The organism is Anisomitus miae (SeqCode) (assembly GCF_054906395.1).
This window is the reverse complement of sequence record NZ_JBRACL010000003.1, coordinates 26,797-84,467: the sequence shown is the minus strand read 5'-3', so window position 1 is coordinate 84,467 and position 57,671 is coordinate 26,797. Positions and strand designations below refer to the sequence as shown.

Genomic DNA, 57,671 nt, shown 5'->3' with positions numbered 1-57,671 from the left:
TCCATTGACTTTCAAATTAAAATTCCCATCTAAAACTAACTTATCTCCTGGTATACCAACAATACGTTTTATCAATACCTCACCAAGCTCCATCGAATTGAAAACTATTATATCGTGTCTTTTAATCGAATTATTTGTTGCAATCTTTAGTACCATAATTTTATCCCCTTCTACAATAGTAGGTGACATTGAATTAGAATTTACAGATACATAAAAAATAGAGTTAGTAACATTAACAGCTATGATAATAGGAATAACCACAAAGACTATTACCCATGTAACTAAAGTAATTATTTTGGTTTTTGATAGTTTACTTGAACAAATTTTTTTAAGTCTTTTTATGATTACTCCTAAATAAGTCACTTAATTCAAATCCTCTCATTACTTTGCTAACTCAATTATACAATGTTTAGCACTAAAATTCAAAAAAGGATCAGGGTAACTCATTTAGCTACCCTAACCCTCTAATCACTTCTCTTAGATATAATTTCCTTGACTTTCATAAGTCTAGTTAATGCTCCCCTTTCATTTTCATCTAACTTCATTCGTATATATTTGATAGTCTCTTCTAAATCTGGAATTGTCCTATATTCGAGTGCATTGACTCTTCTTCTAGTTTTCTCAATTTCATCTGCCATAAGTTGAGTAGATTTCTCAACTTCTGCTAATTCTAAAAGTTCAGAAAAAACCATTTTAAGATTCATAATAGATAAGTCTAGTTCTGAACTTGTATTAAAAAATCCATACGATAAATTTACGTCATTCTCTTTAATTCTATTAAAATTAAATACAGGAACTTTAACACTCATAACATTCTTAACACCAACATCAAACGTCAATTTACTTGTAGTGTAAAATATGGCTTCCTCCAAAAACTCACTTCCAAGTACAGCCTTTGCCATCACAAAATCTTTAAATACATTCTGTAGCTTACGTTCTACATTTTTTCTTAAATCATTATTGTATTTAATGAGTGCAATAAACTGCCTCATAAGCTCATCCTGTTTATCTTTGAGAAGTTTATGCCCTCTAATAGCAACAACTAACCTCTTCTTAAGCCTACCAAATTCCATTCGTGTTGGATTTACACTTAATCTTGCCATATCAATTCATCCCCAAGCCTAATTTGCTTTAAAATATTTTTCTAAATACTCATCCCTTATTCTCTTAAGCTCAGTCCTAGGGAGTATTCTTAGAAGATCCCATCCAAGTTCTAAGGTTTCCTCAATACTTCTATTAGTATCAAATCCTTGGTTCAAATACCTCTCTTCAAAAGATTCGGCGAACTTAGAGTACTTTATATCAACCCCAGATAAAGCACTCTCCCCAAGTATCGAAGACAATTCTTTGGCCTGTTTTCCTTGAGAATATGCAGAAAACAGCTGGTTCATAGTATCTGCATGATCTTCCCTAGTTTTATTTTTACCTATCCCTTTATCTTTAAGTCTTGACAATGAAGATAAAACATCTATAGGTGGAAACACCCCTTTTTTAAACAACTCCCTAGATAATATTATCTGACCTTCAGTTATATATCCTGTAAGATCGGGTATAGGATGTGTCTTATCATCTTCTGGCATAGTAAGAATAGGAATCTGCGTTATAGAACCCTTCTTTCCCTTCAATCTACCAGCTCTTTCATATAAATTAGATAGATCTGTATATAAATATCCAGGATAACCTCGTCTACCTGGAACCTCTTTTCTAGCAGCAGATACCTCTCTTAAAGCCTCAGCATAATTTGTCATATCTGTCATTATAACAAGCACATGCATACCTTTATCATAAGCTAAATATTCAGCACAAGTCAAAACCATTCTTGGAGTTGCAATTCTTTCAATAGCAGGATCATTAGCGAGATTCATAAATAAAATGGATTTATCTATTGCACCAGTTTTAGTAAAATCATCTATAAAGAATTGAGCCTCTTCAAAAGTTATACCCATAGCACCAAATACAACAGCAAATTTAGAATCAGAATTCAAAACTCTAGCCTGGCGAGCTATTTGAGCAGCAAGTTCAGCATGAGGTAAACCTGATGCTGAAAATACAGGCAACTTCTGTCCACGAACCAATGTATTTAAATGATCAATAGCTGATATTCCTGTTTGTATAAACTCAGATGGATAGTCTCTAGCTACAGGATTTATAGCTATACCATTTATATCTCTTCTAAACTCTGGTATCACATCAGGACCACTGTCCTTAACTCTTCCCATCCCATCAAATACTCTTCCTACCATATCGATAGAAACACCTAATTGAAGAGGTTTAGATAAAAATCTACACTTAGTAGTCATAGGAGAAATTCCGCTTGATCCTTCGAATATTTGAACCATAGCTTTTGACCCACTTACTTCTAAAACCTTACCTCTTCGTTTTTCCCCATTTTCTAGCTCAATGTCTACTAACTCATCATATTTAACTCCAGATACTCCATCTACCATCATCAGAGGACCAACAACTTCTCTAACCGTTTGATATTCTTTAATCAATTGATACTCCTTCCTCTCTTATTAGATTTTGTATAGTATTTTCAAGCTCAAATGATATATCATCGATTTTTTTCAAATCATCCTCATGAATATACTTACACCTTGCTATCTTATCCCTAATCTCCAAATTTAAAATCTTATCTAAATATACACCAGAATCTAGAGCTTTTTCTGCCTCAGACATAAATTTCAATATTAAAGATATCATTTTATATTGCTTTAACATTGAAGAAAAAGTATCAATTTCATGAAATCCATTTTGCTGTAAGTAATCTTCTCTAATTGATTTAGAAACCTCTAGTTTTAGCCTATCCTTATCAGATAAAGCATCAATACCTACTAATCTGACGATTTCTTCGAGCCCTGACTCCTCTTGCAAAAGTCCAATAGCACGCAACCTCATAGAATTCCAATTTCCATAATCGGCATTTTTTTCAAGAGATTTACCGATAACATCAGCATACAAAGAATACGATTTTAACCAATTTATAGATGGAAAATGTCTCTTATAAGCTAACTGAGCATCCAATCCCCAAAATACTTTAACAATTCTAAGCGTTGCTTGAGTAACCGGCTCGGATAAATCTCCACCCGGTGGTGAAACCGCTCCTATAGCTGTAATAGTTCCGATTCTTTCTTCCTTCCCACAACACACAACCTTACCAGCTCTTTCATAGAACTCAGCAAGCCTTGATCCTAAATAAGCAGGATAACCTTCATCACCAGGCATTTCCTCCAAACGTCCAGACATTTCTCTTAATGCTTCTGCCCATCTAGAAGTAGAGTCAGCCATTATCGAAACCGAATAACCCATATCTCTAAAATATTCTGCTATAGTTACTCCCGTGTATATACATGATTCCCTAGCAGCAACAGGCATGTTTGAAGTGTTTGCTATTAGAACTGTTTTTTTCATAAGACTTTGACCGGTTTTAGGATCCACAAGCTCAGGAAATTCCATTAACACATCAGTCATTTCATTTCCTCTCTCCCCACAACCAACATACACCACAACCTCTGAATCTCCCCATTTTGCAATTTGATGCTGCACTACTGTCTTTCCAGCACCAAATGGTCCAGGTACAGATGCCGTACCCCCTTTACTAACTGGAAAAAATGTATCTATAACTCTTTGTCCAGTTATCATAGGCTCTTCAGGTCGCATCTTCCTTAAATACGGTCTTCCCTTTCTTACAGGCCATCTCTGCATCATTGAAATTGATACATCACCATTCTTAGTTTCAACCACACAAATTACTTGGACTATGTTAAAATTACCAGTCTTTATTTCCTTAACAATACCATCTATACCGTAAGGAACCATTATTTTATGTAAGATAACAGGTGTTTCTTGCACAGTTCCTATAACATCTCCAAATGAAACCTTGTCACCCACATTGACTACTTGCTTAAACTCCCAAATTTTCTCTCTATCTAAAGAATATACTTCAATTCCTCTTTCTAAAAAATCAGAACCAGATGCATACATATACTTCTCGAGTGGTCTCTGTATACCATCAAACATAGATTCAATCAAACCAGGACCAAGTTCAACACTTAAAGGTTCCCCTGTTGAAAAAACGTCATCTCCTGGTCCAATCCCTGAAGTTTCTTCATAAACCTGAATCGAAGCATATGCACCTCTTATCTCAATTATTTCACCGATTAATTTTTTATCTCCAACTTTGACTACATCATACACCTTAACATTACCGAGGCCTTCTGCAATAACAAGAGGACCTGAAACTTTAACTATTTTACCAGCCTTCAAAATGATTTAACTCCCTTCCTATAAGATATTCACACCAATAGCTCTCTCTACATTGTCATTAATTTTCTCAAGACCTATTCCCAGACTCCCACTACTACCTGGTATCAAAACTATTGATGGAATATACTTCTTTCTGTACCTATCAATAGTACCCATAATATCTTTAGCGACATTTTCAGTCACGAATATAACCGCATAACTATCCATTGCTAGCCTATCAATAATTAATCTCGCTTCACCTTCATCTTGACATGGAAAAATATCCACACCTAACGACTTAAAAATAAATATAGAATCGCTGTCCCCCACAACACCAATCTTATACATAACTCTCTCTCAGCCTCCTTTTTATGGAGTCTGAATCTACACCATTGATCTTACCAACAAATATAATTCTTATATTTTTAATTTCAGTTTCTTTAGCATTTACATAACCTACTATAGGTGCCAAACCAGTAGTTATTATCTTAGCATTTTTTAAATACTTCATTATATAATCATCTAATTCTTTATCTAAATAACTTAATTCATCATTATTTACGTAATGTTCAATACCTTCCTTTATGTATTTATAAATACTTGTCATGGAAAACCTATTTAGTACATTCTCCTTTGGTTCGGAAAAACAAACTCTAAAAACACTTATTGGTATATTTCCTCCGAACACTACAGCCTCATCAAATAATGTTTTACTTAAATTTAATTTTTTAATCCTAAATAAAGTTTTAACATTAAATGTATCGATCAAAATCTGTACATATCTGTATAAAAAATCATTTCTAATTTTTCGAGCATCCTCTAACAATTCTCTAAACATTTCTTTATCAATTATAATATCTATCATTTGAATATTTTCATTTTCTTCAAAATTCTTGAATACCTTTTTGATCATTCTGGAAATACTTTCATCAATTAAAGAAACATTTTCTGTCTTAATACAATTATAAACAAATTCATTATCTATTCCTTCTATGTTGAATAAACTCTCTTCTACATCAGTTCCAAAAAACTTAGACTTAATCATTAATTTTATATTGTTATACTTATACTTCTTTAGAAAAATATCAATTAAATACTTATCATTCAAAATATCATTTATACTCTTAAACATCTTTTCAAACTCGGCAGATAAAATACGCTCATAATTAAAAACATTTATATCTTTGAGTATATTTTCACCATAAGTTGTTTCAGATAAAATATTAAATGCGTAATCCAAGCTATCAGCATCTACCATTCTGCTACACTTTACATTATCTATGAGTTTTTTCTCATAAACTCGTATCCTAGGTATAATGTCTAAATACAACTTATCATCATCCATAAATCCCTCCAAAATTTAATTAAAAAGAAGATTTGATAACTCAAACTCAATTTCATCTTTAATGGAATCAATCAAAACCTCAAAAGAATAGTTTATAAAAATCCCTTTATTTTCTAAAATAAAACCACCCTTCAAAATATCAGATGGCTTTATCTCCAAAACTTTAAATTCTCTTTTATTTTCACTATCTATACGAGATCTCAATATATGCTCAATATCTATATAAACTGTCGGTATTATCAAATTATACTCACCGATCAAACCCGAATTACGAACATGATATGATACGTACAGCTCAAATCTCTCATTATCTAAATTCATAAGTTCATCTAGAGCTTTATCAAAAACCTCATCAATCACTTTCCTCTTGGCAATAAGTTTACTATTCCTAATCTCAAGCTCACATTTTGAAATTATCTTTTCCTTTACTTCCTTCCCCTCCAAATGCGCTTTTTTTAAGATATCTTCCCTATATCTATTCGCTTCTTCAACCTTCCTCAATACTATCTTTTCCGACTCTTCTCTTGCTTTAATTAAAATATCTTGTTTCTTTAATTCAGCATCCTTTATAATTTTGTCTATTAAAACACTAAAACTTGACACCTTTTAATCACTCCAAACTAACTAAAGAATAAAACCATAAACAATGAAGCAACAAATCCCAATACAGCATATGTTTCAACAAGAGTAGCATATATTACACCTTTAGTAGTATGTTTCGGATTTTTTGCTAAAATTTGTATAGCTGATGCACAAACTTTCCCCTGTGCTATTCCCGAAAACAATCCTGTCAAAGCTATAGGTAACCCTGCCATAAAAAATCTAAGCCCTTGAAATACTTGCGGAAACTGACCATTAAAAACACCTGCATTCAAGAATATTAGTAATCCTATAACGAATCCAAATAGCCCCTGCGTACCTGGTAAAGCTGTTAATAAAATAGTCTGACCAAATTTTTCAGGCTCCTCTGACAAAAGACCTGCAGACGCCTGACCCGCAATAGAAACCCCCCTAGCTGAGCCTATACCTGATAACCCAACAGCCAAAGCTGCCCCTAACAAAGCCCATGCTAAACCACCATATTGTACTAAAAAATCCGAAAAAGTCATTTAAAAATTCCTCCTAAACATAATAATTTTTTATTTTTTTATTCGCACATATTGATCTGTATACCTAAAAGGAGAGAACTTACGTCCACCTCCGGTATAAAATTTACCAAAAAATTCTAAATACTGCAATCTAGCGGAATGAACATAAGTTCCCAACGCATTTATACCTAAATTAAACAAATGTAAAGGTATAAGTATAATCGGAGTAATTACTAGATTCAATGGAAACGGTATTAATCCACCCATTATATTAAAAGCGTTAGCTATAAATCCTGATGCAAGTCCAAGCGCTAACAAACGAGAATACGAAATTATATCCCCTAGATATCCCGTAATACCATATACACCATATACACCCCCTCCTATTTTACCAGCTATGCCCTTAGACTCCCTTCCTTGAGTAAACAATAATATCAATATTCCTAATACAATTAAAACTGCAACAATAAAATTGCTCGCACCATTTATTAAAGTTTGGAGTGCAAATATTAAAACACCGCTAAGTATAAGAAGCCAAGGAACAACATCATACAAAACGTCAACTAGCTTTCCATTTTTTAAATACACAATTACTTTCATAATTAACCCTAAAACTAAATGTACAAAACCAAACCCAACTGAAATAGCAAATATAGTCATAATATTCGTATTGACATCCAATACAACTGGAACATTTAAGCCGAAATACCTTTGCAATAAATCACCAAAATATGCCCCATACAATATGCCCCATACAATAGTTGAAACACCCGTAATTATAAATAATCTATATGTCGTTTTTCTAAGTTCTGTTTTCGATTTTACATATAAAAATACAGAAGCCAGCGTAATTAAGATACCATATCCAGCATCAGCAAGCATCATACCAAAAAACACTATAAAAAATACAGATATAGCAGGTGTAGGATCAATCTCACTATATGTAGGATAACTATACATTTCAACTACTCCTTCAAGGGATGATGAAATCAACCCATTGGAAAGTTTTATAGGCACATCTGCAGAATCTTTTAAATCAATTTCATTAATTTCCAAGTAAAAATTCGAATCTATAATATTAAATAAACGTTGCTTAAGTTCATTAACTTTATTTTCTTCAACATACCCCCTACATACCAAAACAGAATCACTCTCTAAAAACTTTTTATAAACTTCATTTTTATATACATTTGAATTAAAGTACTCGTATGACAATTGCAAATCAACATATCTAGAACAGTAACTCTTTATCTGATTAATTAATTTTTCCTTTTTATCTATGATATACTTTATCTTATCCCTTAAAGTATCTATGTAGCATGAAACACTCTGATCATAAGAAAATTCCTGGAAATTAAATCCCTTAATCTTCAAAAAATCTACTACGTCTTGTTTTATATCATTGTGGACAATTATGCTAAAAAAAGAATCTTGTTGATTGGAGTGTACCACATGCACACTAGATAATTTAAAATCAACTTCAAATTTATCCAATACATCGATCTCAAATTGCCTAGATATACTCCCAAATATGGATGTTACATACCTTAAATCCTTATATTCACCAATACTTCCTCCTATATTTTCCCAGTTCCTACTCGTATCCATGTCGGAAATACACTTCGCATAATCAGATTCAAGAGAAGTAATTTCAGAATGCAGTTCCCCCAATTTTGCATATATGGTATCAACTTCATCCAAATTAATACTATCTCTAAGTTTACTATACCTTATCTCCAATTTATCATCAGTTAATGAGCTAATCAACGATTGCTTAGCAACATAAGGTCGAAGAACATCTAAGCAATACTTCATTTTATTTAACCCCTGCTCATATAAAACATCAGTTTCATCCAATTTTGTATATTTAAACTTTTCGAAATATTTATAAAAATCTGGATCCACGTTTTCCTGAGCAATATACTCATCGAAATCTCTAAACTCCAAACTTCCAAAAGATTGAAATTCATCTAAAACCTTAAGTCTATCTTTTTTCAAAAAATACAAACAGAATCGGTTCATTTTAACTATTGCCATATATTAATAACCCTCTCGACAACATTTTTTACACCTTGTCTCTTCCTTTCATCAGATATTTTCAAAATTTCATCGATAATAGTTTTCGACTTGTCTTCCAAGGATTTAGCAACAGCATTACCCTCATCCTCATAACTAGATACTACCCGTCTATATTGCTCATCAGCGGCCACAACTATCCGATCGTATTCCGAGTTTGCCTTATCTAAAGCACTATTAAATATACTTTTACTTTCCTCTTTGGAATTTTCTAAAATTAAATCTGCCTTTTCTTCAGCTTTTTTTATTTCTTTTACAACATTGATATCCATAAAATCATCACCTCAATTTTATAAATTAAGATTAAAATCTAAAATAAAAATAATTAATCTTCTTTCGTATTTTTACTTAATTTTTTTAAAACTCACTAAATCAACCCCACACATTTAAGTAATTATACAATACAAGAATCAAAAATACAAACATAACTCCATATTATTATAACCTATAAAACAAAAGCTATCCTAAATTTAATTTCAATTTAGGATATCTTCATTAATATAATTCTTCACTATTTTTAAGGACCTTTTCATAAAAATGAATCAAAAACCCTGCACTTGTTTCATGAGCTTGACGTATTATCTTAGATGCTATACTCATGTATCTTTCTTCTTTGTCAGATATACTTTTATACTGATCACTTACCTCTTTAGAAAATACAATATTTTTTATTATATAATCTTCTACTTTGTCAAATTTTTTAACTCCAGTCTCTATCTTAAAACTACCCTCTTCATATATTTTAGATATAATCCAAAGCTCAAATCCTCTGTGTTCATTAAACAAATCAACACTACCATGTTGTGGAACTGTAGAATCCTGTATTAAATGTAAACATACTCCTACGTAAAACATACACCTTTCAATATAATTTTTATCTAGGTAATACATAGCCGTCCTATAATATTTTTTAAATTCATTTAAAAGATTTGAGAATCCGTACAATCCTCGTAACGTTTCCACATTATAAAAATGATTGGCACTTTTACAATCTAAATCCGCCCAAACAACACCATCATTTATAAAATTTAAATATTTCTTCATAAATATGCTTACATCGTACAAACTCTCATTATTTAAAATTTTAATCACGTTAATGTTTATAAATTTATGAGTCATACAATGTGTTTTCATCAACAATTTCTTTATAGGATTTATTATAACCATTACCTTCTTTACGGCCTTACCGTAAGTCAATTCGACTCTTCCCATTTAAATCTCCTTATTATAAAAATTATAACATAATATATTTTTAAAATATGCAAACATACATTGTAAAAATATACAAATATTTTCACCAAAAATATTCACAACAATTAGTTGAATTATAACAAATAATATATAAAATCTCAATTTTATAACTATAAAAACCTACTTTTAGTAAATTTGAAAATATTTCCAAACAAACATAAAAATAAAACTTACCACTAATCATATATACTTTTCTAGAAATATATCTTAATTACTTAGTATAACTTCTTCACTATTTATTACGAATTATATTTAAAAACATTAATAGAATTAACAAGAATAAAATTTTTTACTAAAGAATACCTTTAAATATACCATTTCTATAGGAGGAAAAGTTTTGCAAAAAGAAAATTTTTATAAAAAATCTTTTATCTTAAGTTCATCGAATATATTAACTGGGATACTAGGCTTTATTTTTTCAATAATTCTATCAAAAGAATTAGGTGCTGAAGCTCTTGGTTTATATGGTCTACTCATGCCTATATATAACTTTTTTATTTGTCTTATGTGTGGTGGAATATTAACATCTATATCTAGAATTATAGCAATTTACTTCGATAATAAACACTTTAATAAGGCACACTTAACCATAAGAATATCCATAATATTTAACTTAATTTGGTCTATTATAATAGCTACACTAGTATATACTTTATCACCATCAATAGCTTCTTTGGTAATAAAAGATACACGTGTAATAACTGCAATAAAAATAATTTGCCCTGCCATGCTATTCATTTCTATTTCAAATATTTTAAAAGGGTATTTTTATGGAACATCTCAAATTAATGTGCCATCTATAATAGATATTTTAGAAAAATTTATAAGGATTTTAGTATTAATAATGATCATAAAAATTTTTAAACTTAATACTGTAGAATCAACAGTTACTGCTGCGTACATATCGATCTGTGTAGGTGAATTTCTAAGTTATGTATTTCTGCATTCCTATTATAAAAAAGTTAAATATAAAACTGCTAAATTATCACAGCTTAAACAAAATACAGCTAGCAATAAAAGTTTATTATTTGATATGTTGAAAATTGCATTTCCTCTTTGTATAAATGGACTCATAACAACATTAATATCCTCTATTACAACACTACTAGTACCAAGACGACTTATAAAAGCAGGTTTCAATTACTCACAAGCATTATCTACAATAGGAAAATTTAATGGAATGGCTCTTAATATAGTACTCTTTCCGGTGATAGTAATAAGTTCAATCTCCACATTATTAATCCCTGATCTATCTAAGTCCATTAGTAAAAATAAAATCCTCTTAGCAGAAAAAAGAATACGGGAAGTTATAAAAATATCTTTTATCCTTGGTCTTGCTACGGTAGTTATATGTTTTGTAATACCCGATGAACTATCCTATATGTTCTTTAAAAGAACTGATCTAGGATCATATATATGGTTTGCAAGTCTTATAACACCATTATTTTTTATGTCACTTACAACCTACAGCATATTAAATGGATTGGGAAAACAAAAAAAAATCCTTACCCACTCTCTCATATGTTCTGTAGTGGAAATAATAGTTATATATATATTTACTGGAATTTCACAAATTAATATCTTAAGCTATGCAATAGCCATAATGATAGATTCTTTCCTCTCTGTTGTATTAAATTTAAAAGAAATAAAGAAAACTGTTAAAATTCAATCGGAAATTCCAAAATACATAATTTATATACTTTTAGGAATACTACTGATTTTAGTATTATATTTAATCAAATCATATATACCTCCTAAGTTTGAGCTCTTACAGAATTTATTAATAATATTCTCTGGATTTAGTATTTTTGGAGTAACAATTATAAGAGATATAAGAAAACGTCCATTTTCATTCAGATAAAGATAATGAGTAAGTTTAATTAAAAAACTTACTCATTATTCTTTTTGGTATTCTATTTACAAAACTGGAAGGCATAAATTCTAAATCAACTTTTCGTATATATCTTAAAAAAATTATCAAAACAAAATATATAGTGCATCCTAGCAATAATGATGAAATAAAAGAGACATAAACTCCAAAACTAAACCCTCCTAAAATATGACAAAAAACCTTATATGATAAATTTACAATAAGTCCCATGATCAAAGCTGCTAAAATAGGCTTAAACACATTTATAAACACTTTATTCTCTATGTTTATATACTTATTTATCATGATATTATTAATACTCATAGACACTAAAAAACATAAAATACTACCTATAACAGCTCCATTTATATTTATGAATGGAATACCTACTAAAAAATAATTGCTTAATAATTTTACAAAAACACCAAGTAACAAACTAAAAAATACATGATAAAACTTATTTATCCCTTGTAGTATTGTAGTTTGAATCTGAACAACGGCCATAAATATGACGAGGGTAGATCCATAAGACATCAATGTATATCCATCGATGTAATTCACTGAAAATAAAATAGAATATATAGGTTCGCTTAAAACAGATAAACCAACGCACGCAGGTATCGATATAAGAAAAGCAACCTTAAGTGCAAACTCTATTTTATTGTGTAAATCCCTCTTATCATCTAAAACTACCGATCTAACAATCTCGGGTATAATAGATGCGGACAAAGCTGCAATAAATGCGAGTGGAACATATATTAAGGTTTTATACTTACCCAAAAGTCCATATAAAATATCACTTGTTGCATAATCAAACCCTGCATAAAGAAGCCTGTTTTTTACAAGTGCCAAATCAATTACAGCTCCAACATACTGTATACCTGAAGTCAAAATAACTGGTATTCCATATCTTAAAAACGTTCTTATTATGTTATACGTAGATACCATATTTCTTCGCTCTAATTCGCAACTTAGATATGGTACATCACCACTAATATTATAAATTACTTTTTCCCTCTTTGAAACATAAAACAAGAAAACTATTGCAATAACAGCACCTATAGTAGTACCTACTGTACCACCAGCGGCTCCTAGTTCTAAATTATACTCAACCAACACTACTGCACAAGATATACTCACAAATATATTGAATACTTGTTCTACTACCTGAGATACAGCTACTGGAACCATATTAGATATACCTTGAAAAAAACCTCTATATGCAGCCAATATGGAAGTAAAAAATATCGTTGGAGACAAAAATAATATTGCCAAATAAGATCTACTGCTACCTACCAAATCAGCCACTACTTCAGACATAAAAAACAGAATAAACGTACTTACCAATCCAATAAAAAACAAAATTTTCTTGCCTACGTAAAATACTTTAAGTACATTTTGGTACTGGTTTAGTGCCATAAACTCTGCTATTTGCTTAGCAATAGCTATCTGCATCCCAGAATTCGTTATAACATAAATCAAACTGAATATATCATAGGAAGCTAAGTATATACCATATCCTTCATCACCTAATATTCTTATGATAATCGGCACATAAAGAAGAGACATAAGTTTTACGATAATGCCTGCTATAGACAGTGCTATGAAACTCTTACCTGTTGACTGTTCTTTCATTTACCTTCCTCTAACCATAATTCTAAATTCCTGTTTTACCATTTTCTTGAATTGCGGTGTAAATGGCATTATTACAACTTTATTATTTAAATAATTCATATCCATATTTCTATCTATTCCATTAAAGATAAGTTTATATGCAAATAATACCTGATTTTCCACTTTATATTTATTAAAAAAATAATTAGATAAATCTCTATTCCCATATTTAGGATCACCCACCAAAGGATTCCCTAAAAATTCAAAATGACTCCTTATCTGATGACTCCTACCCGTTATTAATTTAATATCAACCAAACTAACAACACCATTAGTGTCTATAGTGCTTACTTCCATTTCTATGTACTTTGAATCCTTTACCTCATATCTTGTAACGGTGGATTTATTAGTTTTGATATCCTTTCTTATATATGCTTTATACAATCCATCATTAATCCTACCTTCTATCAAAGCTCGATAATATTTTGAAATTCTTCTATTTCTCATCAAATAATTTAATTCTTTTAAAGCAATTCCATTTTTACCAAAAATAACAAGTCCACATGTATTTCTATCCAACCTATTTACAGGGGATGGAGAAAATACGAGATCCCTTCCCGGAATATATTCACCTTTCTTAAACAAATATGTTTTCACATTTTTTGTTAAATCATTCAAACCATAATCACCATTTGAATGCACGATACTGTCAACATCTTTAATGACAACTAAAATATTAGAGTCTTCAAAACATATTCGAGGCTTTAAGTAGTCCTCAACACTAAAATCAAAACTTTTTTTACCAATTGATTCATAATGATATCCAAAAATTTTTACAATATCATTTTCAACTAACTTATAATGTATTTCTTGCTTTTTACCATTAACTTTAATATTACCTTTTCTGATATCTTTAAAAATGACACTAAGTTGGACATCTTTAAATAATTTTCTTAAAAATTTATCAAGTCTTTGTCCCTTTTCATTAACTCCAATTAAAATTTCTTGCTTCATAATCCCACCTGAGTTAATTATTGTTTAAATAGTTGAATGCCACAGCACTTTGAAGTGCTGCTCCAAATATTAATCCATCTTCATCAAGATCAAATAAGCTTCCATGTGCAGGATGAACGATACCTTTTGATACATTTCTTGTACCAAGAAAATAAAAAACAGCCGGAACTTTTTGAGAAAAATAAGCAAAACTCTCTACTCCCATTGAAGGATTTATATCCATAATAACGTTATCTTTTCCTAAAATACCCCTAAATACATTCTCACTAAAGGAAACCATGTCATCATCATTACAAAGACAAGGATAACCATTAAAAATTTCAATTTCAGTCCTAACTCTCATTGCTTCTCCAATACTGTTACAAATTTTCGTCAATCTTTCAATCATATACTCCCTATCTTCCGCAGTCATAGATCTAATTACTCCCTCAAGTAATACTTCCTCCGGAATTATGTTTGGAGCAGTTCCTCCTATAAACTTCCCAATTGTTATAACAGACGGATTATGTGGAGTTATTTCACGACTTACAATTGTTTGTAACGCATTCACTATGTTACAGGCTGCAACTATAGGATCAACTGAGTTTTCTGGATGTGCACCGTGACCACCTTTACCTTTTACAACTATTTTAAAAGGATTAGATGCTGCGTTAACAACACCATATTTTAGACCAACATATCCTGAATTTATCAACTCTGAAACATGTAACCCCACTATTGCATCAACCTTTGGATTTTGCAAAACACCCTCATCGATCATAAATCTTGCTCCTCCAATAGTTTCTTCAGCAGGTTCAAAAATGAGTTTCACGATCCCTTTAAAATTATTTTTATATTTATTAAGAATTTTAGCCGCTCCCATTAGCACAGCCATATGTCCATCATGACCACACGCATGCATCTTTCCTTCTATTTTAGAACAATATTCCACATTTTTTCTATCATCAAGAGGTAATGCATCTATATCTGACCTAAGGGCTATAACTGGTCCGCTTCCATTTCCCTTTATAATACCTACAACCCCTGTTTTACAAATAACTTTATTCTCAATTTCTAAAGAATCCAAATATTCTTTTATTTTCCTCGACGTATTAAATTCCTCAAAACCTACTTCAGGATTCTGATGAAAATGCCTTCTATTTAAAATTATCTCTTCCTTTATTAGATTTGCTTCCTTTAAAAAATCTATATTAACCAAACTACCAACCCCTAAAAACCATCTATTTACTTAGATAATATTACATTATTTGTATAATTTTATCTATAAAAAATCTAAGTATTTAAAATCTGAAATACTTAGACTATTATAAGTATGTATATTAATTATTTACAGCCTCTCTTTTCACATCAGAATAACTTTTACCCTTGAATATCTGTGCAAAAGGACAATCTCCTACGGGATCCTCTTTATCCTTATTGTAATAAGCACATTCTTTAAAACATTCAATTATTTCTGATGAAGTCGATAAGAAATAACATTCCATAAGAACCCTCCAAAATAAAAATTTATCATAACTTAACTTTTTTACATAAATTTTTAACTTAATAGCTATATTTTATGCTATACTCTTAAATAAAAAATACTTAAGAGGTATTATAAATAATGTTTGGATATATGCAGCCCTTTAAACCTGACCTTAAGATAAAGCATTACACTACTTTTAAAAGTTACTACTGTAGTTTATGTCATGAAATAAAGAAAAACTATGGAAACATACCAAGAATCGCATTAAATCTTGATACAACTTTCATGTCAATAATACTCGATGGACTTTCCATAACCAATTACGATATTCAGAAAAAAATTTGCATTCTACACCCAACTGAAAAAAAACTTATAATGAAATCTAATCCTAGTATAACTTATGCTAGCCATATAACAATGATTTTAACACATAATAAGATAATTGACGATATTAATGATGAAAATAATTTATTTTTAAAGGCTATTCTACCAATTTTTAATAAGTACATGAAAAAGTTGCCTCATAATCTAAATCCTCTAATTAAAATTATAAAAAATGGGCTTGAAGATTTAAAAAAATTAGAAGCTTCAAGAAAAAATTTTTCAATAGATGAGTTTGCTCATCCATTTGCAAATATAGTTAAAAATATATTCGGTTTTTATCTAGAAATAAATAATTCTGATAAAAATCATCTAATCTACATAGAAAATATAGGATACAATTTAGGAAAATGGATTTATATAATTGACGCATTTGATGACATAGAGAAGGATTTTAAAAATAAATCTTTTAACCCCATATTGAATTTAGATAACTTACAATTTGACTATAGAAGTGACATTTTAGAATTCAAAAATCGCATACGCAACAAATTTTCATCATTGCTCACACATATAAATTATGTTTGCCTAAATAACCTAAATAAAATAAAGATAAGTAAAAATTATAGTTTAATTGAAAATATATTGCAATTAGGAATGCCATTTAAACTCGATAAAGTACTGAATAATCCTCAGTGTTCAAATAGAAAGGAAGTATTGTTAAATGAGTAAAAAATACTTTGATATCCTTGGCCTCAATGAAAATGCAACTTTTGATGAAGTTGTATTAGCTCATAAAAATTTGGTAAATAATCTTAATAATCAGCTAGACAATTCAAACTTAAATCATGAAGAAATAAATAAGAGAATTTCTGAAATAAATAGTGCTTACGATTATTTAGCAAACAATATATTTCAATTACATAATAATGAGCAATTTATGCTACAAAATATAAGGAATCTTATAAATGCAAACCTGTTAGAGGAAGCTAGAGAGAAAATATGGAAAATAAAGAATAGAAATGCGGAATGGAATTACTTAGTTGGACAAATTTACTATAAGGAAGGCTGGTATGATAAGAGTCATAGTCATTTTGAAATTGCATACAACTTAGAACCAACCAATATTGAGTATAGTCAAGCATATGAGTCATTTAGAAATTCTAATAATCAATTCAGAAAAACTTACTCAAAAAGGACTATGTCTGAATCCAATTCTGGTTGTTGCAATATGTGCTGTACGCTTCTTTGCATGGATGCGTGCTGTGAAAGCGTTGGTTGTGATTTTATTTCATGTTGTTAACTAATAGAACAAAAGATTTAAATAAACTAACAAAAGGTGCTGTGTTATGCTCCACGACTGTAATTTTATTCGTGCTATGCAAAATATTAACCTTTATAGATGTTACCTTATTATCAATATCATCGTGTATTATGTGTCTGTCCATAATAAAAATAGGTGCAAGAAGCTCTGTCTTAGTCTTAATATCATCAACAATCGTTTCTGCAATACTCGGTCTTATAGAATACTCGCTAATATATTTTCTGTTTTTTGGAATATATCCTTTACTTAAATATTTTATAGAATTCTTTAAAAATGTAGTAATAGAATTCTTTTTAAAAATACTTTACTTCAATTCTTTAATTTTTTTATCATTTTTTATATACTCAAGAGCAATTTTGCCAATTTTCATATATGTTCCCATGTCTTTTTTGATTATATTTTATGACTTGATTTTGACTAAATTTATTCAAGATATTTACGATAATGCCCTTATTGATAAACTATAGTGTATATTTTTGACATTTAATAACACTTATTATATAATTACGATAGTTATTATTTACAAGAGGGTAGTTTTATGGTTGATAATAAAAGAATAGATACAATTATAGAAGTATTCAGAAAGAATAACTTAAAGTTAACTCTGCAGAGAATGAATATATATTCTTACTTAATGTCAACGTCCGAACATCCCACTGTAGAAAGGATTTACACAAATATAAAGAAAACTATTCCAACTATAAGCCTTGCAACTGTATATAAAAATCTAAATACTCTTGTGACATCAGGTCTTGTAAGATCTATAAATGTTTGTGAAGAAAATTTCAGATACGATGCAAATATGGATTTGCATGCTCATCTTAAGTGTGTGAACTGTAATAATATAGAAGATTTATATCTCGATACTGCTACAACAGATTCACTCCTTAGCAAACCCTATTGTGTAAATAGTTTTGACGTATTTTTATATGGTGTTTGTGCTCGTTGCAAAAGTACCAGTTTAAGCATTTAAAAATATCTAAAAAGAGGCAGCTTATTTTTACAAATAAGCTGCCTAACTTAAGGGGGATTCGTGGAGAAAAAATTTTTTTATCTCCATTTATTTTACAGTATTCCAAATATCGTATTAAATATACATATTTTAAAAATAATTCTAAATTTTGATTCAAAATTACTACATTACTTTTCTTTATTAATATCATCTATATAAAACTGTATAAACCTATCTACTACACTTCCAAATTCATTTCCCAAAATTGGTTTCAAAGAGTTCAAAAAATTGAGTATTATTTCACTATCGTAAACATTTATATTTTCTATGCTTTTATTAGTATTTGGGATATCAATATCACCAAAACTATTAATGTCAATTCCATTATACATAAAAGATATTATATTATTTAACTTTCCTAAATCTATATAATTTAATAAACCTAATATGTTATTTAAATTTGCATTATTTTTAAACATACTTTGATAATTATTATGGTATTCTCTACATAAATCCTCGTCTTTTTTTTGTTGATTTTCAAAATAAATACCATCATTTATTTTATAAGTTTTTTTACGTTTTGACATTTAAAAACTCCTAATATATTTTAGGAGGGTAACTCAATTTGAATACCCTCCTAATAAAATCTTAACTCATTATCTAAAGTTAAATATTATAAAATCATTTATTCTGGTGAAATATTTCCACAACCTCTAGGCTGAGAACAACACATATTGCAATCATTTGGCCTTCCACCTAATAGAGCAAGCAATATCAGTATAGTCCACAAATCTATTCCATTTCTATTCCCCATTCCTCCAGCAGGTATTATATTCATAGTTGTAGGATATTGCATTCCCAAAAATGGTTGAGCAACTTGGTAAGTTGATACAGGCACTTCCATATACGCTTGCTTAACTTTTCGGGTCCTATACTTTAAATTTGAGTCAGAAAAATGTGAAGATGTCTGAGTTACAAATTGACCACAGTTATTATTAGGATAACAAGTTAAATTCCCTCCAGAAAAATTATTTTGATTACCTGTTCCTAATCCTGCTAGAAGTAATAATGGCCATATACTATGCCCACACCCCCTATTATTCCCATTAAATCCATTATTAGGATTATTAAAGTTACATCCACAATTTGTACCACACGTTCCATTAATTTGGTTCATAAAATTCATAAAATCCATACTATTTAGTCCCCTTAAAATTTTTATTATGTAATAATTTTATGTTGTACTATATAAGGTGACACAAAAAAAGGACACATTACAATAAAATAATATGTCTTTATCAAATACCAGAAAAAACAAAATCTACTAATTCATCTCTATTTTTATTTTTTAAGGAAGAATAAAATAATACATCAGGCACTTCAAATACTTTCTTAAAAATCTCTCCATTTCTTTTAATCTCTGAAGATTTAAGCTTATCGGACTTAGTAGCAATAATAGATACATCATATCCATTGCTCCTTATCCATTCACACATCACAATATCACTCTTAATAGGATAGTGTCTCGAATCTATCAACAATATTATCTTTTTTACAACATGCCTTCCACAAAAATATCCTTCAATCATAGATTTCCATAACTTTTTTTCCTCTTTAGAAATCTTAGCATAACCATAACCTGGTAAATCAACCAAATAAATATTACGGTTTATAAGAAAAAAATTAATAGTTCTTGTTTTACCTGGAGTAGAACTTACCTTAGCTATCTTCCTTCTATTTAAAATAGAATTTATAATACTGGATTTCCCCACATTAGACCGACCAACAATAGCAACTTCATTTAAATTACATTTCGGAAAATCACTGTACCTAACCGCAGAAACCACAAATCTACTATCCCTTATAAGCATACTCATGCACTTTCTATATCGCTATCCTTATTATTTGAATATTTTATTTCAACTTTTTTACTATTTACACTCTCTTTAGTCACAACAACTTTATCTACGTTCTTCTCAGATGGTATATCATACATGACATTTATCAATATTTCCTCAACAATAGTTCTTAACCCTCTAGCACCAGTATTTTGACCTATTGCCTTATTCGCTATCTTATATAATGCTTCTTCATCAAACTCTAAATCAACATCATCATATTCAAATAGCTTCTTATATTGTTTAACAATAGCATTCTTAGGCTCCTTGAGTATACGTACCAAAGAATCAATCGTTAGTGCGTTCAAGGAAACTAATATCGGTAATCTGCCTATAAATTCTGGTATCAGTCCAAACTTCAATAAGTCTTCAGGTAGCATTTCATCGAAAAGCCTACTTAAATCCTTATCTTTTTTAGATTTTATATCTGCACCAAATCCCATAGACTGAACGTTGATCCTGTGCTCAATTATCTTCTCCATTCCATCAAAAGCCCCTCCACATATAAACAATATATTGGAAGTATTTATTTGTATAAACTCTTGATGCGGATGTTTCCTTCCACCTTGAGGAGGAACAGATGCAGTGGTACCTTCTAATATCTTAAGCAACGCTTGCTGAACTCCTTCGCCTGATACATCCCTAGTTATAGAAGGATTTTCAGATTTCCTAGCTATCTTATCTATTTCATCTATATAAATTATACCTTTCTCTGCTCTTTCTATATCGTAATCAGCATTTTGGATCAATTTCAACAATATATTTTCGACATCTTCACCTACATAGCCTGCTTCCGTTAATGTTGTAGCATCAGCTATAGCAAATGGGACATTCAAAAATCTAGCCAAAGTCTGTGCAATCAAAGTTTTACCAGAACCAGTAGGACCCAAAAGTAGTATATTACTTTTCTGAATCTCCACATTCTCATCCTTTAGAGATGAGTTAATTCTCTTATAATGATTATATATAGCCACAGAAACAAATTTTTTTGCCTGATCCTGTCCTATGACATACTGATCTAAATATTCCTTTATTTCCATAGGCTTCGGAACTTTAGATACCCCCACCTTTTGCTCCTCCACACAATCATCGGTTATTATCTCAGAACACAGATTAATACACTCATCACATATATAAACACCCGGACCTGCTATAAGCCTTTTCACCTGTTCTTGGCTTTTACCACAAAAAGAGCACTTCAATTGTTTCTTCTCATCTAACTTCGCCATAATCACACCTCACAAACAGATTAATAAAATCTATTTCACCTTCTTAGTTATAACGCTATCTATTAATCCATACTCCTTGGCTTCATCTGAGCTTAAAAAATAATCTCTCTCTACATCCATTTCTATTTGTTTTAAGGGTTTACCAGTATTTTCACTTAAAATCTTATTCAAACTATCCTTCATCTTGAGTATTCGCTTAGCATGTATATCTATATCGGTAGCTTGCCCTCTAAATCCTCCAAGAGGCTGATGTATCATTATTTCACTATTTGGTAACGCATATCTCTTACCCCTAGCTCCAGAAGACAACAAAAACGCACCCATAGATGCCGCCATACCTATACATATTGTTGAAACATCAGGTTTTATGTACTGCATAGTATCGTAAATGGCCATACCCGAAGTTATAGATCCTCCAGGACTATTTATATACAAATGTATATCTTTATCCATATCTTCACTTTCTAAGAATAACAACTGTGCAACTACTAAACTGGCAGTAACATCATTAACCTCATCACCCAAAAAAATTATACGTTCTTTTAGTAATCTAGAATAAATATCATATGAACGCTCACCTTTACTAGTCTGCTCAACAACTATAGGAACTAAAGCCATATTATTACACCCTCCCAAAAATCTATTTTATTTAAATATTCCAATACTTTCATTTAAAAGGAACTTAATAGTCTTAGAAAATATTACCTCTTGCTCTAAATATTTTTTATGAGTCTTTATAAGATTATCCTTTATCGACCTTATTTTTTCATCATCTTGGGAATATAACTGCGATAAACTCAGAGCCTTATCATGTATTTCATCCTCACTGGCATGTATATTTTCATCCATAGAAATCTTTTCTAACACTAAACTCGACAAAACCTGTTTGTTAGCCCTATCTCTAAAATTACTCCTTATATCCTCTAGTGTTATACCATAATGCTTGCAGTAATTTTCTAAAGTCACGCCCTGATACTTAATCTTAGTCTCAAAATCCTGAACAAGTTTATCTATTTCGGTTTCCACCATCGGCGCAGGAATATAAACCTCCGCACTCTCACATACCTTTTTAATAAGCTGATTCTCTAATTCGCTGTCTCTTTTATCATTGTTCTTTTTCTCAAGTTTAGTATATATATCATTCTTCAAGTCATCCAATGTGTTAAATTCTGAAAAACTCTTTGCAAAATCATCATCTATATCTGGAAGCTCCCTAATCTTTATATCATTAATCTTAACTTCAAATCTAGCTTTCTTTCCCCTAAGTTTATCGACATTATAGTCTTCAGGAAATGTTACATCTACGCAAATTTCTTCACCTTTAGACCTACCTATAAGCTGCTCCTCGAAATTATCAATAAAGGTTCCAGACCCAATAATCAAATTGTAATCTTTACCCTCTCCACCTTCAAAAATCTTACCATCCACATATCCTTTAAAATCTATAGTTACAATATCTCCGTTTTCAACTACTCCACTTTTCTTTGATAAAATTCTAGAATTTTTGCTTTGAATAGACTTCAATTCATCGTTAATATCATCTTCAGTTACTTCATACTTGACATCATCGAGCTCTATACCTCTATACTTACCAAGCTTCACATCTGGTTTAATATAAACAACAGCCCTGTACTCAAAATCCTCATTTTCATCACACTTTATAACATTAATTTCAGGATAATCAACAACTTGGATATTTTTCTCATTTATAACTTCTCTATAAGTTTTATCTATTATAAAATTAGCTGCATCACTGTAAAGAACTTCCAATCCAAACATTTTTTTAAAAACATTAAAAGGCGCCTTTCCTCTTCTAAATCCAGGAACATTATATTTAGATACACTGCTCCTAAAAACTCTCCTCAAGGCATCACAAAAACTCTCTTTATTTACTTTTATAACAAGCTCTACTCTACTGTTTTCAAGGTTATTTAACCTAACATCCATTATTAAAAATCCTCCCAAATAATAACCAAAAATGCCTACTCTTTATTTCACGAAACCTACTAAAATACTTAATTAAGGATAAAAGAAAATGTTAACAACTTTATTTCATTATTTATATTAACTTTAATACCTTCTTCTGTCAACTCTTCAAAATCAATATTTTGGCCACTGACACTTGTCATAAAATGCTTTGCATCTTGTGTATTTGAAATATCTATCCTCCATATATACTGCATATCACTTCCAAACCAAGGCAAATTACTCACATATACTATGGTATCATCTTCCAGAAATCTTGCATTTTTGCACCAAAAATATCCCTCATACCTATTAAGTATATCATCTTTATAAAAACTCATACGTGCGGAATTTGAATAGAAAAACTCTGGATCTAAGTTGAACAGATTTAAATCCTCATTTAATAAATAAACCTTTTGGGTACTTATTTCCTCAATCAATATTCTATTTTTACTTGGAGATATGTCAAATTTATAATTACCATTCAACTCATCTTGATGATCTAAATATCTGATTCCATAAGCATTTTCATAAAAAATACGTAATTTATTATCTTGATCTAGCTGCATCTCATACACTAAATATTTTCCGCCATCATTTTGTTCAGTCAAAACATCATTCTCACTACCATATAAACTTGTTCTTTCATCCATACTATCCAAGGATATATCTTCATCATTTTGTTCAAAACTTACACTTTTATTATCCTTCAATATCACCGAATAATAAATATTTTTTACATATAGATTAATTCTAGAAAAATTAATTACATAATAAACGATCATAATAAATAAAGATAGGATGATAAATAGAACAGTAAATCGTTTCCTTCGTATTTTTTTTTCATACTCTCTACTAAAAATACTTGATTTTTTCATGCATACCTCCATCGATATCAAATATTGCAAATATGTCCGAACAAATGTCACTCAAAGTTAATCCATATTTAAATTATAACCATTTTAAAATTCTTATACATATTTTTTCACTACTTTTATTTATATACAACAAAAAGGATGTTAAAAAACAACATCCTTTTTAATAAAGATTTTATGAATTTGAAAACATTATAATCAATATCTTCTATCTTGTCAAAAAGTTCAGAGGATCAAGACTCTCCCCATCCTTTCTAACTTCAAAATGCAAATGAGACCCCGTACTCAATCCAGTTGACCCCATAAATCCAACTCTTTGTCCCTGGTCAACTGCTTGTCCTTTTGACACAGAAACACCCGACATATGTGCATAAAAAGTCTGATACCCACCACCATGATTCAATATAACAACATTCCCATAAATATTATTATACCATCCAGAAAAAGCAACTTCTCCTGCTCTACTCGCTATTATAGTATCTCCTGTCTTTCCTCCAAAATCCACCCCAGTATGCATAGATCTAGTACCTCTAATTGGATGAACACGCCAACCATAATTCGACGTAATAGGTCCAGTAGACGGTCTCAAATAACCACTAGGACTGACAGTATTACTACCACCAACTGATCCCGAATTATTTATAGAATTCAAGTAATCAGATAATTGCTTCTCAAGCTGTTCATTATCCTGCTGTATCCTTATAAGTTCTTCTCTATTCCTTTTAACATCCTCGTCTAAACTATCATACTTTCTCTGATACTCATTTTCTAAATCCACTACCTTGGTAAGTTCAGATTCAAGCTCATCTTTTTTATCAACAAGCTGCGATTTTAAATCCTCAATCTCTTGCATCTGACTCTCAAGACTAGCTTTATATAAATCCAAATTTTGCATCTCTTTTTCTAAATTTTTCCTATTCTTATCTATACTATCCTTCTTTTGCTTAATCTGCTCTATCATATTTCTATCACTTTCGGTTATCTTGGACACACTATGTAATGTATCTAACGTTTCTTGCAAATCTTTATTCATATCAAATATCATAGCGAACAGTAAATCCATGCCTAAAGAGTGATTATTAGCATACTTGTAAAACTCTCTTATTCGGTTAGATAGTAAATCTTCAAGTTCTTTCAACTCTTGCTCACTCTGACTAATCTGTAAACCATATTCCTCTATACTCTTTTCTGTACTTTCCATTTGTCTTGTAACGCTATCAACTAGAGAATCCTTCTCGTCTATTTTTTTTTGATGCTCATCTATATTCTTCTTATACTCGTCTATAACACTATTTCTCTGATCTATTTCATTTTTAAGTTTTGATAACTCATCGTCTAGCACACTTTTCTCTTCCTCAATTACTGCAATAACACCTTCAACATCACTAATTCTCTGATTATTTTCCTGTATTTTCCTCTCTAACGCATCTTCAATACTAGCATGTACACAAATACCAAAAGAAGATCCAAACAACACCACCAAAGATAAAAATATACCGAGAATTATATTTTTAGACACTAGTTTTTCCCCCTAAATTTCAAAACCACGATTTTATAAAAACTTAATATATACCTAGTTCAACACTCTGTATTGTACCATAATTTTACTCAACAATCAATCTGAGATTTCAAATACTAAATTACCTTTATTTAACTGAATTTCTATTATATTTTAGGATTATAAATTATATATAAGCTTATACTAATACCAACTTGTTAACTATATGTTAATAAGTAATCAAGTAATACTTTTTTTAAAATTTGGGAGGATTATGTTATGGGTAAGTTAGTTCCAGATGCTAAAAATGGTTTAGAACAATTTAAAAGTCAAGTTGCTAATGAAATGGGAGTTCCTTTTACAGATTATAATGGCAATTTAACCTCTAAACAATGTGGTTCCGTAGGTGGAGAAATGGTTAAAAGAATGGTAGAGCAATACGAAAACGGTCTAAAATAATTCAAAAAGAGATGTGAGTTTCACATCTCTTTTTGGATTATCGTAAAATTAAATTAAAATTTTTAATTGCCCCATGTATATCATCTAATTTACAAAACATAAATCCTATATTTAAGTATTTTTCATAAAATGTATTCACATTTATCTTACTAAGAAAATGCTCACACAAATCTACATAAATACTTAATTTATTCAAATCATTTTTCGTCATATAAATAATAGCTTTATAAAAATACAATTCGTAAGTAAATTCATCATATTCATTGGTTATTGACAAATTTAATGAATATTCTATAATATCTTCTAATTCAGATATCTTCATATTCTCAATATAAAACTTAGATATTTTAACCAGAATTTTACAGATCAAATAAATATATTTTTTATCTGTAATATCCTTGAACATTAAATATAAGTTCTCACATATGTATATACACTCATTTAAGTATCCCATTTCATACAAGATAGACTTTATCTTATATAAATACCTTATTTTAGTTTCAAGATCGCATCCATTAAAAATTTCAAATACATCCTTGACATCGAAACATTTAGAATTATACTTTATGTTATACACAATATTAAAATATACAAAATCATACATATACTCAAAATTTTTTAAATTCCTTATCTCTATCAAATCTTTTAAAAGATAGAGCTTATCATAATTTCTAAGATTTATATAACAATTCATTTCGTTAACAATAATCATATCCCTATACGGTTTTAACACACTGTATTTATGAGAAAACTTTCTCAAAAACTCAAAATAATAAGATGCCATATAGTAGTCTTGCCTGACTAAAAAATATACCGCTAGATCCAAATTATAAATTATACCGTTTGAAATTCCACCTATCTTAGTAAGTGAATTAAAATAAATTGGAATTATTTCAAACATCTTATTTACGTAAACATTAGATCCATTTTTAAATATAAATTCATTAAACATGTAACTACATATCTCAAAAACTAACCCATAGGAACCCTGATTAATTGCCACATCTAAATTATATTTATATTTTTCAAATATATCCAAATCTCCAATACAAAACGAAGATATATTTTCCCATATTTGAGTAGCTATATCTTTACTTAAATATTCATAGCTTGTACCAAGTTTGTCAGCTAAAACCTTCAACGAAGCTTCATCTGCCTTAATTTTACTATTCTCTATACAACTTATTTTAGAAATTGATAAATTTTCACTACAAATATCCTTTAGTCTTATTCCCTTTTGGATTCTTAGTTTCTTTATCTTTTCACCAATAGAAAGTACTTCCATATTCTCTACAAAAAGCTTTTCACTAGAATGCAAATTTATATCCACCTTTTTCATACTGTATTTTAGCCTTCTGTATTATATCACGTGCATCCTTAAATCTTTCAATACCAACATACAGCTTATATAATTTTAAATAAAAACTTCCTGCCCTAACATACTCCCCAAACTCTGTACAAAGATCACACAACAAAAGCATAGTATTTTCTGCACACTCATAATTTTTTTCAAAAAGCAATATTTCATATTTTAGATTGTAAAATTCCGTAATATCGTGTATATTCTTACCATTAACCACATACTCGAACTTATCTAAGTAATCTCTAGCCCTAACAATGTCTCCACGTTTTAAATAAAATTTTGTAAAACTTATGTACATTTCTATTTTATCACTAAATTTATAACTTTCAATTATTGAATTAACTCTCTTTAAATGGCCTTCAACATCATCTAAATTTCCTTTTTCAATCAAATAATTTGATAAACCAATTTCTATATCCTTTCTGTCCTTCAATTCTTCAAATTCTTCAAAATGTTTTCTTGAGATAATAGAAAACTTGATAGCATTATCTAAATCATCCAACTTCATAAATTCATATGACCTTTCCATAAATACGGATCCATTATCTCTTGGACTATATGTCTTATCTAACATCTCAACAGCCTTACCTAAATAAAAATTACCTAAATCATTGTTTCCAATCATCACATAACTACGGAATGCTAAATAATAAACTTTAAATGAAACATAATTGTAATCGAGGATATTCTCATCTATTATTTTAATGATACAACTCAAATGGACTACAGCACTTATATAATTTTTACAATCTATTGAAATATAAGCTAAATATAAAAATGACTGTATAATATAATCATTTAGTGAAAATTTCAAAAAACCATTATTAGCCATTAAAATATTTTCGGTGGCACCTTCGAGATCCCCAAGACGATACATATGTATTCCTCTTATAAAGTATATCTTATACTTAATCTGCTCTAAATTATATTTGTTAACTATATCTGACATTTCAAGTAAAAATTGATCGACACCGTTACTATCTTTATTCAATAAATTACAGAAAGCCATATTTTCATAATATGTACAAATTTTCACAGCTTGAGTTTGTTCAGACTCCAATAAGTATTCCATAGAAGTTTTTAAATTTTTCGATATATATTCCAAAAGTTCCATACTTGGATTAGATTTTCCAGATTCTACAAGACTTAATTGACCTGTTGTAACTCTACTCCCAGCTAAATCTTTAAGTGTCATGCCTAATTCTTTACGTTTTTTTCTGATTTTTTCACCGATAGAAAGTACCTTCATATTTCTAATTCCCTTTTTACAAAATAAAGATTTAAATTAAAATAAATAATATTTGCTTTCTCAAAAGGAGGCTCCAATTTAGAGCCTCCTTTTACATAATCCTATACATAAAACCTGTTATTTCCTTGACAATTTTCGATTTAGCCTTTTTCCCTTTCTTAAAAATTCTATTTTTAAGACAATGTCTATCACTTGGTATAGTCATAGATATAGCTGCTCCAACAATAGCACCTGCTGTGGTTGCAATAACAAAATTTTTCATGATAACCCCCAAAATTAAATTATAATGGAGATATTATTTGTGAAATTATAAATTTTATTCTTATTTACTAAATCAACAATCTTACTTTATAAATTTTTCTAACACTGAATACACTCTATTTATCTTATCTAAACCCATAAACTGACTAAAGACATCAAAAATATCAATTAAAAAGTTAAGAGTATCCTCGCTACCATCAAAGTGGTATTTTATTACTTTTTTATCTACACAAGAAAAAATTTTACTCAAGGTAAATATAATCAGTAGTCCCTCATCTAATTTATTAAGTAATGGAAACTTTTTATTTATTCCACCAAATGGATTCAATAAACATGACAAAGTAAAAACCAAAAGTAACTTTTCTGTTCTTCTAACTCTCTTATCCTTCAATAATCTATACGCCAAAACGCCTACATCTGGTAATAGAAATATTACTTTACCTAATAATTCATTTTCATTATTTTTAAACCTAATGCCATATATCCTACTTCTAACTCTTGAATACTGTTGAAAGTGTTTTTCATATCCATAATCAAAATCCCTACAATCATGCTCTGCTCTAAAGTCGTCATTAAACTTCTCGCAAATATTCTGAGACTCCGAAATTAACTTCTTATCGTTATTTACCAAATTCGTATTCAAACTATTATCATATAAATCATTATCTTTACGATTCTTGCGTTTCGTAGTTTCTAAAAGTTTATTCATATTTAAATCCACATTATTAACCAATACATTTATACTCTCACTAGTTATTTGTATATCTTTCACGTTCAAGCTTAAGAAATTCAAATTAAATTTTTCAAATATGACACGCAAATCAATTTGTATTTGAGATTCATTCCAAACAACGCCTGGAATATTAGACTTGCTTAAAATCATTTTTATTAAAATATTTACCGGTACTAGACTTATGGGTATATTCATAGCCTTTATTTTTTTCACTGAAATGGATACAATGCCATCTTCTAATCTATCTATTTCGAGTCCAATACTTAGAGTACCAAATGACTTATATTTAATCCGATTTATTAAAATCATATCGTCTCGTAACTGTATATCAGAAATAGTTATACAATCTATTCTCACAAAATCATCTATAAAAGACTGAATACTTTCAGGTCCTAACTTTATCCCCACTTGTAAAAGATTCAAAATTACCACTCCTTAAAACTTTAAATACTTCAAACAAGTTTAGTTATAAACAATCCAAATAATGTATATTAAACGATTATATAAATACTTTCAGTAAAAATCATAGCACAAAAATCTACTTTATTAAAGATGATTAGTTACTGTATTACACATAAATTTTCAAAAAATATGAGTAAGAAATCACCAATTCTAAAATTTCCTACTCTCTCAAAGCTTTAGTATCTAATATAAATATGACAAATACACCTACTAAGTAAGATAATATAAATTGTAATATATTATAAAAGTAAACCATATAGGCCACAAAAAACCCTATAAACGTTAGTGCTATGTAAATGTACATATCCATATTTACAATAAATCTCTTAAACCTATAAGAAAAGTATATACACATACCAATTAAGAAAGAAACTATAGTAAAAGATCCACAATAAACAACATCTGGATATAAAAACAAGTATACATTACTAAATAAAACTACGCTCAAAAGATAACAAACCAATATCACTTTTCTATTTACATATTTTTCTATAAAAAACCCACAAAAAACTATAATGAACACTGTGTTTATCAAATCCCATATATTCCTATGTACAAATATATTAAAAACAATTGACAAAAACTTACCGTTCAAAATCTCATTTCCAGTCGATACCTCGATTAAATTGATATCAGTTAAAGCTAAATCTGTTATACTATCATGCCCATAAGCACATATGAAATACACGGTTATGTATACCAATATTAAAGTCAAGCTAAACCAAGGAAATACTCTACTCTTCTTAAAATTTCTTCTTCGAGATAAATTTTTAACAATTTTATCTTTACTAACTTCAATAGTATCAGAACTATTCTTCAAATCTTCATGTAAATTCCCTTTACCAATCATAAATACTTCCTTTATTTATTTTAAATTTTTATCGTATTAACCCTTCAATAAATCCATAACTCTCATAAATACTATACCAAAAACAAACGATGCTAAACTTCCAAAATTATCTATATTATTTAAAAACATACTATTTAAAATGTTTATACCTATAAAGGAGAACATAAAAATAAAGAATAATCTATTTACTTTGTTTTTATATTTAAATGCTAAAATAAATAATGCTCCCATTGTGGCATAATTTATTACGTAAAGACCAACCCCAAACACATTTGAAAAATTAAATAGGTAGCTTGTAGAATTTCCTACAAACATCCCCAAAACCACAAGAATTACATATCCAAGTTTAGTAATATTCTTTTCAATAATGCTTCCTGTGAAAAACAAAGTTATTACCCCAACTATCAGTTGTACAAAATTTTTATGTAAAAATGAAGCCATAAATATCCTATTATACTCTCCTGACCTTATCAGAATATCCATTTTTGCTCCAGCCCAAACCAAAACCTCATCACGTATATATATCAAATTTCCATTAATAGCACCAATCACAAAATAAACTAGTATGGTAAACAAAACCAAAAATACAGTTATGTAGTTATTTTTATACCTTTCTTTACCCTTCTTGTCTCTCTTGACTACACTCTCTAAAACATTTAATAAACCAAGGCTATGTACATTGAAACTTTTTATCTCTCCTGTAGATCTCTCTATAAAAATTGCCTCTTCATAAACTTCAGTTTGAAAATAAGTACTCTCAATTTCACTCAAATTCGAAACAATAAATATGTTTATCAAACTATATTTAATTCCCTTTGAAGTTAAGAAATTGTGTATGTATCTATTAATATTTATATACGAATTTAAATTCACAAAGCTCACGCATAATATAAACTCTTTGTCTTCCCTAATATAAACCTCTATATCACCAAAACTATCTTTTGAACGTATTGTATATTTCGAAAAATTAAACTCTTTCTCAATAACGCCTATTATCCTATTCTTTATATCTCGAAACACTTCCACAATAACCACCTAAAATAAAACTACCTAACTAAAGTTGGAATTAAGACAAACTTTAACCAGGTAGCCATGATTGCTAATTATATAACAACTTATTAATCATTACAATAAATTTTAACTACTTTCCTCATAAATAATTCAAGTATATTATCTACAATATTCTTTACGCAATTTTCACTATCGCATTTAATCTCAATTGTAAAAGTAGGATAATATTCATCATTCTTCGGAGAAACATCCACCCCTAAATTCTCAAAATCTTCATAAGGAAACTCCTCAATCATTTTATGAAACTCATCATCTGTAAAATCTTGTTCTAGTCTTAAAACTAAAAAGATCGTACCATTCTCTTCATAGAATTCCTTTATATTTTCAAAACATTCATCGACTTTAAGCTTTATACCCTCTTCTAAAAATTTTCCTTCTTTCCTATGTATCAAAACAATATTATTAAAATTCACAATTTTTACCTCAATCCATCGTAAATCGAGCTTAACAACTTCTCATATTCAGTAAAAAAGTCCCCACTCTTCTCTAAATTATTTACAATTTTATAGTTCACACCAGTTTCATTTGAAATTACCTCAAGCTCTTTATTTGAATCATACTCATCACCAATAATTAATTTGATGCCCTTAGACCTTATAACATCGATTACTGTTTCTATATCTTTAGGATTAGCTTCTCCATGATTATTAACACCATATATACTGCTATTTATCAAATCAAAATCTCGTGCTAAATACCCATAAGAAGCATGGTTACTTACAAATTCCCTGCTCACTAAACCATTAAAATCATTACTATACGTATCGTAAATAAAATCAGCTCTATTTATAAAATCATTATAGTTTTTGTTATAAAACTCTTCATTCGATGGATCTAATTCCACTAATTTGTTTAAAACATTTTCCGCCATTACTTTATATTCCTTCAAACTTAACCAAACATGAGGATCATACGTGTGTTGATCCTGATCGTGGTTGTGTTCTTCATTAACCTCAATCAATTCTACACCATCTGTAGTTTTAACAAATTTCTCATTATCATTTGAAAATTCCAGCACCTTATCATCCAATCCAAGACCATTATAAAAAACCACATCTGAATCTTCTATTTTTTTTATATCCTCAGGTTTTACTTCAAAACTATGAGAAGAAGAATTAAAATTTAAAGAATGTGTATCAACCTTATCTTGTGCTATATACTTAACGAGATTTTGATTAGGATTGAAGGTAGTCACTACCTTCAAGATACCACTATCAGAACTGCTTGTACACGAACTTAAAAAAACCATGGCAAATATAATTAAAAATTTTTTATAAAAATTCCTCACCTAAGTAATTCCTCCCTGGATTTATATGTTTTTATTGCAAACGAATCGCATTAAGCTTATAATACATATAAAAATATTGTGTGTCAACAACGAGGTTTTATTATGTTAGGTGCTATAGATATAAATAAAATTAATGATGATAAAATTTTATTTAGCAATAAAATAATTGAGATAAATAATTTGTCCTTCAAATTCGATAACGGTAAGGACCTTTTTAAAAACATTAACTTCTCATTAGATGCAGGTGACTTTGCATGTATCTTTGGTAAAAATGGAAGTGGCAAAAGTACATTACTTAAACTCATACTGAATTTAATAGAAAATACTGAATCAAAAATAAAAATAAATACAAACAGCATTTCTTATATTCCTCAGTCGATTAATTTTAATAAAGATTTCCCAATTACAGTTAAAGAGTTCTTAAAATATAACTCGAAGGAACTAAAGGTACCCTTTGCTCATGCTAAGGCTCTAATCGAAAAATATGATTTATCTAGTTGTTTAAATTTGCTTATAGGGAAATTATCTGGAGGACAATTACAAAAGCTTATGCTCGTACGCTCATTATTAAGAGATATAACTTTGCTAATTGTGGATGAACCAACGAACAATTTGGATGAAGAGAGTAAAATTGTGATTTATGATAATTTAAAGGAGCTTAATGATCAAAACATAACTATACTTGTAGTTGAACATAACAAAGACCTTGCAGTCAAATATTCAAATAAAGTATTTCATATTAGTGAAGGTAAATTAAGTGCTATTTAAATATGAATTTTTACGAAATGCTTTTATTGCAGGTTTATTTATATCTATAATTTGTCCATTCATAGGTACCTTTATAGTCTTGAAACGTTATTCATACATTAGTGATACACTCTCTCATGCATCATTTGCGGGAGTTGCACTTTCATATGTTTTGGGTGTAAACTCTCTAGTAATATCTGTTGGATACACGATAGTATGTGCTATCCTGATTGAATATTTAAGGAAATATTATAAAAATTTTTCAGAAATTTCACTTTCAATAATACTAACTTTGAGCCTTGGAATTGCAATAATTATATCAAGTAGTGGGGCAACTAACATAAATATAGAGAGCATTATATTTGGAAGCATACTAACTCTTAACAAATCGGATCTTATCTTTATAATTTGTACGAGCATATTGGTAATTATATTTTTAATCATATATTATAAAAAATTTACTCTTGTTATATTGGATGAAGATTTTGCAACTATCTCAAGATTTAACAATTGCTTTTTCAATACTCTTTTTTCTATTTTACTAAGTGCTACCATATCTGCATCTATAAAAGTTGTCGGACTGTTAGTCGTATCATCAATAATGATAATTCCTGTTGCGACTTCACTTAGATTTAAATGTGGAACAGAGAGAACCATAGTATTTTCTATAGCATTTGGTATCATATCGGTATTTATCGGATTGCTATTATCGTATTTTTTCAATGCAGCTCCAGGAGGAACAATTTCTTTAACATCCATTTTTATACTAATAGTCTGTCTTATAATAACAAAAAACAAGAACTAAAACTAATTTAGTTCTTGTTTTTGCATTCATAACACACACCAGATATATACATACTGTGCCTAGTTGAAGTGAAACCCGTGTTCGATTCTATATAATGATTGAGTATATTAAATGGACAATCTATTTCTACTATCTTTTTACAAAGATTGCAGCTTAATCTATGTACATGAGTCGTTATAGAAATCCTATATCCACTTATCCTATCATTATTAATTACCTTATATAGAATGTTTTTGGATACAAACTTCTCACATATTCTATAAATCGTTGATAAATTAACATCAAAATTATTTTCCTTGCAAATATCATAGATCTCCGATACATTCAAGATCTTATCATTACTCCTAAATATATTAAGAACGATACTCCTTGGTTTTGTTATTTTTAGACCAGCCTTATTTAAAATTTCCGTATTTTCCATAACAACTACCTCTAAACACCTAAATAAAAACATAAAACCCAAGAAATTAACGAAGATAAAACTTGTTAAATCTCAACATAATTATACTACAATTTCATGAAAAAATCATTCTAAGTCCAAAAATTATAAGTATTGCACCACCTAAAAAATCTGCGTATCTAGATACGAAACTTAATCTTCTGAGACGCAAAGATAATAAAACTGCAAAGACACAAAGCATTAGAGTAATAACACCAACCAGCAACGTATTTAAAAATATTAATTTAAACGTATATAAATTATACGCTGTGAATCCTACAACTAAAGCATCTATACTAACAGATATACCAAGAGTTATATATAAATTATCAAACAAACCTTTGTTTAAACATTCTTCTTGACTATCGTCATCCAAAAAAGCTTCTCTAAGCATCATAATCCCTACAATCAAAATTACGATCCCACCAATAACCTTTGGAATAGTTAATATGTGCGAATTAAAAAAATCTCCAAATATACCTCCTATAAATGAAAACAAAAACTGAAAAAAACCAAAGCTTAAACAAAAAGCTATCAATTGTTTAAATCTGTATTTATTAGAAAAACCAAGACTCAACGAAACACCAAAAGCATCTAATGCCAATGCTATGGGAATTAAAAAAATAGCCAATATTTAAACCTCCAAGAACATATTTTCAACCTCTATACTACCCCAATATGCGAAAAAATATTAAATGCTGCTCCAAGTACGCCAGCGTCATTTAATAAAGATGCTTGTATTATTTTAGTATTCCTAGAATGTACTCCAGTAATATATTTTTTAAAATTATTGTTTATTTCACTAAAAAACCTTTCGCCTTGAGCAGATATTCCTCCACCTATTATGACCATTTGAGGATCTAATATTTCACATATATTTGCAATTCCATATGCTATATAATCTAAAAATTCCTCATATACCTTTGTTGCAATACTATCTCCCTTATAATACAAATCAACTATATACTCACCTGAATAATTTTCTTTAACATCTAATCCATTCCAAACAAGCTGTTCTCTATACATTTTTACTAGAGCGGAAATTGAGGCGTAACTTTCATAGCATCCTTTTTTCCCACATGTACATTCTGCTCCATCTCTTATTATAACACAATGTCCAATTTCTCCAGCAGAAAAACTTGAACCCCTGTAAATCTTGCCGTCTATGACAATTGCTCCTCCTATCCCAGTTCCAATTGTCATACACAAAAAATTACTTACTCCCCTGCCACTACCCATCCACATTTCACCTAATGCAGCACAATTTACATCATTATCTACGAAAATATGTAGACCGAGATTTTCACTTACTGCCAATGTAAAATCTGTTCCTGAGTACCCTGGTATATTATCTGTAGCATATATAATTTTACCTTGATCTATATCTACTTGACCTGCAGTTGAAATACCCAAACATTTTATATCAAATTTATTTTTAAAGTTTAGAACAGTATCGATTATAACCTTAGGTATTGTTTTATTTCCTGGATATCCAGGAGTTTTAATTTTATCTTTTAGATGTATGTCCCCTTTGTTATCAATTATAGCATACTTTATATAAGTACCTCCGATATCAAAAGACATACAAAATTGTGTATTCATATTGCAAGTACCTCCTGTTTTTAATGAATTTTAATCCAATGTATATTTTAAATTAATAAATTATATGTAGGAGGATATTTTATAATGATAAAATATCCTTATATAATTCAAAATTAAAGTTTTAACTATTCTTATTGATTTAATGATTATTAGATTTTTCACGAATTACTCAAATTAATTATACCAAATATGACTCTCCATTATTTTATATCTTTCCATATATGTCTATAATCTTTGGTATTTTAAAAACGATGCAGTAAAATTCTACTATAATTGTAGCTTAAAACTCAACATCATAAATAAAACGGAATACATCATTATATCTCAGTACGGTAACTTGACCTTTTTTAATTAGGCGTACATAGTGATAATGTGAGCCTTCTTTATTGATTTATGTACCCAACCATCTTTCCTGCTATCTCATTAACTCTATTTGATTTGGTTTCTCTATCAAATATTTTATTCATAGTATTATACCTTCTCTTTCCATCCAAATTTTTGTACTACATATCGTCTCCTACCATAGTAGCACATTTTTTCTAACTCTACTTTTAGACAAAATAAAAAGCACTATTTAATCTACATAGTGCTTAGAATACCTATCAATCTCTTCTTTATTTAAATTGTATTTGCCAATTACTTTATAACTCTAATCTCTTTTTCATCTACTCCAAACTCTCTACCAATTTCCTAATACCTTCCTCTATTCCTTCAAGCTTCCCTTTATACCTTTGACTATATTCCCTCTGCCTTGCCTTCCTCAAAGTTCTCCTGTGCTATCTCTCTTCCCTTCATCATTAAATTCCTATACTTACTCTGACATGTACCGTAAAAATCTTTATTTTTGACTCAATACCAATTTCTTACATCTCTTTTAAAGTCTTATTCCAATGCTATATAGAAAAATACATTGTGAAACTTCTTCTATACCATTGAATAATCTTAACTATATGTAATTAAACAACTCTATACTATAACTACTTTTTTACACAGTGTCCAATGACTATTAAATAATTTTTTCTTAATTTCATTCCACGTAGCGGTGTATTGTATGATATCGCTACTATTTTCTATAGCAGTCTTTATTATAAAATCCATCTCCTCTAGTGAATGATTTGTTATCCATGTACTCAATTCATCGACTATTTCCTTTTGATAAATCGTAAGCGAGCCATAAACTGTATCATCAATACCATCATGTACTGGCAGTTGTTTGCTATTTCCTGAATATCTTTCTAATAATAAAATTAATTTTTCTGTACCCTTTAATGTTCTACTCTTCATTTCTTTTAAATATGGCATACTATCGTAGTTACCAGTTACAGTCGGAGAGGAGTGACTTCCTTTAGCAGTAGTTGGACCATCATCAACTACATTGATTGTTATCAATTTATCACTGTAAGGTAATTCTCCTTGTATATGGTTATTTTCAAAAGAAGCTTTACTAATAACTATTTCATCAGGATTAGCCATTTCCTCGAATGTCGAACTTAATATACCAGGATAATTTTTTGGTAAACTTGCATTAAATCCTTTTGGTAAAGTTCCGTCATTATCTTCGTAAGTATATCTATGAGTAATTTGGTCAATAGGTACAAGAATATCAGACGTAAAATGGAGCATAACAAGTGGATTACTAATGGTCTTTGCCATACTAATTGGAGAAACTGCTTCCCACCTAGAGTAATTATCACTGATTATATTATTGATAGGCTGAAACGATTTTGATACCATACCCTGTATTGGCATTGTAAAATTAAATAAACCTGAATTTCTATTTATTTCATCACAAGCAGGGAAATATTGATAGAAGTTAAAATAAGCATTTGCAATGGAAGCAACTACACCCATTTAAAGTCCATTCAACATAAGCGTTGTATATCCTCCAGCACTTCCTCCAACAATTGCAATCCTTTGTTTATCTATACCATCTAAATTTCTAAGAGTATATAACGCAGCATTATTGAATACCAAATCATCCGTTTCGAGTACTCCATTATACTCACCTTTAAAATTATATGGTGCAGCCCGCAGCCCATCCATTTCTTATGTACGAAATAAAATCTATCGTATTTTCTTCTATCTCATAATGTGGTACATATATCAAAGGAATATCTCCATCAACATTAGTAGGCTTATATATAGCAATTTCTCTTGCGTCTATTACTTCCATCCTCTTTAATATATTTAATATTCATAAGTTCTTTAGTGAACTCATTATCTGACAATGTTTCTATTGCAAAAGCACCCTGTAATGTAAATGTTGTAAACAATTCATCTCCAAATATAGATTTAACCTTTAAAACAGCTGATATCCCAAATACTACAACAAAAATTAGTACAAACGAAACATACTTTAATATTTATTTTACAAATTTACTCATTTATCTTTCAACCTCTTTATAAAAATACAGCTTTCATGACTTGTGGAACAATGAATTGTCCTAATATCCATGCAATTGCAATAATAACTATAAGTGTTATTATCGTTATCTTTTTTTTTTGATTAAAAATGCTCTTACCTTATTCATTTTTATAAAATTTTCCTTTCGAAATTATTTATTATGAAATCTATTAACATCTAAAATCGTATCTAACTTCTTCAACTAACAAAATATTGCAATAATATCCATATATGTATATATTTACAGAACATATGATAATTAATACTAATTACTTACACCAATACAGAATACATGTTCCTCATTAACTGCATAAATCAAACAGGATATATTTAATAGCATAATTTCGATCTATATATACTGATAACAATAAAAATTAATACTACTCTTCGATATAAGTAAACTTACTTACTAATACTCCAATTGCAACAGTTACAACTATTGTAATTAAGGAATAGGACCAAATTGAAATATCAAAATTTAAAAATTTATATCTTAACAATAAAATGACTATAGTTGCCGTAATAAACCCAAAATAAGCTCCCACTTTTGTAGCTTTTTTATATAAAATTCCAAGTACAAATATACCTGCCAAAACTCCCAATACAGCACCAACAAATCCGTTAAACCACTCATAAGCTGACTTTATTTCACTACTAGCTAAAATCATAGCGACTATAATAGAGATTATTCCAACTATTAATGACACCACTTGAGCAATTTTTGTTTGCCTCTTAAAACTAAGATTTGTTGTTATAAAATTTTGTATATCTAACGTCCAACTCGTAGCAACCGAATTTAATCCTGTTGATAATGTAGATTGTGAAGCAGCATATATTGCAGCAAGAAGTATTCCTGTAATTCCACTAGGTAACTGATACGCAATAAAAGATGCATATATTTGATCTTGTTGTGCTAATACCAATAAATTTGGATTTTGGTTATAAAATACAAATAATGCTGTTCCGATTAAATAAAAAAGTGTTGCTACAAAAACTGATAAAATTCCGTTTGCATAAGTCATTTTAGTTAATTGTTTCATATCAGTTGTAGTAGTAAATCTTTGAACAACATCTTGACTAGATATATAAGAAGAGAACGTATTCAATCCTCCACCGATCACTATCATAAATATACTTGTATTTAATATGTTATAGTCAAATATTACATCATTACTCGATAAGAACTTCCCTTGATAAAATAATTTACTAAATATTTCTGATAACCCACCATTAATATTAAGAATTATAAATACTAATGTACCTACCACTCCAACAATCAAAACAACCCCTTGTATAAAATCAGTCCACAAAACGGACTTTATTCCTCCTGCATAAGAATATATAATAGCTATTATTCCCATCAATATAATGAAAACGTTAATATTAACATCAGACAACTTATATAAAACCATGGATGGTAAATACATTATTATAGACATCCGTCCTATTTGATATATTATAAAAATTAAAGCACCTATAATTCTCAAACCCTTACTATTATACCTTAACTCCAAGTAATGATACGCAGTATCAATTTTTAATCTGCTAAATACGGGCAAGAAAAACCTTATTGTAAGAGGTATTGCTATAAATATCCCAAGTTGTGCGAACCAGAGTTCCCACGTTCCACTATAAGAATTACCTGCAAGAGATAAAAACGAAATTGGACTCAATAGAGTTGCAAAAATGGAAACCGAAGTCACCCACCAAGGTATGGTACCATCACCTTTAAAATATTCTTTACCTTGCATATCCTTTTTAGAAAAATACAAACCAACAAATAGAACTGCTAACAAATATACAATTAAAACTACAAAATCTATTGAAGAAAATCCTAACATTCTCAAAATCCCCCTCATAAAAATTTATGAAACAAAGTACTTCAAAAATATTTCCTTCGCCCTCAATTTCATTTCATCACTAGGTTCTTTAAAAGGTTTTCTACAATATCCAGCATCTATCTTAAATTCTTGTAAGATCAGTTTTATGGTCTGATATATACCATTATCTAAAATCTCCGTTATCAAATCATTAGTTATATGTTGAATATCTCTTGCTTCTTTTATATTATTTTCATTAAACAACTCTAACATCTTCCTTACTCTAATTCCATTTATATTAAACGTTGACCCTATAGCACCGTCAACTCCTAAGGATAATGCAGGTAAGAACATCTCATCAAATCCAGAAAATATAATCTTATCTTTAAATTTTTTTCTAATTCTCTCAAGTAAGTAAAAATCCGCATTAGTTAATTTAACACCTATTATATTTTTATTTTCAAACAGCTCTCCAAAATTGTCTAAATTCATACTAACACCAGTGAGTGCTGGAATAGAATAAACTATCATTTTATTCCCAGATTTATCCACTATCTCATCATAATAATTCTTTATTTCTTCAAAGTCGAATTTGTAATAAAATGGAGTAACAGCACTTAAACACTCATAGCCAATACTTGTAGTATATCTAGCAAGCTCTATAGATTCTCTAATATTAACTGAACCAACTTGAGCAATTAAATTTATTCTATCTCCAACCTCATCCTTTACTATATGGAATATCTTTTTTTTCTCATCAGTAGAAAGCATAAAATTTTCTCCTGTACTTCCACATACATAGAGTCCATCAACCTTCATCGTTTCTATATTATGATTTATTATCTCTCTTAAACCGTTTTCATTAATACTCCCCTCTCTATCAAAAGGAGTTAATAATGCTGAATATATCCCTTTCATCTAAATGTCCTCCAAAAACAAATCTAACGATTCTTTTTTATAACATCAATAAACTTCTGCGCGATCAGTTGAGGTCTAGTTATTGCCGAACCTACTACTGCGGAATGTACACCTAACTTATAAACTTCTTCTAAATCCTCTGGAGTATCTATTCTACCCTCCGCTATTACAGGAACTCTTAAATCTCTTACAATATTCTTTATCAGCTGAAAATCAGGACCGTTAATTTTTTCTGTATACTCAGTGTATCCAGATAGTGTAGTTGACACACAATCAACTCCAAGACTTGCTGCACACAATGCCTCTTCATAATTAGAAATATCTGCCATCACAAGTATACCTCTATCCTTTATATACCTAATTAAATCCTCTAAACTTTCATTATTCGGTCTTCTTCTCTTTGTACAATCTAACGCAATCATTTCACAACTAGTACTTAATAATTCATCAATTTCCAGTTTTGTAGGTGTTATGTAAACAGAAGAGTTGGGATAATTCCTTTTAACAATACCTATAACAGGCAACTTAGTAACTGACTTTATTTCAACTATGTCGTTAAATCCCTGAGCTCTAATACCAACTGCACCCACCATTTCTGAAGCTTTGGCCATTCTTCCCATTATAAAGGAACTAAAAAGAGGCTCATCCTCAAGTGCTTGACAAGATACAACTAATCCACCTTTTATTCTCTCTAACATACACATACATCTCCTCAAAAATTACCTATACAAAAATTCTAAATCTTATTTTAATCTTTTACATTACATATTTATTACAATAAACAAATAATAGTAAATATCAATTAATTTTAAATTTTTCACTATAAATATGCTATAATTACTACCAAGTACTTTACTTTTAAATACTTAAATCTAAATTTTTACATACTAGGGTGAAATAATGATTGCTATCAGTCTTAAAAATGTTTATAAAAGTTTTGGTATAAATAATGTACTATCCAATATTTCATTCAACGTAAATATTGGAGATAAAGTCGGACTAATTGGACAAAATGGAGGTGGAAAATCCACACTCTTAAAAATAATTTCCAATCAAATTAGTTTAGATGCTGGTGAGATATTTATACAAAGATCTAAAACTATTGGATATTTAAGTCAAAATTCTAATTTTAATGAAGAATTATCTATTTATGAAAATGCTCTTTTAAGTTTCGAAGACTTAATTAATATAGAAAATAAATTAAATAATTTACAAATATCTTTGGAATCTAATCAGGATAGCGAAACAATAAATAAATATACCGAACTTCTAAATAAATTTAAAATTTCTGGAGGATACAATTATAAAAATGAAACTATAAGAATTTTAAAGTACTTAAAATTCAATGACAATGAAATATATCAAAATGCCAAGAATTTAAGTGGAGGTGAAAAAAAACGCCTTGACTTAGTAAAACTACTCCTTAAAAACCCTGATATAATTCTCCTTGATGAACCTACAAACCATCTAGATCTAGATTCAATTGAATGGCTTGAAAATTACTTAAAAAGCTACAAAGGTACGTTAATTGTAATATCACATGATAGATACTTTTTAGATAAAATTGTAAATAAAATATTTGAACTCGAGAACTCAAAAATATTAACTTTCAACTCTAATTATACAAAATTCATGGAATTAAAGAAAAATTATCAAAAAGACTTGTTACACAAGTATAATACTCAACAAAAATTTTTAAAAAGAGAACAAGAAATCATTAGAGTCTATAAATCAAAATATAGTGAAAAACGTATAAAAGCTGCTGAAAGTCGTGAAAAAAGATTGAATAAAATTAATTTAATTGAACAGCCTAAATCCGTACCTAGAATTAACGATATAAGCTTTGATTTTATTGAAAAAACCGGTAATGATATACTCAAAATTAAAAATCTATCAAAATACTTCGGAGATAAAAAAATATTTGAAAATATAAACATGTCTGTCATTAAAAATCAAAAATTAGCTATAATAGGTCGCAATGGTATTGGCAAAACCACACTTTTTAAAATTATATGTGGTAAAGAGAATCCAACAAAGGGAGAAATAATATTTGGAAAAGGTCTCAATATATCGTACTACGACCAAGAACAATCAGATTTGGACAATAATAAAAGTATTATTGAAGAAATTCAAAACTCCTTTCCTCATGTTTCAATTCAAAATATAAGACGTTATTTATCAAACTTTCTGTTTAAAAACGATGATATTAATAAGAAAATATCCCTTCTTAGCGGTGGAGAAAAATGTAGGTTAAACCTAATCAAAATTCTGCTCTCAAACCCTAATGTATTACTTATGGATGAACCTACAAACCATTTAGATATTTATACAAGAGAAATACTAGAAAATGCATTAATTAATTTCAAAGGAACATGTATAATCATATCTCACGATAGGTATTTTTTAAATAGAGTGGTAGATAAAATATATGATTTTAAAAATGATGGCATGATCGAATATATAGGCAATTATGACTATTACATAAACAAGCAAGCAAATCCTCAAAGATTTGATAACTCAATCTCCATAGATGATATTATAAGTGACACTAATCCAAAACATCATAAAAAGATAATTAAAGATAAAATTACTAAAAAAAGTAAAATGGGTAAAGTATATTCAAAAAAAATTGAAAAAATAGAAGATAATATTACAAACATTGAAAGTGAAATTTTATATCTCCAAAATGAACTTACTAAACAGGAAGTTTATTCTAATTACGTAAAAGTAAATGAAATTAATGATAGCTTGATTAAGCTCAGGCAAACTCTATCTGAATTATATGAAAATTGGGAAAAATTAATTTAAGATTATCCTGTTATAAAATCAATCCTTATATTTAAACTTAATATATTAAAATAAAAAGGGGCTCGATTTCACATCGTACCCCTTCTCTCATTTATTCATCTAAAGTTAAATTCAACGTCCTATTGCTTCCATCTCTGTATATCACAACCTCAATTACATCGCCAACGCTATGCCCAGACTTTATTTCATTAACATCATCAAAAGTCTTAACTTCTCTTCCTCCAAACCTTACTAAAACATCTCCACTTCTTATTCCAGCTTTTTCAGCATTGGAAAATTCCTCAACTTCAACAACATAAATTCCCTCTGGTAGATTCAAATTTTGAGAAATCTCAGAATCAATAACTCTGCCCTTTATTCCTATCCTCAATATAGGCTTAGATAATTCATCTAACTTCTGTTTAGCTTGATTAATTGGTATTGCAAATCCTATACCTTCAACAGATACAGTTCCTGAAGAATTATACTTAACAGTATTTATACCAATAACTTCTCCTCTCGAATTTATAAGAGGTCCTCCGCTATTCCCAGGATTTATGGCAGCATCCGTTTGTAAAACCGTTAAAGTTTTTCCATCAACAGTTACATCTCTATCCAAAGCACTCACTATTCCTGATGTCGTTGTACCTAAAAACTCCTTAGCTAGTGGTGAACCTATAGCTACAACAGATTCCCCAACCAACAATTTATCAGAATCACCTAAAGCAGCTGTAGCAGGTACCGCAATTGAACTATCTGTAACTTTAATCAGAGCAATATCATTTTCACTATCATAATTTATAACTTTTGCATCTACCTCAGTACCATCGTAAAAAATAACCTTAACTATTTGTGCATTTTCAACAACATGATAATTAGTCAAAATATGCCCCTCTTCGTTTATTATGAATCCAGACCCTATACCTTCCCTCTGCATCAATCCAAAAACTCCAGTACTAACTATATCCTTAGTACTTATTCCAACAACTGATGGTCCAACTTTTTTAGCTATTTCGGTTACCGTCAAAGCACCTTCATCTTCCTTAAAATACGTAGGTCCAACATATTCAACACCACTCGAAGATGAAATCTTAGAATATAGTGGTGTTCCCTCAAAGAAAGACATGTTAGGTAACAAATATAAAGTAGTCATACTTCCAAGAAACGAACTCACTAAAATTATCAATACCAAAACGATGATCCCGAAGCCTCTTTTTAATCTTTTGCCACTATTTGCTACAATCTCAATACTTTTATTTGACGAACTGTATTCTTTTTGATCATTAAAATTATTATCCATCTTTATGGTATCCCCCCTAAAAATTACTAGGACTCTTTTTAATTTACCTTAAAACTCATATTTAAAATCAACTCAGCCAAATAGCTAGAATTCGAATAAGTAAACTCATTTAAATCATCGATATAAATAATTTCTGCATTTTTAAAATGATTCTTTAAAATATTTTCCCTATCCTCATTCTTATTTTGAGTCGACTCAATTATCACGATTGGTATATTGTAAATTCCAAAACTATCAAAATCAAACTTACTCAAATACTTTTTCATACTACTCTTCTCTTTAGAAACAATGCTATAATAATCTCTACTAACCATTCTGCTTAGATAACTGTCCTTATTTCTAGATACAGCCTTTTCCCTATATAAATCGATATAATCATTCCCTAACATGGAAAATTTATCGAGCATTCTTGGTATACCAAGGTTTGAAAATAATTTTAATACAGCATTTTTGAAATCCTCGAAAATATCACTTAGATAATTCCTTTCATTATCTCCAAATATAGGAGGATTGATCAATATCATACCTCCAACTTCATCTTCATATCTTTTCAAGTGCTCGAGATGAATTAAAGTCCCATAACCTTCGCTAACCAAAATACGCTTCCCACTATACCCTGAATTTGTAACTAAGCTATTAAGTATCTCACTCTGAAGTTCAACTGAGACACTTCCCTTCCAAAAGTCACTTCCACCATACCCAAGCCTGTCATAATAAATCATCTTAGTTCCACTAATAGGATTTATTATCACTTGATTCCACTGAAGGAGAGTCTTCCCTATATCAGATTCAAACAAAACGACAGATGAACCATTTCCAGAAATCCCATATGCCAATATGTAATCATCATAACTTCCTAATCTATGAGAGCTTCTAAGCGAATTCAATGCATTACTATTTTGAGCAGATTCATTCAAAACACCAATGAATATGGACAAGCAAAAAACAAAAATGATAACTTCCAATATAATCTTTCTAACTTTCCTTCTTTTGGGACTTACATATTTACTGTTACTTTTATACACAGAATTTGAATGTTCTATAAATTTCATAACCTCACCGTACTTCTTAAAATTTTATATTTGGTGAAACGTTAAGCGTATAACTACTACCCCCATTCTTCATATAAGAATAATACGCAGCCGATGCAATCATAGCCCCATTATCGGTACTTAGAATACTACTTGGAAAATACAAACTCAGTCCTTTAAAATAATCCCTAAATCTACCTCTCAAATAACTATTAGCAGAAACTCCTCCAACGACACAAAGCTTATTAGCTTTGTAGATATCCACTGCTTTACTCACACTATGTATCAACATATCAATTGCTGTTTTCTGAAAAGCAGCACATATATCTTCTCTATTTAAGTCGCCACCTTCCAATTCAAACTTACGTATGTAATTCAAAACAGAAGACTTAAGTCCACTATATGAGAAATCCAAAGTATTATCCTCAAATTTACTCTTTGGAAATTTAATAATGCCTTCGTCTCCTTTTCGTGCAAGTCTTTCTACATTAGGTCCACCAGGATATGATAGATTTAATTTTCTAGCTACCTTATCAAAAACTTCTCCTATGGCATCATCTCGTGTTTCAGCAATCTTCTCATATACACCATAATCCAAAACCCGCAAAAGCATAGTGTGCCCACCAGAGACTACCAAACTCAAAAATGGAGGAACTAAATCTCTATTTTCGAGAAAACACGAACTAATATGTCCCTCTATATGATTTACACCTACAAACTCCTTATCCATAGCATAGCTCAAAGCCTTTGCATATTGTAAACCAACCAAAAGTGATCCCACCAATCCTGGACCATAAGTAGCAGCTACAATATCTATATCTTTTAATTCGATTTCACATTCACTAAGGGCTTCATCAACCACAATGCTTATGACCTCTAAATGGCTTCTCGATGCCACCTCTGGAACAACTCCCCCAAACTCATTGTGTACATCTATTTGAGAAAAAATCTTATTTGATAGTATATCTCTACCATTTCTGACCACTGCCACAGAAGTTTCATCACAACTAGTTTCGATAGCTAAAACCACTTTATCTCCCATAAATCAAACCACTTCCCTAATCACAAGTTTGAAAGTTTTCAAACTTTGTTATATCTTATATTATAAATAAATTTTTTTTCATTATCAAACTAAATATTATATTTTAAAGGAGAAGTCATGGAAAATATAGTAAAAGTAATAGTTCCTGGTACTCCAATATCTAAATCAAATTTCAAACTCTATTCAAAAAACGGTAGGTATATTCTCCCTTATAACTCTGGAAAATATTATGACAGATATGGTGTATACGAACAACAAATAGCTTATGAAGTTAAACGTCAGTGCCCAAATGTTATATTTGATTCATCCCTCACGGCAATTTTAAAAGTGTTTTACAAGTATGAAAAAAAACATCCCGACACAATCAATATAACGAAAAGTATATTTGATGGTATTGAAAAGAGTGGATTGATATTAAATGATTCTCAAATAACCAAAATATATGTTGAAGAATTCTATGATCGAGAAAATCCTAGATTTGAATTAACACTCTTTGAAAATCATTTATTTGATTTTGATATTTCAATTAGAAAGAAAGATTCTCCATCAAATAAAATTACCTATACCAAATCTTTAAATAGTAAAAAAGTACTTACGCACTACATCAAAAATGATCAAGAGGTTAAAGATGAAATAGATTTAATTTGCTACGGTTGCGAAAACAAAATTATAAATAATGATTATGTAAAAATGTCAAAATCTAATTTGGTATTGTGCAAAAAATGTTTACACAAATCCAAATCTACATAATTTAAATATTCTATATCATAAATTACATTTGCTATAATGTACATGAATTATGATTTAATGGAGGAAAATAAATGAAAAATATATTGATAGTAAATGGTCATACCTATATGAACAAATCAATAGCAAACAAAAGAGTTATGGATATCTTGAAAGAGAAATATCCAAATGCCGTCATCAATGAATTAGTGTCCCTTTATCCAGACTACAGGATAAATGTTGAAAAGGAAAAACAAAAATTGATACATGCAGATACCATAATTATACAATCTCCACTATTCTGGTTTTCTTTGACATCACTTGTTATGAGGTGGATAGAGGAAGTATTTACTCACGGATTTGCTTATGGAAGTGAAGGATGTGCTCTCGAGGGTAAAAAGGTTATCGTTGGTATTACAGCCGGTTCTTCTAATGAAGATTATAGCAATGGTAAAGTTGGCATATCAATTGATGAAATTATTAAAACGCTCGAAGTTACATTTAAATTTTGCAAAATGGATTTCTTGGGAACCGTATTCACTGGCAGTATGTTTAACACTGGAAACAGTACCCAAGAAGAGATATTAAATATGGAGAAACTAGCAGAAAAACACTGCAACGACATATTTAAATTTATACAATAATAGTTTTAAAGATTAGAATAAGAGTCTTACAATTTGTAAAATTAAATATAGAATATTTTAAGTCTCACTAATGGATTTATCAATAAGGTCTAAACCATAATCGTGAGACTTTCCTTCCATCCCATCAAGTATCCATTCTGCAACAGATTTATTTTGTTTTTCGAAAGGAAGCCAAACTGCTGGAGTTGCTATTATAGTATGTGCAGTCATATCCCTTGGGTCATTATACCACGCAACACCATTCCAAATAAACAAACTCACATTCTCTTCCTTGAATTTAGAAACACTCTCCCTCAATATATTTTCAAAGTTATCAGCCCGTTTTTCATCAACATCCATAATGCCATTATCAAAATAATTTTGAACTTTTGCCAAATCGCCATCTCTAGTTGAACAGGTGAAGAAAAGATTTATATTATTTCCATATTTCTCACGTAACGCAACAAAACAATCTAAAGTTAAGTTATCTGTATCTAGCTTATCTGATATTTCTTTTGGTGTCTCCCATACATTTTCTGCAACATCATGCCAATCATCTTTCAAAAGTAGTGCCGAATCCACAAAAACATTTTTACTTTCTGCATTTGGAAAATAATTTGAAAATATATCATCAGATAATAAAGCAGCAGCAAATCCTCCTGCACTATATCCAGTCACAAGTACTCTATCAACATTATCAATACCTGCTACCTTCATAATCTCTCCCATAGCTTCTGTATAATTGACATATCCATTATGATATAAAATTTTCTGGTTTCCATTATTATCAATATAAGAAAATTCACCAGTACCAGAATGAAAATCTCCAGTCGCATATGGAAAAAGTATAATATTCCAATCTTTAAATGGATTTCCCTCTATATCAGATGCAAGACCTCCCATGTTCATTGTGACATTCGATAATATATCAATAAATATCTCTGTAGTATTATAAGTTTTATCTCTTGCTGTTTCCTCGTTAACACTCACACCACCCCCAGCAAAATATAAGAGGACTTTATTTTCATTTCCCTTTCTAAAAAATGCACGATACCTTGAACCTTCTGAGGTTTTCATTTTATCATTTGTTACACGATACCATTTCCCAATTTTAGGATTATTTGTTAATTTCGGATACTGCAATATAAACGCATATATAAAAATTCCCACTACAATCAAAACCAAAATAAATATTCCTAATATCTTACAAACTTTTTTCATAATTCTATTTTTCCTTTCTTCAAAACTCACATACCAGTAATTCCACAACAAATATATCATCCTATCAATTTAGAGGCAATTAATTTTAAAAAATGGAAATTTGTATAATTTTAAATAGCTAAACTTCAATTCACTCTTCTTGGAAATTACTCACAAATCAAATGAGAGAATTTTTAAAACAAAAAGGTGCATAGAGAAAATCTATAACACCTTTACACCAAATCCAACACCTCTATATCCTTATAACACTTTCGCTATTATTTAGAATCTCAGTTATAGAATATATATTTGTGATTTCACAAAACTTAACCCTATCATTTAGCCCATAATAATCTACGCAAACCCCGCAAGCCAAAATGGAAGTTCCTAAATTTTTCAAAGACTCTAAACTTTTTAAAATTCCTGATTCTTCAATTAAGAGCTTAACTCCAGAATTTATAAATATAACATTACTAGGCAAAGTTATACTCTCACTTAGAGAATAAAAATAGGACTTCATTAAAGTTTTTGAAATTTCCTCATCTCCATGTCCAAACAAGTTACTCATAACCAAAACAGAAAAATTATTTATCTGAAACTTTTCATTAGACAATCTCTCATTACCATCGAATATAACTTCAAATATGTAAATATCTTGACTCTGATTTGCTGAGTAATTGATTTTGTTATTCTCAAGATACTTCTTAATGTTCAAGAAAGAAACCTCATTATCGAGTATAATTTTAAAATCTACATTTCTATTATTGTTTATAAAATTCCTAGTTTCTACTAATGGAATCGGACAGCTCTTATTTCTTAAATCCAGCTCTCTCACAAACAAACACCCCGCAAAGCTTATTTAATATTATTTAACAATTCATTTAACTTTTTCGCTTCCTCATTTAGATACCACTCACTTAAAATGACCTCATCACCTTTTTCAATTGAAAATTCACCTATAACATTACTGCTTATCTCATTACCTATTATTTTATGCATATACATATTCTCTTCGGTAAGAGTAGCAATAATATCCCTGTTTGGGGAAACAAATGCATCTAAAACGTTCGGTTGTTTTAATTTTATCCTTCCGAGATTTACAGATAGATCATTGTTTCTCACGAGATCCTCATTTGGCAAAACATTTATATCAAAATCAATAGGTGTGGAATCATATCCGATTTTTGGATTTATTCTTCCTCTCAGAAACCAACTTCCTGCATATCTTGATAGTTTAAAACTATCTTCCCTAATCTCACTATCATACGTTTCAAGATCTTTGTTATCAATAGACTCTATAAATTTCTTTCTACTTTCACAAAAGTCTTTTTTATTACTCTTAAATATGTCAGAGAACTTTAGCCTTTTCTCGATATACGGTTCTTCAATAGACAATACAGCTATTTTGTTAGTATTTATTTTCCCCAAATACTCAGTATTTTGATCGTAATTAATTCCTATATAATTTTGATTAACGTAGGTAATATCTATAAACTGATTTATAAACTCTTCGTTTGTGTTATTTGATTTTAACGTATCTTCACTCATTCCATCGTTATCAAATTGAAGTTTTGTCGCAATTATCTTTTCATATAAATTATTCTTTTCACTCGACTCGACCTTCACCTCAAATATGCTATCATTTTTAGGAATAATTATACTGCTAAATACCCTATACGAATAACCACCTTCACTATTTTGGTAAAACCAAATAGTATTATAACTGCTTTTGGCTATTGACGAATCACTCACCTTCCTCTGAGATTTAAAGGATATCAAAAAACCTGTATCTATAATATCCTTACCCTGTTCATTTAAAATATTATTTTTAAAATTATCCTTAACATAATTTTCTAAATCCTCATCTATATCACTGCTAAATCTTTTTAGCACATACATAATATCGTCTAGATTATAAAACAAAATCGTATCATCATCATATCTTAGAAATTCATATACATTCTTTTCCTTATCCTGTATGGAAAATATATTAATTTCCTTATCATCAAGATTTAGAAAAGAGAAATCACTTATCTTGAACTTTATTCTCATGTAATCATTTAGAGTTGATGTTTTAACTTCATAGTTCGCATACTCAAACAAAGTATCATTAACTCTCAAATAGTCATTTGATATAAATAAATAACTATTTACAGGAATCTTAGGTACCGTTAGAGAACTCGTTTTATACATGTAATAAAAATTCTCCACAGTCCACGTACCTTTAATCATAATACTGTCAACTTTAGGTGCCACGAGGAGACTATCTAAACTAGCATTAAAAGTTGAACAGGAAATCAATAATATCAATAAAACAAATGAACAAATACTTTTAATGAATTTAATTAGTTTCATCTATCCTCCTAAAAACTATAGGCAATTTTAAAGTAACCTTTGTCCATTTACCATAAACGCTATCCACTTCAAGACTTCCACCGTGAAGCCTCATAATTTCATCACTTATAGATAACCCTAGACCATTTTTAGATTTACTTGTTTTTCCTTTGAAGAATTTTTCTTTAACCTTAGAAAGCTCGTCCTTAGGTATTCCTATACCATTATCGATTATGTCGACAATAACGAAGTTTTGCTCCTTAAATATTGAATATCTAACTTCTATTTCCCCATTATCCTTTAAAAATTTTATAGAATTATCTAAGACATTTACAAACACTTGTTTCAATCTATTAAAGTCCACTGTTAAATCCAGATTTTCTTCCGGATAATTATGTATAAACTTAAATCCTTCTCTCTCTTCCCTTGGTTTTATATAACTAAGTATGTAATTATTAATATCAGACATTAATATGGTATCATATTTTAATGTGACCTTATGAGATATAAATTTTGAAAAATCTAATAATTCTTCAACCATAGTAGATAACCTATCAGTTTCACTTTCTATTATTTTGAGTCCATCCAAAACCCCAGGATTATCAAATTTCCCATACTGAAGAGTTATAGCCCATCCCTTAATTGAGGTGAGAGGTGTTCTAAGTTCATGGGAAACTGTGGATATAAAATCATTTTTCAGTTCATCTTTTTTAGATATCTCATCGGCCATATAATTAAGAGTACCTCCCAAAACCCCGACTTCATTTTTTGGAAGATTTGTGCATCTCACATCGAGATGACCTAAAGCCATTTTATTTGCAATACCAATAAGAGATTTTATTGGATCGACTATTCTATTTGCAACAACTCCAACTATAATTATGTAAAATACAAGTGCCACAATAGCTGCCAAGACAAATGTAAGAATTATACTCCTTATGTTTTGATTAGCAGATTCTAGAGACACTATGAATCTTACGATTCCAACAACTTGATTATAGTTTTTTACAGGATATGCAATAGACATAACCTCTGATTTAGAATATGGAACTTTCCCAATCCAATTCCCCAATTGTCCACTTAAAGCTAACCTGAAATCCATAGTATCAATAGCATTTTTATGTACAACTCCTAGAGAATCCATTAAAACTTTACCATCTAAATTTATAATTTGAACTTGAGCATTAGTAGTATTTGAGAAATTATCAAAATCCAATAACACTGCAGTTTCCAACGACAAGTTAGAAATACTTTTTTGGTAACTATTTACAGCAACGGAGATTTGGCTTGATAGATTATCGGAAATAGTCTTTCTATATGCCTCTCGTACATAGTAATATAGACTTACAGACAATGCCAGTATTATAAAAATAAATATACTTATAGAACTCTTTATAATACTTGACCTAATGCTATTGTTAAACATAGATGTTTTAAACTTATTTTTCATTATTCCATCTATATCCTGTTCCCCAAACTGTTTCTATGTACTTAGGCTTAGAAGACTCATCCTCAATTTTTGATCTCAATCTTCTTATATTGACGTCAACTATTTTCAGATCTCCAAAATAATTATACCCCCAAATCATATTCATGAGTTCATCACGACTTAAGGCTTTCCCCGGATTTTCAATAAATATTTTAAACAGCATGTACTCCTTAGGGGTTACATCAATCTCCTTATCATTTTTGTATATTTTTTGGGAATACAAATCTAATCTAAACGGACCATTTAAGATCATATCACTACTAAACTTTTCATCTATCCTCCTTATTAAAGCTTTAACTCTAAGCATGACCTCAAGAGGATTAAATGGTTTAACAACATAGTCATCAGCTCCAAACTCAAGTCCCATAACTCTTTCCATTTCTTGAGAGCGAGCAGTCAACATTATTATACCCATTTTAGGAAAATGCTTTCTCAAATTTGAGCAAACCTGAAAGCCATCCATATCACCTTCAAGTCCAATATCTAGAAGAACAACTTGAGGTTTTTCAAGCAAAGCAATCTCGATAGCCTTATCTCCACGATCGGCCTCAAGTACACTAAATCCCTCTCTATCGAAATTTATCTTCAAGAACTGTCTTATACTCAATTCATTTTCAACTAATAAAATTTTCTTTTCCATAATAAACCTCATAAAATATCTATAATTAATTGGTATTACAAATACACTGAAGTGAGTTTAGGGCAATACATTCCCCTTTTACCTCATAAAATCTAACCTAATCTCAAAGTAATATACACATATTACATGTACCAATTTAGCCTAAATAAAATTTCTAAATTCTATAATAAGTATTTATAAATTCAGAAACTCCGAAATCCTTAAAATTAACCACCATTCTTAAAACTTCTGGTCCCATTATACCATAATTTAGCATGAGTTTAAACAATGCACTCATCAATATCCATCTAATTTTAACAAACTAAACACTTACAAATCAAAACTTGAAAACCTGAAAAATTAAAAATATGCGTAATCATAAACAAATTACACATTAACTAAATTATAGATTACATATAACACAAAAAAGTGATAAGCACAAATCGTGCCTACCACCCTACGATTAATACATAGTTCTAAATTGATATCCATTTTCCTTGAAGTAATCGATAATCCTAGGTAACGCTTGAACAGTAGCATAACCAGCCTTACCTGCAAAATCATGCATCAATAAAACTACAAAATCAGAACTATTAGCAGTCATTATGGCATTTTGTACAAGGACATCTGGACTTTTAATAACACCTCCATCAGCATCACCATTCAAAGCATTCCATTCAATAACTGAATACCCTGCACTATTTAACCTTTCAAGGTTTTGATTCTGATTTTTCCAAGACCTCAACCCTCCAGGAAGCCTCAAAACTCTAGTCTCAAATTCATCTCCCAAAATATCTTTCATTATACTATGGGATTTATCCATATCAGCAATAAGATTATTGTAATTTATAACTCTCCCAGGATATAAATACGAATAATTATGACTATATCCATGATTCGCTATTGCATGTCCTTCATTCAAAACCCTCTTAAGAATTTCTTCATATTCCACACCCTTATTCAAATTAGCACCTAAAACAAAAAACGTAGCTCTTATATTATATTCTTTAAGAATATCTAAAACTTGAGGAGTATTATCAAGAGAGGGTCCATCATCAAAAGTTAGAAAAACGATTTTCTCATCATCATAAGACACCCCATTAAACAACCTATTTTGGATTTTAAAAGAATCATACGAATATCTTCCGCCTTCGATGGTTGTATTTCCATTCTTCATAATATCCTTAGGACTATAATTCAATTGATCAATAGAACTTTTTACACTTATACCAACACCAAAAATAAAACATACCACAATCCAAATGGTACGAACAAACTTTCTTAAAAACATGAACCTTCACCCAACTAAGACATAACTTCAATAAACTCATTAACTTTATACTGAGGAGTACAAAACTTAGAATTAAGTATTATATTATTAAATCCCATACCAAAAATACTACTACAATTAAAAACCTTTTTGTATGTAGAATTAAATACAATTGGAACATTGAGAGATTTAATCAAATCATTATTAATCAAACTTAAGTCACCATTGATTGAAATAGCATCAAACCCAAGATTATATACATTTTTTATATCATCTATACTCGATACTTCACCAATAAATTTTAACTCAGGAAAAACAGACCTTATTTTATAATAAAACTCCTGAATTATTTGATTACTCGGCCTAATCTTCATAGACGCATCCAAATAAACTATTTCGGCTCCAGCTTTTGCAAGTTCATGAATTTCACTAATAGTAGGAGTAATATTAACAAAACTATTAGGATAAATCCTATTTATATATCCTATAACCTTAACATCGGGTGTAGAATATTTTACATCTAAAACCAAATTATAAGAATTAACCTTCACTGCTACAAGTCTATCAAACAGATTACCTAATGACAAAACAAACTTATTTAATATGTAAGAATTCATATTTATATTATTAGATAAATAATCCAAAGATAAAATGAACCCCTTATGTAAAAACCCAGACATGTAAGAAATCCTCACATAAACAAATAATAAGAAAAGAAGCAAGACGAACCTCACTTCTACAGAAAAAAA

The 57,671-nt window shown here is 29.5% G+C and carries 61 protein-coding genes (1 of these 61 running past the window's edge); 10 read left to right on the top strand and 51 right to left on the bottom strand.

All coding sequences use genetic code 11. From position 1 onward, the window contains the following. The 11 genes from lepB to AALI31_RS00875 form a co-directional block, all read right to left on the bottom strand. Nucleotides 1–363: the 5' portion of a signal peptidase I gene (lepB, locus tag AALI31_RS00925; protein WP_489884650.1), read on the bottom strand. 231 nt of this gene lie to the left of the window's left edge; the window shows 363 of its 594 coding nt (coding positions 1–363); it begins with the start codon at nt 361–363; its stop codon lies beyond the left edge, outside the window. 101 nt (nt 364–464) lie between these two features. After that, complete coding sequence (locus AALI31_RS00920) at nt 465–1,103, bottom strand: V-type ATP synthase subunit D (protein WP_489884649.1); 639 nt, start codon at nt 1,101–1,103, stop codon at nt 465–467. Between the two features lie 18 nt (nt 1,104–1,121). Further along, the gene (locus AALI31_RS00915) at nt 1,122–2,495 is read right to left on the bottom strand and encodes a V-type ATP synthase subunit B (RefSeq protein ID WP_489884648.1); all 1,374 of its coding nucleotides are present in this window, start codon (nt 2,493–2,495) and stop codon (nt 1,122–1,124) included. After that, nucleotides 2,488–4,266: a V-type ATP synthase subunit A gene (locus tag AALI31_RS00910; protein ID WP_489884647.1), complete on the bottom strand. Its 1,779-nt coding sequence runs from the start codon at nt 4,264–4,266 to the stop codon at nt 2,488–2,490. Before AALI31_RS00910 ends, AALI31_RS00915 begins: the two co-directional genes overlap by 8 nt. Nucleotides 4,267–4,284: 18 nt before the next feature. Then, nucleotides 4,285–4,593, bottom strand: coding sequence for a V-type ATP synthase subunit F (locus tag AALI31_RS00905; RefSeq protein WP_489884646.1), 309 nt, complete (start codon nt 4,591–4,593; stop codon nt 4,285–4,287). After that, nucleotides 4,586–5,590, bottom strand: a complete 1,005-nt coding sequence (locus AALI31_RS00900; RefSeq protein ID WP_489884645.1) for a V-type ATP synthase subunit C — start codon at nt 5,588–5,590, stop codon at nt 4,586–4,588. The genes AALI31_RS00905 and AALI31_RS00900 overlap by 8 nt, the downstream gene beginning before the upstream one ends. Nucleotides 5,591–5,605: 15 nt before the next feature. After that, complete coding sequence (locus AALI31_RS00895; RefSeq protein WP_489884644.1) at nt 5,606–6,193, bottom strand: V-type ATP synthase subunit E; 588 nt, start codon at nt 6,191–6,193, stop codon at nt 5,606–5,608. 17 nt (nt 6,194–6,210) lie between these two features. Beyond that, the gene (locus tag AALI31_RS00890; RefSeq protein ID WP_489884643.1) at nt 6,211–6,699 is read right to left on the bottom strand and encodes a V-type ATP synthase subunit K; all 489 of its coding nucleotides are present in this window, start codon (nt 6,697–6,699) and stop codon (nt 6,211–6,213) included. Between the two features lie 30 nt (nt 6,700–6,729). Further along, entirely contained in the window at nt 6,730–8,715 is a 1,986-nt protein-coding gene (locus AALI31_RS00885; RefSeq protein ID WP_489884642.1) for a V-type ATP synthase subunit I, read from the bottom strand. Beyond that, nucleotides 8,706–9,026 carry a hypothetical protein gene (locus AALI31_RS00880; RefSeq protein ID WP_489884641.1) on the bottom strand — a complete coding sequence of 107 codons (321 nt, stop codon included), beginning with the start codon at nt 9,024–9,026 and terminating at the stop codon, nt 8,706–8,708. Before AALI31_RS00880 ends, AALI31_RS00885 begins: the two co-directional genes overlap by 10 nt. 223 nt (nt 9,027–9,249) lie before the next feature. Further along, nucleotides 9,250–9,966: a zinc dependent phospholipase C family protein gene (locus AALI31_RS00875; RefSeq protein WP_489884640.1), complete on the bottom strand. Its 717-nt coding sequence runs from the start codon at nt 9,964–9,966 to the stop codon at nt 9,250–9,252. 376 nt (nt 9,967–10,342) lie between these two features. Here AALI31_RS00875 and spoVB point away from each other — a divergent pair, with 376 nt between their 5' ends. Next, nucleotides 10,343–11,866 carry a stage V sporulation protein B gene (gene spoVB, locus AALI31_RS00870; RefSeq protein WP_489884639.1) on the top strand — a complete coding sequence of 508 codons (1,524 nt, stop codon included), beginning with the start codon at nt 10,343–10,345 and terminating at the stop codon, nt 11,864–11,866. A gap of 15 nt (nt 11,867–11,881) precedes the next feature. On the opposite strand, the gene AALI31_RS00865 is transcribed toward spoVB, so the two are convergent. The 4 genes from AALI31_RS00865 to AALI31_RS00850 form a co-directional block, all read right to left on the bottom strand. Continuing rightward, nucleotides 11,882–13,510: a putative polysaccharide biosynthesis protein gene (locus AALI31_RS00865; RefSeq protein WP_489884638.1), complete on the bottom strand. Its 1,629-nt coding sequence runs from the start codon at nt 13,508–13,510 to the stop codon at nt 11,882–11,884. Further along, complete coding sequence (locus tag AALI31_RS00860; RefSeq protein ID WP_489884637.1) at nt 13,511–14,503, bottom strand: pseudouridine synthase; 993 nt, start codon at nt 14,501–14,503, stop codon at nt 13,511–13,513. Between the two features lie 13 nt (nt 14,504–14,516). Beyond that, the gene (locus AALI31_RS00855) at nt 14,517–15,701 is read right to left on the bottom strand and encodes a M20 metallopeptidase family protein (protein WP_489884636.1); all 1,185 of its coding nucleotides are present in this window, start codon (nt 15,699–15,701) and stop codon (nt 14,517–14,519) included. Nucleotides 15,702–15,822: 121 nt separating this feature from the next. Further along, nucleotides 15,823–15,987 carry a hypothetical protein gene (locus AALI31_RS00850; protein ID WP_489884635.1) on the bottom strand — a complete coding sequence of 55 codons (165 nt, stop codon included), beginning with the start codon at nt 15,985–15,987 and terminating at the stop codon, nt 15,823–15,825. Nucleotides 15,988–16,106: 119 nt separating this feature from the next. On the opposite strand from AALI31_RS00850, the gene AALI31_RS00845 reads away from it, so the two are divergent. From AALI31_RS00845 to AALI31_RS00835, 3 genes are all read left to right on the top strand, one after another. Then, nucleotides 16,107–17,021, top strand: coding sequence for a DUF5685 family protein (locus tag AALI31_RS00845; RefSeq protein WP_489884634.1), 915 nt, complete (start codon nt 16,107–16,109; stop codon nt 17,019–17,021). Continuing rightward, nucleotides 17,014–17,592: a tetratricopeptide repeat protein gene (locus AALI31_RS00840; protein WP_489884633.1), complete on the top strand. Its 579-nt coding sequence runs from the start codon at nt 17,014–17,016 to the stop codon at nt 17,590–17,592. The genes AALI31_RS00845 and AALI31_RS00840 overlap by 8 nt, the downstream gene beginning before the upstream one ends. A 559-nt stretch (nt 17,593–18,151) precedes the next feature. Beyond that, a complete protein-coding gene (locus AALI31_RS00835; protein WP_489884632.1) occupies nt 18,152–18,586 on the top strand; it encodes a Fur family transcriptional regulator in 435 nt (144 codons plus the stop codon). A gap of 167 nt (nt 18,587–18,753) precedes the next feature. On the opposite strand, the gene AALI31_RS00830 is transcribed toward AALI31_RS00835, so the two are convergent. The 8 genes from AALI31_RS00830 to AALI31_RS00795 all read right to left on the bottom strand — a co-directional run bounded on the left by AALI31_RS00830 (nt 18,754) and on the right by AALI31_RS00795 (nt 26,051). After that, a complete protein-coding gene (locus tag AALI31_RS00830; RefSeq protein WP_489884631.1) occupies nt 18,754–19,152 on the bottom strand; it encodes a hypothetical protein in 399 nt (132 codons plus the stop codon). Between the two features lie 98 nt (nt 19,153–19,250). Then, nucleotides 19,251–19,760: a hypothetical protein gene (locus tag AALI31_RS00825; RefSeq protein ID WP_489884630.1), complete on the bottom strand. Its 510-nt coding sequence runs from the start codon at nt 19,758–19,760 to the stop codon at nt 19,251–19,253. Between the two features lie 103 nt (nt 19,761–19,863). Next, nucleotides 19,864–20,436: a ribosome biogenesis GTP-binding protein YihA/YsxC gene (gene yihA, locus AALI31_RS00820; protein ID WP_489884629.1), complete on the bottom strand. Its 573-nt coding sequence runs from the start codon at nt 20,434–20,436 to the stop codon at nt 19,864–19,866. A gap of 2 nt (nt 20,437–20,438) precedes the next feature. Then, nucleotides 20,439–21,692, bottom strand: coding sequence for an ATP-dependent Clp protease ATP-binding subunit ClpX (clpX, locus tag AALI31_RS00815; protein WP_489884628.1), 1,254 nt, complete (start codon nt 21,690–21,692; stop codon nt 20,439–20,441). 30 nt (nt 21,693–21,722) lie between these two features. Further along, the gene (gene clpP, locus AALI31_RS00810; RefSeq protein WP_489884627.1) at nt 21,723–22,310 is read right to left on the bottom strand and encodes an ATP-dependent Clp endopeptidase proteolytic subunit ClpP; all 588 of its coding nucleotides are present in this window, start codon (nt 22,308–22,310) and stop codon (nt 21,723–21,725) included. A gap of 27 nt (nt 22,311–22,337) precedes the next feature. Beyond that, complete coding sequence (gene tig, locus AALI31_RS00805) at nt 22,338–23,639, bottom strand: trigger factor (RefSeq protein ID WP_489884626.1); 1,302 nt, start codon at nt 23,637–23,639, stop codon at nt 22,338–22,340. A 68-nt stretch (nt 23,640–23,707) separates the two neighbouring features. After that, entirely contained in the window at nt 23,708–24,535 is an 828-nt protein-coding gene (locus AALI31_RS00800) for a hypothetical protein (protein WP_489884625.1), read from the bottom strand. A gap of 205 nt (nt 24,536–24,740) precedes the next feature. Continuing rightward, the gene (locus AALI31_RS00795; protein ID WP_489884624.1) at nt 24,741–26,051 is read right to left on the bottom strand and encodes a murein hydrolase activator EnvC family protein; all 1,311 of its coding nucleotides are present in this window, start codon (nt 26,049–26,051) and stop codon (nt 24,741–24,743) included. A gap of 258 nt (nt 26,052–26,309) precedes the next feature. Between AALI31_RS00795 and AALI31_RS00790 the strand changes: the two genes are divergently transcribed. Then, entirely contained in the window at nt 26,310–26,489 is a 180-nt protein-coding gene (locus AALI31_RS00790; RefSeq protein WP_005807127.1) for an alpha/beta-type small acid-soluble spore protein, read from the top strand. A gap of 37 nt (nt 26,490–26,526) precedes the next feature. Here the strand turns inward: AALI31_RS00790 and AALI31_RS00785 are convergent, their stop codons facing one another. The 8 genes from AALI31_RS00785 to AALI31_RS00750 all read right to left on the bottom strand — a co-directional run bounded on the left by AALI31_RS00785 (nt 26,527) and on the right by AALI31_RS00750 (nt 33,766). After that, on the bottom strand, nt 26,527–27,828 hold the full coding sequence (locus tag AALI31_RS00785) for a helix-turn-helix domain-containing protein (protein WP_489884623.1): 1,302 nt from the start codon (nt 27,826–27,828) through the stop codon (nt 26,527–26,529). After that, complete coding sequence (locus tag AALI31_RS00780) at nt 27,797–29,101, bottom strand: helix-turn-helix domain-containing protein (RefSeq protein ID WP_489884622.1); 1,305 nt, start codon at nt 29,099–29,101, stop codon at nt 27,797–27,799. The genes AALI31_RS00785 and AALI31_RS00780 overlap by 32 nt, the downstream gene beginning before the upstream one ends. Before the next feature lie 91 nt (nt 29,102–29,192). Next, a complete protein-coding gene (locus AALI31_RS00775) occupies nt 29,193–29,363 on the bottom strand; it encodes a YtxH domain-containing protein (RefSeq protein WP_489884621.1) in 171 nt (56 codons plus the stop codon). 81 nt (nt 29,364–29,444) lie between these two features. Next, nucleotides 29,445–30,518 (bottom strand): YkvA family protein, encoded by a 1,074-nt coding sequence (locus tag AALI31_RS00770; protein WP_489884620.1) that lies wholly within the window; start codon nt 30,516–30,518, stop codon nt 29,445–29,447. A 199-nt stretch (nt 30,519–30,717) separates the two neighbouring features. Continuing rightward, nucleotides 30,718–31,407, bottom strand: a complete 690-nt coding sequence (locus AALI31_RS00765; protein WP_489884619.1) for a rhomboid family intramembrane serine protease — start codon at nt 31,405–31,407, stop codon at nt 30,718–30,720. A 36-nt stretch (nt 31,408–31,443) separates the two neighbouring features. Beyond that, nucleotides 31,444–32,433 (bottom strand): rhomboid family intramembrane serine protease, encoded by a 990-nt coding sequence (locus tag AALI31_RS00760; protein ID WP_489884618.1) that lies wholly within the window; start codon nt 32,431–32,433, stop codon nt 31,444–31,446. A 92-nt stretch (nt 32,434–32,525) separates the two neighbouring features. Next, on the bottom strand, nt 32,526–32,891 hold the full coding sequence (locus AALI31_RS00755; protein ID WP_489884617.1) for a DUF6762 family protein: 366 nt from the start codon (nt 32,889–32,891) through the stop codon (nt 32,526–32,528). A gap of 5 nt (nt 32,892–32,896) precedes the next feature. Further along, a complete protein-coding gene (locus tag AALI31_RS00750; RefSeq protein WP_489884616.1) occupies nt 32,897–33,766 on the bottom strand; it encodes a metal ABC transporter substrate-binding protein in 870 nt (289 codons plus the stop codon). Nucleotides 33,767–33,868: 102 nt separating this feature from the next. On the opposite strand from AALI31_RS00750, the gene AALI31_RS00745 reads away from it, so the two are divergent. Then, nucleotides 33,869–34,534: a metal ABC transporter ATP-binding protein gene (locus AALI31_RS00745; RefSeq protein WP_489884615.1), complete on the top strand. Its 666-nt coding sequence runs from the start codon at nt 33,869–33,871 to the stop codon at nt 34,532–34,534. Further along, nucleotides 34,524–35,318, top strand: a complete 795-nt coding sequence (locus AALI31_RS00740) for a metal ABC transporter permease (protein WP_489884614.1) — start codon at nt 34,524–34,526, stop codon at nt 35,316–35,318. Before AALI31_RS00745 ends, AALI31_RS00740 begins: the two co-directional genes overlap by 11 nt. A gap of 7 nt (nt 35,319–35,325) precedes the next feature. Here the strand turns inward: AALI31_RS00740 and AALI31_RS00735 are convergent, their stop codons facing one another. The 9 genes from AALI31_RS00735 to AALI31_RS00695 form a co-directional block, all read right to left on the bottom strand. Continuing rightward, the gene (locus tag AALI31_RS00735; RefSeq protein ID WP_489884613.1) at nt 35,326–35,739 is read right to left on the bottom strand and encodes a Fur family transcriptional regulator; all 414 of its coding nucleotides are present in this window, start codon (nt 35,737–35,739) and stop codon (nt 35,326–35,328) included. Between the two features lie 94 nt (nt 35,740–35,833). Beyond that, on the bottom strand, nt 35,834–36,388 hold the full coding sequence (locus AALI31_RS00730) for a manganese efflux pump MntP (RefSeq protein ID WP_489884612.1): 555 nt from the start codon (nt 36,386–36,388) through the stop codon (nt 35,834–35,836). A 32-nt stretch (nt 36,389–36,420) separates the two neighbouring features. After that, nucleotides 36,421–37,359, bottom strand: coding sequence for an ROK family protein (locus AALI31_RS00725; RefSeq protein WP_489884611.1), 939 nt, complete (start codon nt 37,357–37,359; stop codon nt 36,421–36,423). 966 nt (nt 37,360–38,325) lie between these two features. Continuing rightward, nucleotides 38,326–39,210, bottom strand: coding sequence for a hypothetical protein (locus tag AALI31_RS00720; RefSeq protein WP_489884610.1), 885 nt, complete (start codon nt 39,208–39,210; stop codon nt 38,326–38,328). After that, nucleotides 39,211–39,402 (bottom strand): alpha/beta hydrolase family protein, encoded by a 192-nt coding sequence (locus tag AALI31_RS00715; protein WP_489884609.1) that lies wholly within the window; start codon nt 39,400–39,402, stop codon nt 39,211–39,213. Then, the gene (locus AALI31_RS00710) at nt 39,374–39,532 is read right to left on the bottom strand and encodes a hypothetical protein (protein ID WP_489884608.1); all 159 of its coding nucleotides are present in this window, start codon (nt 39,530–39,532) and stop codon (nt 39,374–39,376) included. Before AALI31_RS00710 ends, AALI31_RS00715 begins: the two co-directional genes overlap by 29 nt. A 611-nt stretch (nt 39,533–40,143) precedes the next feature. Next, the gene (locus AALI31_RS00705) at nt 40,144–41,604 is read right to left on the bottom strand and encodes a sodium:solute symporter family protein (RefSeq protein WP_489884607.1); all 1,461 of its coding nucleotides are present in this window, start codon (nt 41,602–41,604) and stop codon (nt 40,144–40,146) included. 24 nt (nt 41,605–41,628) lie between these two features. After that, nucleotides 41,629–42,501 (bottom strand): N-acetylneuraminate lyase, encoded by an 873-nt coding sequence (locus AALI31_RS00700; protein WP_489884606.1) that lies wholly within the window; start codon nt 42,499–42,501, stop codon nt 41,629–41,631. Between the two features lie 23 nt (nt 42,502–42,524). Next, nucleotides 42,525–43,199, bottom strand: a complete 675-nt coding sequence (locus tag AALI31_RS00695; RefSeq protein WP_489884605.1) for an N-acetylmannosamine-6-phosphate 2-epimerase — start codon at nt 43,197–43,199, stop codon at nt 42,525–42,527. A 202-nt stretch (nt 43,200–43,401) separates the two neighbouring features. Here AALI31_RS00695 and abc-f point away from each other — a divergent pair, with 202 nt between their 5' ends. Next, on the top strand, nt 43,402–45,309 hold the full coding sequence (gene abc-f, locus AALI31_RS00690) for a ribosomal protection-like ABC-F family protein (protein ID WP_489884604.1): 1,908 nt from the start codon (nt 43,402–43,404) through the stop codon (nt 45,307–45,309). A 91-nt stretch (nt 45,310–45,400) separates the two neighbouring features. Here abc-f and AALI31_RS00685 read toward each other — a convergent pair whose 3' ends face one another. Genes AALI31_RS00685 through tsaD form a run of 3 tightly spaced genes read right to left on the bottom strand, consistent with a single transcriptional unit; the run spans nt 45,401 to nt 48,661 of the window. Next, entirely contained in the window at nt 45,401–46,588 is a 1,188-nt protein-coding gene (locus tag AALI31_RS00685) for a S1C family serine protease (protein ID WP_489884603.1), read from the bottom strand. A gap of 38 nt (nt 46,589–46,626) precedes the next feature. Next, nucleotides 46,627–47,640: an alpha/beta hydrolase gene (locus tag AALI31_RS00680; RefSeq protein WP_489884602.1), complete on the bottom strand. Its 1,014-nt coding sequence runs from the start codon at nt 47,638–47,640 to the stop codon at nt 46,627–46,629. Between the two features lie 16 nt (nt 47,641–47,656). Further along, on the bottom strand, nt 47,657–48,661 hold the full coding sequence (tsaD, locus tag AALI31_RS00675) for a tRNA (adenosine(37)-N6)-threonylcarbamoyltransferase complex transferase subunit TsaD (protein WP_489884601.1): 1,005 nt from the start codon (nt 48,659–48,661) through the stop codon (nt 47,657–47,659). Nucleotides 48,662–48,778: 117 nt separating this feature from the next. On the opposite strand from tsaD, the gene AALI31_RS00670 reads away from it, so the two are divergent. Both AALI31_RS00670 and AALI31_RS00665 read left to right on the top strand, forming a co-directional pair. Further along, nucleotides 48,779–49,411 (top strand): RusA family crossover junction endodeoxyribonuclease, encoded by a 633-nt coding sequence (locus AALI31_RS00670; protein ID WP_489884600.1) that lies wholly within the window; start codon nt 48,779–48,781, stop codon nt 49,409–49,411. A gap of 71 nt (nt 49,412–49,482) precedes the next feature. Next, a complete protein-coding gene (locus tag AALI31_RS00665; RefSeq protein WP_489884599.1) occupies nt 49,483–50,031 on the top strand; it encodes an NAD(P)H-dependent oxidoreductase in 549 nt (182 codons plus the stop codon). A 57-nt stretch (nt 50,032–50,088) separates the two neighbouring features. On the opposite strand, the gene AALI31_RS00660 is transcribed toward AALI31_RS00665, so the two are convergent. The 8 genes from AALI31_RS00660 to AALI31_RS00625 form a co-directional block, all read right to left on the bottom strand. Beyond that, on the bottom strand, nt 50,089–51,279 hold the full coding sequence (locus AALI31_RS00660) for a pectin acetylesterase-family hydrolase (protein WP_489884598.1): 1,191 nt from the start codon (nt 51,277–51,279) through the stop codon (nt 50,089–50,091). Nucleotides 51,280–51,463: 184 nt separating this feature from the next. After that, nucleotides 51,464–52,045 carry a sulfurtransferase-like selenium metabolism protein YedF gene (yedF, locus tag AALI31_RS00655; protein WP_489884597.1) on the bottom strand — a complete coding sequence of 194 codons (582 nt, stop codon included), beginning with the start codon at nt 52,043–52,045 and terminating at the stop codon, nt 51,464–51,466. Nucleotides 52,046–52,065: 20 nt separating this feature from the next. Then, entirely contained in the window at nt 52,066–53,565 is a 1,500-nt protein-coding gene (locus AALI31_RS00650) for a hypothetical protein (RefSeq protein ID WP_489884596.1), read from the bottom strand. After that, nucleotides 53,552–54,994, bottom strand: coding sequence for a sensor histidine kinase (locus tag AALI31_RS00645; protein ID WP_489884595.1), 1,443 nt, complete (start codon nt 54,992–54,994; stop codon nt 53,552–53,554). Before AALI31_RS00645 ends, AALI31_RS00650 begins: the two co-directional genes overlap by 14 nt. After that, nucleotides 54,984–55,673 (bottom strand): response regulator transcription factor, encoded by a 690-nt coding sequence (locus AALI31_RS00640; protein WP_489884594.1) that lies wholly within the window; start codon nt 55,671–55,673, stop codon nt 54,984–54,986. The genes AALI31_RS00645 and AALI31_RS00640 overlap by 11 nt, the downstream gene beginning before the upstream one ends. A 154-nt stretch (nt 55,674–55,827) precedes the next feature. Further along, on the bottom strand, nt 55,828–55,950 hold the full coding sequence (locus AALI31_RS00635) for a hypothetical protein (RefSeq protein ID WP_489884593.1): 123 nt from the start codon (nt 55,948–55,950) through the stop codon (nt 55,828–55,830). 165 nt (nt 55,951–56,115) lie between these two features. Beyond that, entirely contained in the window at nt 56,116–56,943 is an 828-nt protein-coding gene (locus tag AALI31_RS00630; RefSeq protein ID WP_489884592.1) for a polysaccharide deacetylase family protein, read from the bottom strand. Nucleotides 56,944–56,957: 14 nt separating this feature from the next. Beyond that, on the bottom strand, nt 56,958–57,602 hold the full coding sequence (locus AALI31_RS00625; protein ID WP_489884591.1) for a beta/alpha barrel domain-containing protein: 645 nt from the start codon (nt 57,600–57,602) through the stop codon (nt 56,958–56,960). Nucleotides 57,603–57,671 lie beyond the last annotated feature (69 nt).

Coding starts and splice junctions, on each gene's coding strand:
- clpX (WP_489884628.1), bottom strand. CDS start 21,692: ATGGCGAAGTTAGATGAGAAGAAACAATTGAAGTGCTCTTTTTGTGGT.
- AALI31_RS00710 (WP_489884608.1), bottom strand. CDS start 39,532: ATGGAAGTAATAGACGCAAGAGAAATTGCTATATATAAGCCTACTAAT.
- AALI31_RS00845 (WP_489884634.1), top strand. CDS start 16,107: ATGTTTGGATATATGCAGCCCTTTAAACCTGACCTTAAGATAAAGCAT.
- AALI31_RS00680 (WP_489884602.1), bottom strand. CDS start 47,640: ATGAAATTTATAGAACATTCAAATTCTGTGTATAAAAGTAACAGTAAA.
- AALI31_RS00900 (WP_489884645.1), bottom strand. CDS start 5,590: ATGGATGATGATAAGTTGTATTTAGACATTATACCTAGGATACGAGTT.
- AALI31_RS00735 (WP_489884613.1), bottom strand. CDS start 35,739: ATGGAAAATACGGAAATTTTAAATAAGGCTGGTCTAAAAATAACAAAA.
- AALI31_RS00790 (WP_005807127.1), top strand. CDS start 26,310: ATGGGTAAGTTAGTTCCAGATGCTAAAAATGGTTTAGAACAATTTAAA.
- tig (WP_489884626.1), bottom strand. CDS start 23,639: ATGGATGTTAGGTTAAATAACCTTGAAAACAGTAGAGTAGAGCTTGTT.
- AALI31_RS00825 (WP_489884630.1), bottom strand. CDS start 19,760: ATGGATTTTATGAATTTTATGAACCAAATTAATGGAACGTGTGGTACA.
- AALI31_RS00670 (WP_489884600.1), top strand. CDS start 48,779: ATGGAAAATATAGTAAAAGTAATAGTTCCTGGTACTCCAATATCTAAA.
- yihA (WP_489884629.1), bottom strand. CDS start 20,436: ATGCTTATAAGGGATAGTAGATTTGTGGTTTCTGCGGTTAGGTACAGT.
- AALI31_RS00850 (WP_489884635.1), bottom strand. CDS start 15,987: ATGGAATGTTATTTCTTATCGACTTCATCAGAAATAATTGAATGTTTT.
- AALI31_RS00880 (WP_489884641.1), bottom strand. CDS start 9,026: ATGGATATCAATGTTGTAAAAGAAATAAAAAAAGCTGAAGAAAAGGCA.
- AALI31_RS00635 (WP_489884593.1), bottom strand. CDS start 55,950: ATGAGTGCATTGTTTAAACTCATGCTAAATTATGGTATAATGGGACCA.
- AALI31_RS00775 (WP_489884621.1), bottom strand. CDS start 29,363: ATGAAAAATTTTGTTATTGCAACCACAGCAGGTGCTATTGTTGGAGCA.
- AALI31_RS00800 (WP_489884625.1), bottom strand. CDS start 24,535: ATGAAAAAATCAAGTATTTTTAGTAGAGAGTATGAAAAAAAAATACGA.
- AALI31_RS00625 (WP_489884591.1), bottom strand. CDS start 57,602: ATGTCTGGGTTTTTACATAAGGGGTTCATTTTATCTTTGGATTATTTA.
- AALI31_RS00875 (WP_489884640.1), bottom strand. CDS start 9,966: ATGGGAAGAGTCGAATTGACTTACGGTAAGGCCGTAAAGAAGGTAATG.
- AALI31_RS00640 (WP_489884594.1), bottom strand. CDS start 55,673: ATGGAAAAGAAAATTTTATTAGTTGAAAATGAATTGAGTATAAGACAG.
- AALI31_RS00685 (WP_489884603.1), bottom strand. CDS start 46,588: ATGGATAATAATTTTAATGATCAAAAAGAATACAGTTCGTCAAATAAA.
- AALI31_RS00665 (WP_489884599.1), top strand. CDS start 49,483: ATGAAAAATATATTGATAGTAAATGGTCATACCTATATGAACAAATCA.
- AALI31_RS00865 (WP_489884638.1), bottom strand. CDS start 13,510: ATGAAAGAACAGTCAACAGGTAAGAGTTTCATAGCACTGTCTATAGCA.
- AALI31_RS00905 (WP_489884646.1), bottom strand. CDS start 4,593: ATGTATAAGATTGGTGTTGTGGGGGACAGCGATTCTATATTTATTTTT.
- AALI31_RS00630 (WP_489884592.1), bottom strand. CDS start 56,943: ATGTTTTTAAGAAAGTTTGTTCGTACCATTTGGATTGTGGTATGTTTT.
- AALI31_RS00700 (WP_489884606.1), bottom strand. CDS start 42,501: ATGAAAGGGATATATTCAGCATTATTAACTCCTTTTGATAGAGAGGGG.
- tsaD (WP_489884601.1), bottom strand. CDS start 48,661: ATGGGAGATAAAGTGGTTTTAGCTATCGAAACTAGTTGTGATGAAACT.
- AALI31_RS00645 (WP_489884595.1), bottom strand. CDS start 54,994: ATGAAAAATAAGTTTAAAACATCTATGTTTAACAATAGCATTAGGTCA.
- AALI31_RS00705 (WP_489884607.1), bottom strand. CDS start 41,604: ATGTTAGGATTTTCTTCAATAGATTTTGTAGTTTTAATTGTATATTTG.
- AALI31_RS00830 (WP_489884631.1), bottom strand. CDS start 19,152: ATGTCAAAACGTAAAAAAACTTATAAAATAAATGATGGTATTTATTTT.
- AALI31_RS00860 (WP_489884637.1), bottom strand. CDS start 14,503: ATGAAGCAAGAAATTTTAATTGGAGTTAATGAAAAGGGACAAAGACTT.
- AALI31_RS00890 (WP_489884643.1), bottom strand. CDS start 6,699: ATGACTTTTTCGGATTTTTTAGTACAATATGGTGGTTTAGCATGGGCT.
- AALI31_RS00695 (WP_489884605.1), bottom strand. CDS start 43,199: ATGTTAGAGAGAATAAAAGGTGGATTAGTTGTATCTTGTCAAGCACTT.
- AALI31_RS00715 (WP_489884609.1), bottom strand. CDS start 39,402: ATGGATGGGCTGCGGGCTGCACCATATAATTTTAAAGGTGAGTATAAT.
- AALI31_RS00885 (WP_489884642.1), bottom strand. CDS start 8,715: ATGGCAATAGTTAAAATGAACCGATTCTGTTTGTATTTTTTGAAAAAA.
- AALI31_RS00720 (WP_489884610.1), bottom strand. CDS start 39,210: ATGGGTGTAGTTGCTTCCATTGCAAATGCTTATTTTAACTTCTATCAA.
- AALI31_RS00920 (WP_489884649.1), bottom strand. CDS start 1,103: ATGGCAAGATTAAGTGTAAATCCAACACGAATGGAATTTGGTAGGCTT.
- AALI31_RS00835 (WP_489884632.1), top strand. CDS start 18,152: ATGGTTGATAATAAAAGAATAGATACAATTATAGAAGTATTCAGAAAG.
- AALI31_RS00785 (WP_489884623.1), bottom strand. CDS start 27,828: ATGAAAAAGGTGGATATAAATTTGCATTCTAGTGAAAAGCTTTTTGTA.
- AALI31_RS00840 (WP_489884633.1), top strand. CDS start 17,014: ATGAGTAAAAAATACTTTGATATCCTTGGCCTCAATGAAAATGCAACT.
- clpP (WP_489884627.1), bottom strand. CDS start 22,310: ATGGCTTTAGTTCCTATAGTTGTTGAGCAGACTAGTAAAGGTGAGCGT.
- AALI31_RS00765 (WP_489884619.1), bottom strand. CDS start 31,407: ATGATTGGTAAAGGGAATTTACATGAAGATTTGAAGAATAGTTCTGAT.
- AALI31_RS00745 (WP_489884615.1), top strand. CDS start 33,869: ATGTTAGGTGCTATAGATATAAATAAAATTAATGATGATAAAATTTTA.
- abc-f (WP_489884604.1), top strand. CDS start 43,402: ATGATTGCTATCAGTCTTAAAAATGTTTATAAAAGTTTTGGTATAAAT.
- AALI31_RS00725 (WP_489884611.1), bottom strand. CDS start 37,359: ATGAATACACAATTTTGTATGTCTTTTGATATCGGAGGTACTTATATA.
- AALI31_RS00780 (WP_489884622.1), bottom strand. CDS start 29,101: ATGAAGGTACTTTCTATCGGTGAAAAAATCAGAAAAAAACGTAAAGAA.
- AALI31_RS00650 (WP_489884596.1), bottom strand. CDS start 53,565: ATGAAACTAATTAAATTCATTAAAAGTATTTGTTCATTTGTTTTATTG.